The organism is Prescottella subtropica, from assembly GCF_005434945.1.
GTDB lineage: Bacteria > Actinomycetota > Actinomycetes > Mycobacteriales > Mycobacteriaceae > Prescottella > Prescottella subtropica.
In genome coordinates this window covers 460,559-518,229 of record NZ_SKCH01000001.1, presented here as the reverse complement: position 1 = coordinate 518,229, position 57,671 = coordinate 460,559, and the positions used below count along the sequence as shown (strand labels likewise).

The following is a 57,671-nucleotide window of genomic DNA, read 5'->3' as shown; positions in this document are numbered from 1 at the left end:
GGCTGCCGCTGGAGATCGCCACCGGGGCGTCACTGTCCTCCGTGACCGCGGTCCTGCGCAGCGGGAAACCGGGCCCGACGGTGTTGCTGCGCGGCGACATGGACGCGCTACCGGTCAGCGAGAAGGCGGACGTCGATTACGCGTCGACGGTGCCGGACCGGATGCATGCGTGCGGGCACGACCTGCACACGTCGATGCTGGCCGGGGCCGCACACCTGCTGTCGGCGCGGCGCGAGCACCTGGCGGGTGATGTGGTGTTCATGTTCCAGCCCGGCGAGGAAGGCTACGACGGGGCCGGGCACATGCTGGCCGAGGGGGTGCTCGAGGCGTCCGGGTCGCGTCCGGTGGCCGCGTACGGCCTGCACGTGAGCGCGTCGGGGATGCCCGGCGGGGCGTTCGTCACCCGGAAGGGTCCGTTGATGGCCGCGAGTGATGTTGCGACGGTGACGGTTCTGGGTCGCGGCGGGCACGGGTCGGCACCGCATGCGAGCCTCGATCCGATTCCCGCGGGCTGCGAGATGGTGTCGGCGCTGCAGACGTTCGTGGCGCGCTCGTTCCCGGCGTTCGATCCGGTGGTGGTCACGGTCGGGTCGTTCCACGCCGGTACCGCCGCCAACGTGATCCCCGACGACGCCCGCTTCGATCTGACGGTGCGCAGCTTCTCGCAGGAGAACCGGGAGAAGGCCCGCGACGGGGTCATTCGAGTGTGCCGGGGTGTCGCGGCCGCCCACGGACTGGAGGTGGACGTCGACTACCGCGAGCAGTATCCGGTGACCGTCAACGACGACGTCGAGGCCGGGTTCGTGGCCGACGTGGTCGCCGAGACGTACGGTCCGGAACGGTTCACATGGCAGCCGCAGCCGGCGACCGGGTCGGAGGACTTCTCCCGCGTCCTCGACGAGATTCCCGGGGCATTCGTGTTCCTCGGCGCCTGTCCGCCCGACCGGGACCCGTCCCAGGCCGCCTACAACCATTCGCCGCTCGCCGAATTCGACGACAGCGTCCTCGGCGACGGCGCCGCGCTCTACAGCGAACTGGCGCTGCGACGGCTCGCGAGGGTGGAGGTGGCCGCCTGCTGAGCGGCGACCACACGTCGCCTGCGGATGCGCCCGACAGCGGCTTCGGGGGAGGCTGCGCGTCAAAGGCAATTCGCAGTGGTCGCCCCGCACAAACATCGAGTGAGCCGGTGCAGCGGTGGGGAGGGGTCTGTCCAGCGGGTGTGTAGGTTCCCCGGTTCGGTGTCGGCTTCCTGTTTTCGTGCCGGTAGGGCGCCCTCGCCGGGACGTTTCCACAGTTCACGGCTGTTGCGTAGCGTCATGCCGCCACGCGTGACGGTTGGCCGTGGTCGTCTCGCGCGCATCGGCGGCGTCGTGGTTGCGACGACTGTTGACCACTGTGCCGGCGACCCGCCGTGGCCCATGCGTCGCAACTGATGGTTGACGTGGTTGACGTAAGAATGGATTATTGGGTTGACATGGTTGACGCTATCGCCTTGTCGGGAGGATTCCGTATGGACACCCTGGTCGAGCAGGAACGCAAGCTGATGGACCTTCTCACCCGCCGCGTCCACCAGACGTTCGCCGACGCGCGCGCAGCCGGTGTCCCCGCCGGCGTCTTCGATGACGTCGAGGCCATCGTCGACGCCATGATCTCAGCCCTACCTGCGAGTGGTGTCTACGACCAGCTCGTCGGCCCGTTCTACGACACCGCCGGCCTGACTCGGTGGCGGGGTGTGAGCCGCCAGGCCGTCAACAAGGCTGTCACCGCGGGCACCGTGATCGCCTGCCGACTCGACGACGGCCAGTGGGTCTACCCCACCTGGCAGTTCACACCCGAAGGCACGGTGGCACCGCACCTGATCACGCTGTGGAAGACTCTGCGCGCCGCCGCCGACCCGTGGACCTGCGCGGTATGGCTGCGCACCCCGCAGCCCGGACTCGACGGTGTCGCAGCTGTCGACTGGATCGCCGACGGCCACCCGGTCGACCCGGTCCTCGCCCTGGCCCGCGCAGACGCACAGCGATGGGCCGAGTGAGCACGGGCAGCACGAGCCGTGACAGTGTCGCCCTCCGCCCACCGGCCCGACCGCTGACCGGGTTCCCCGACTGCGAACTCACCGCGGCGCAGCCACTGACCCGCGGACACCGCGCCGTGAACAGTCCGTGGTGGTTCGCCTCCTCCGGTGGCGGCCGCTTCGACCTGACCTCGCCGCGGGGCACCTGCTACCTCGCCCTCGACGAGCACACCTCGATCCGGGAGACTGTCGGGGCGGTGCTGGCGACGGCGGGGGTGATCAGCGAGGAGTTCGCCGCCGACCGTCGGCTGTCGACCCTGGCCGTCCCGCACGATCACCGACTGGCCGACACCTGCGCGGATACGGCCGCCGACTTCGGCCTGACCCGGGAGTTGTCGACCATGACCCCGTACGCGGTGCCGCAGGAGTGGGCCGCAGCGTTCGACCGCGTCACCTTCGCTGGTTTGCGGTATCAGACCCGGTTCACCACCGGGACGAACCCGAACGCGGTCAGCCTGTTCGGGGAGGCCGGGGAGGCTGATTGGCCGGCCGACCCGAGTCCCGAACCGTTCGTGGTGGCCGCTCGGCGGTGCGGCTTCACCGTTGCCGGCCTACCGCGGTCGGTTCGCATCGTCTCTCCGCCCGCGAGTTGATCGACGCTCGCATCACCCACCAACGGAATCCGCCCCGCCGCTACCGACCTGTTTTTCGACCGCCGACACCCGGACAGTCGGGTGTCGGCGCAGGCATCTGCGCAGTTCACCAGGTTTGTGCAGTAGTGCCTACACAGTGGCCACGACACCCCAGACCTGACAGGTCCGCGCAGCGATCACTGCGCGGATTCCACGTCTCCGGTGGGGCCGGATGTGGCCGGAAACGGCCCGTTTCCGGGCTGGTGTCCGTTACGTTCTTTTCCGGGTGGCTACCGGAGCGTGGCTGCCGCGTGCCCTGGCGGTACCGGTGGGGTGCGGACCGTCTCGGGAAGGAAACCTCCTCCATGTCCATCCTCGACCAACCACGCCTCCGGGGGCGGCTGACCCGTGGTGCGGCGACAGTCGGTGCCGGTGTGCTCACGATCGCCGCGGTCCTGACGACTACGGTGGCCGGGCCGGCCGCCGCGGACACCGTCACCGACACCATCGCAGTCGTCGGGCAGCCGTCCGGGGTGGCGGTCGACGGCGACCGCGCCTACGTCACCAACGACAGCGACGACACGGTGTCGGTGATCGACACCACCGCCGTCCCACCGGCCGTCACCGCCACCATCGGGGTCGGCGCGCGGCCGCGGGGGGTGGCGGTCAGCGGGGACCGCGCCTACGTCACCAACCAGGGCAGCGGCACGGTGTCGGTGATCGACACCACCGCCGCCCCACCGGCGGTCACCGCCACCATCACAGTCGGCACGTTGCCGCAGGAGGTGGCGGTCGACGGCGACCGCGCCTACGTCACCAACTGGGCCGACGGCACGGTGTCGGTGATCGACACCACCGCCGCCCCACCGGCGGTCACCACCACCATCCCGGTCGGCGCGTGGCCGCGGGGGGTGGCGGTCGACGGCGACCGCGTCTACGTCACCAACCAGGGCAGCGGCACGGTGTCGGTGATCGACACCACCACCCCGACCGTCACCGACACCATCACCGTCGGCGGGCAACCGTTCGGAGTGGCGGTCACCCCGGACGGGTCCCGCGCCTACGTCACCAACCCCGGCTACGGCACGATGTCGGTGATCGACACCACCGCCACCCCACCGGCCGTCACCGACACCATCACCGTCGGCGTGCAGCCATCCGGGGTGGCGGCCGACGGCGACCGCGCCTACGTCACCAACTTCGACATCGGCACGGTGTCGGTGATCGACACCACCGCCGTCCCACCGACTGTCACCGCCACCATCACCGTCGGCGCGAAGCCGTTCGGGGTGGCGGTCAGCGGGGACCGCGCCTACACCGCCAACTACGGCGACGGCACGGTGTCGGTGATCGCGATCGAGAGGGCACCGACCCTCACCGGAGTCCCGGCCGCCGGGACCGTCGGCGAGCCCTACCGTCATGCCTTCACCGTCGCCGGACAGCCCGCGCCGACCGTGACCGTCACCGCCGGCACCCTGCCCGACGGTCTGACCCTGCCCGACGGTCTGACCCTGCCCGACGGTCTGACCCTGACCGGCGACGGGATCCTGTCCGGAACCCCCACCACCGCAGGCCGATTCGAGTTCACGATCGCCGCCGCCAACGGGATCGGTGCACCCGCCGCCCTGCCGGTCGTCCTCGACATCACCGACACCACCGCACCCGCTACCGGATCACTCGGGTCACTCGGGTACTGACCCACCGTCCACACACTGTGGCCGCCCACCCCGACCGGGGTGGGCGGCCACAGTCGTTCACCCCGGCACAGTCCTGCCGCCGAGATGCCCCGGTCCGCGCAACTCCACGCGGACCGGGGAACGACTTCACTTGCCCAGCAGGCCCTTTGCGATGTGGGTGACCTGGATTTCGTTGGAGCCTGCGTAGATCATGAGCGACTTGGCGTCGCGGGCGAGCTGTTCGACCTTGTATTCGGCCATGTAGCCGTTGCCGCCGAACAGCTGCACGGCTTCCATGGCGACTTCGGTGGCGGCGCGCGACGAGTACAGCTTCATCGCCGACGCCTCGGCGAGGGTGACGGGGTTACCGGCGGCGGTGCGTTCGATGGCGTTGAACACCATGTTCTGCACGTTGAGGCGGGCGACTTCCATTTCGGCGAGCTTGAGCTGGATGAGCTGGAACTGGGCGATCTCCTTACCCCACAGCTTGCGGTTCTTGGCGTAGTCGATGGACAGCCGCTGGCATTCGTTGATGATGCCGAGCGCGAGGGACGCGATGCCGATGCGTTCGGCCGCGAAGGATTCCTTGGCGCTTTCCTTGCCGTCGCCCTTGGCGGGGTTCTCGGTCTCGCCGAGCAGTCGGTCCTTGGAGATGCGGACGTTGTCGAAGAACAGTTCACCGGTGGGCGACGAGTTCATGCCCATCTTCTTGAACGGCGCGCTCTGGGTGAAGCCTTCCATGCCCTTGTCGAGGACGAAGCCGAGGACCTTGCGGTCGCGGCGGTCGACGGACGCGTCGCCCTCGTCCAACTTGGCGTAGACGATGGTGACGTCGGCGTAGGGACCGTTGGTGATGAACGTCTTCTGCCCGTTGAGGATGTAGTCGTCGCCGTCGCGGCGGACGTACGACTTCATGCCGCCGAATGCGTCGGAGCCGGAGTCGGGTTCGGTGATCGCCCACGCGCCCACCTTCTCCATCGTGACGAGTTCGGGCAGCCAGCGCTTCTTCTGCGCGAGGGTGCCGCGGCTGCGCAGGGTGCCGACGGTCAGGCCGAGGCTCACGCCCATCGACGCGACCAGACCGAGGCTCACGCCGGCGAGTTCGCTGTTGAGGATGACGCCCATGCTGCCGGCGCCGCTGAAGCCGCCGCCCTTCTCCCCGGACTCGGGCACGGTCTCGCCGCGCTCCTTGGCTTCCTCCTTGGCGAACGCCTTCTCTAGGGATTCGGTGGCCATCTCGTCCATGCCGAAGGTGGCGTACATCTTGCGGATGATCTCGAACGGCGGCAGTTCACCGCTCTCGAGCTTGTCGGCGTGCGGCTTGATCTCCTTGTCGATGAAGCCGCGCAGGGCGTCCCGGAACATCAGGTCGGTGTCGGACCACTCGTACATCTCTTACTCCAGTCGAATGCGCTGTCGGTGTGGCCCGCGGTACAGGCCCGGCCGCCCCGTGGTGACCGTCACAACCACACATATAGAACACGTTCTCATTTGTCCACCCCGAGACGTCGGACGCATTTAGTTAGTGCACGACTCAATCGTGTACGCTCCATTTCATGATCACGGATGAACAGGACGTCGACTGGGGTGACATCGACCCCCTGGCACTCAACCGTCAAGTGTGTTTCGCGCTCGCCGTCGCCAACCGGGCCGTCCTGTCCGTCTACCGGCCGATCCTCGAGCCGATGGGGCTGACACATCCGCAGTACCTGGTGATGCTGGCGCTGTGGGGTGACGCCCCGATGTCGGTCAAGGAGATCGGACAGGCCCTGCAACTCGATTCACCGACGCTGTCCCCGCTGCTCAAACGCCTCGAGGCGGGCGGTCTGATCTCCCGCACCCGCAGCGCCGCCGACGAACGGCAACTCGTCGTCGACCTCACCGACGCCGGACGGGTCCTGCGCGAGCAGGCCGAGAAGATTCCCGGCACCGTCGTCCGGCGTCTCGGCTCGAGCCTCGAGGAACTCGAGGAACTGCATTCCGTCCTCACCCGCATCAACGCCGCCGCCCTGCGCGCCGGCGCCCTCACCGAATAACCCCTCCAGCCGAACAGTCCCTAGCCGAACAGCCCCTCCAGCCGAGAAGGACAGATACCCGTGACCAGCGAGCACCAGGGCCGTCGTCGCCCGAACCCGTTGCAGTGGATCGGTTACGCGTGCGGCGGCAAGCTGCCCGACTCCATGCAGGACTGGGTGCGCAGCGATCTGATCGGCGACTGGGCCGTCCCCCGCCACCTGGTGCGCTCGATGGTGCCGTTCCTGCCGATCTTCGCGGCGTTCTTCCTGTTCCCCGGCCCTCTGTGGCTGCGCGGGTCGATGGTGCTGCTCGGCGTGTTCCTGGCCCTGTTCTTCGCGGCCGCCTACATGGACCAGAACCGTCGCCGCCGACTCGAGAAGCACGGCCTGTCCCCCGAGTTGGAGAACCCGAAGAAGGCCGCACGACTCCACGCCGAGAAGACCGCCTACGAGAAGGCATACTCGCACCGCCCCTGAGTTACTCGAGCGTCCGCAGGAACTCGAGCATCGCCGCGTTCACCTGTTCGGCAGCCTCCATCTGCACGAAGTGTCCGGCGTCGGGGATGACGTGGGTGGAGCGCAGGCCGGGGACGAGTTCGGTCATGGTCTCGAACGGGGTGGCGCCCATCATCTCGAGGACGGGGTCTTTGGCACCGGCGATGAACGTGGTGGGGACGGTGATCGGCCGGGACTGCAGGTCCGCGTTCTGTTCCCAGACGTAGTCGTCGGCGCGGTACCAGTTGAGGCCGCCGGTGAAGCCGGTGCGGGTGAATTCCTGGACGTAGTAGTCGAATTCGTTCTCCGACAGCCACGGCCACGGCAGTGCGGGCGGTTCGGGCAGCACGTCGAGGTAGCCGTTGCCGTCGGTCGGGAAGTTCCAGCAGTCGAGGTAGCGGTTGGCGCCGGAGAGGGCGTGGAAGATCTTGCCGAGGAACTCGCGCGGATGTTCTCCCAGTTCACGGTCGGCGGGCCCGTACTCCTGGAAGTAGTGCATGTGCAGGAAGTGCTGGGAGGCCATGTGCCGGAACGCGGTCGTGGGGCGGACCGGGGACCGTGGTGTGCGCGGGACACTGAGCTGCATCAGGCCGCGCACCCGGCCCGGCGCCCACGCCGGCAGATCCCACACCAGTTGTGCTCCGAAGTCGTGCCCGGCGAACACGGCCCGGTCGATGTCGAGGGCGTCGAGGAGACCGACCATGTCGGCGACGCTGTGCTTGCGGTCGTAGTCCCGCGGATCGGCCGGCACGTCGGTGCGGCCGTAGCCGCGCATGTCGGGGGCTATCACCCGGTATCCGGCGGCGGACAGTGCCGACAGCTGGTGCCGCCAGCTGTACCAGAGCCCGGGGAATCCGTGACAGAGGACGACGGGGTCGCCCGTGCCCTGCTCTGCGATGTGCATGTCGATGTCCCCGACACGCACGGTCCGATGGGTGAGTGTGGTTGCAGGATCGGCCATTTACGGACGATACGACAGTTCGATGCCACGCACCCGATGAACCGCATACCTCGTTCACCCGCCGAACGTTCGACAGTTTCGCCGACGTCCGCCGTACCGTCGCTCCCCGGTCACCTGCGCGTGGGGAACGGTTCATTCGGTCCACCCACGCTCCTTGGCATGCAACGTTCCCGCCGCTGTGCCCTGCTCGCCGTCCCCGCCGTCCTGGTGCTCGGCGCCTGCTCGAACGCCGACGCCGACGCCGACACCGAGATCCGGCCGGTGTCGTCGGTGACGCATCTGTCCACGATGCAGGTGCCCGACGGGCTCACCCCGTTCGGCAGCCCGCTCGGCGGGCTGTCCGGCATCGACTACGACGCCACCACCGGCAGCTACCTCGTCGTGAGCGACGACCGCGCCCAGAACGGTCCGGCCCGCGCCTACACGCTGACGCTGCCGTTGAACGGCAAGGGCGAGTTCACCGGTGCGGCACCGGAGTTCACGTCGATGATCGAGCTGACCGACATCGGGGGTGTCCCGTACCCGGAAAAGGGCGTCGATCCCGAATCCATTCGCCGGGTCGCCGGGTCCACCGATTTCGTGTACTCGAGCGAGGGGGATGCGTCGAAGTTCCTCGCCCCGTTCGTGCGGCTGGCGTCGGCGGACGGCGCGGTGGTGCGGGACTTCGCGGTCCCCGAGCACTATCTGCCCACCGCAGGCCCGGACGGCACGCAGGCGTCCGGTATCCGCAACAATCTCGCGTTCGAGGGTCTGACGTTCTCGACGGACGGATCGGAACTGCTTGCCCTGACCGAGAACTCGCTGATCCAGGACGGCACGATCGCCACCGTCGAGAACGGCACCGATTCGCGGGTCCTGGTGTTCGACAGCGCGAGCGGCGACGCGGTCGACGAGTTCGTGTACGAGGTCGATCCGATCAGCGGCGTCTACCCGGACGTCGTCGACTCCACCGGCTACACGTTGAAGGCGGACCGCGGCGCCACCGAGATCCTCGCGATCGGCGACGACGAATTCCTGGTGATCGAGCGGGGTGCGGTGCCCGGCAACGGCGTCGAGGCGCAGGTGTTCTGGACGACGACCGCCGGCGCCACCTCCGTCGACGGCAGGGCCGTCCTCGACGGCACCGAAACCCCGATGCCGAAGAAGCTGCTGTTCGACTTCGCCGACACCGGCGCCGACCCGGACAACGTCGAGGGCATCACGTGGGGCCCGACGCTCGACGACGGCACCCGCACCGTCGTGATCGTCGCCGACGACAACTTCAACGCGAAGGGCGGCCAGCACACGATGTTCCACGTGCTCGCGGTGCGCTGACCTCGAACGCTCACCCCAGCCGCGGCGTCAGCCAGTCGACGACGTCCCCGATCACCGTCTCGCGTTCGGGTTCGTTGAACACCTCGTGGTAGAGGCCGTCGTACAGCTTCAGGGTGAGGTCGGTCGATCCGGCGCGGGCGGAGATCATCCGGCTGCCGGAGACGTCGACGAGGCGGTCGGCGGTGCCGTGCAGGACGAGGGTGGGCACGGTGAGCGACGGCAACCGGGCCGGGAAGCTCTCGGCGGCGGTGAGCAGGCCGCGGGCGATACCGGCGGTGACCTTGCCGTGGTGGACGAGCGGATCGGATTCGTAGGCGGCCACCACGGCGGGGTCGCGGGAGACGGCCGTCGCGTCCAGTGTCTCGACCGGGACGTTGGGTGCGACGCGGCCGACGAGTTTGCCGAGTGCGATCACGATCTTCGGTTTGTCGGTGGTGACGACGACGGCGGGCGCGGACAGGATCAGGCCCGTCAGTTCGCCCGGATGGTCGAGGGCGTAGGTGAGGGCGATCGCGCCGCCCATGCTGTGCCCCAGCACGAATCGCGGCAGGCCCGGGTTCTCGGCAGCGGCGATTCCCGCCAGGTGGTGCAGGTCGGCGCCGAAGTCGGTCCAGTCGTGCAGTTCGATCCGTTTGCCGCCGGAGCGTCCGTGGCCGCGGTGGTCGGGGGCGTACACGACGAGGCCGAGACCGACCAGGCGTTCGATCACATGGTCGTAGCGGCGGGCGTGTTCCCCGATGCCGTGCACGAGCAGCAGGGTGCCGGTGGGTGGGCCGTCCGGCCGCCACACGTCGTAGACGATGCGGGTGCCCCGCACCCCGGTGAAGTCCGCCTCTGTGTGCTGCACGAGCGCGAGTCTAGGGCGAATCGACGGCTCGTGTGCATGCTTGTCACGACCCGTCCGCGGCGGCACGATGGAAACGTCCCCCTGCCCCGGGAGCGGTGATGAGCACGACCGAGACCCCGTATCTGCGGTACACCGACCGGGCGGGCCGTGCCCACGAGGTGCCGCTGCCCGAGACCCGTCCACGGATCACCGTCGGGCGCGCCCCGGACGCCGATGTGCCCCTCGTGTCGGACCCCGAGGTCTCCCGGTTGCACGCGACACTCGAACGGTTCGGTACCGATTGGACGATCGTCGACGACGGCCTGTCCCGCAACGGCACGTTCGTCGACGGGGAACGGATCTCCGGGCGGCGCCGGCTCCGCAACGGGGACAGCATCCGGATCGGCAACTCCGCGTTGGCATTCCGGGATCCGTCGCAACCGAACGGCGATCCGACGAAGCTCTCCGACGATCTGCCGGAGGTGCGGTCGCTGACCGAGACGCAGCGGGCGATCCTCGTCGCCCTGTGCCGGCCGTACAAGCACGATGCGACGTTCGCGGCCCCGGCGTCGAATCAGTCGATCGCCGACGAGGTGTTCCTCAGTGTGGACGCCGTCAAGACGCACCTGCGGACCCTGTTCGGGAAGTTCGGGTGGAGGATCTGCCGCAGAACCAGAAGCGGCTGCGGCTCGCCGAGAAGGCCCTGCACAGCGGAATGATCACCGAACACGATCTGTGACGTCCGCTCACGCCGCCACACGCACCGGCATCCGCTCCCGCAGCCGGGACAGCGCCCGATGCTGCGCCACCCGGACGGCGCCCGCGGTGGTGCCGAGCGCGGCGGCCGTCCCACACTGTCGATCCTGCGCGTGCGGCGGCGACGGCGACGGCGACAGGAACCCCGGGGGTGGCGTTCGCGCACCCTGCTGCCGATGTCGGGGTCCGCGGCTAGGGTTCGGACCATGACGGTGGAGCGCAGTCTCGACGACGAATTCCTCACGGCCGCAGATCCTTATCGACGCGAACTACTGGCGCACTGTTACCGGATGAGCGGGTCGATCCACGATGCCGAGGACCTGCTGCAGGAGACCTTGGTGCGCGCGTGGCGCGGCTACGGTTCGTTCGACGGCCGCGCCTCGATCCGGACGTGGCTGCACCGGATCGCCACCAACACGTGCCTGACGGCACTCGAGAACCGGGCGCGCCGGCCGCTGCCGTCCGGACTCGGGGCACCGAGCGCGGACCCGTCGGACGATCTTGTCGAGCGCCGGGAGGTGCCGTGGCTCGAGCCGATCCCGGACACCGTCCTGTGGGGCGATTCGGTGCCGGACGATCCGTCGACCGTGGTGACGCGACGCGAGTCGGTGCGGCTGGCGTTCGTTGCCGCCCTGCAGCACCTGTCGGCGCGGCAGCGGGCGGTGCTCGTCCTGCGGGACGTGCTGCAGTGGAAGGCCGCCGAGGTCGCCGAGGCGCTGGGCACGTCCACGGCCGCCGTCAACAGCCTGCTGCAGCGGGCCCGCGCACAGCTGCACGACGTGATGCCGTCCGAGGACGACCTGGAAGAACCCAGCTCGGAGGCGGTGCGCGAATTGCTGCGCCGGTACGTCGACGGGTTCGAACGCTACGACATCGACGGGCTGGTCGAGTTGTTCACCCGGGACGCGGTGTGGGAGATGCCGCCGTTCACCGGCTGGTACGTCGGCGGCCCCGACATCGCCCGGCTCGTGAAGGAGAAGTGCCCGTCGGAGGGCCCCGGCGACATGCGGCTGCTGCCGGCGGCGGCCAACGGGCAGCCCGCGCTCGGGCTGTACATGCGCGAACCGGACGGTGTACACCGCCCGTTCCAGTTGCACGTCCTCGACGTCACCGAGCGCGGGATCGCCCACGTCACCTGCTTCTTCGACACCGACCTGTTCGTCCGGTTCGGTCTTCCCGAGCAGGTGTGAGCGTCACTGCTGTCCGGTGGCGGCCGGGTCCATCCACATGACCTCCCACACGTGGTTGTCGAGGTCACGGAAGGCGCGGCTGTACATGTAGTCCGCATCGTGCGGGTTCATCCACTTGGTGCCGCCGGCGGCGATCGCGGCGTCGACCAGGTCGTCGACTCCCTGACGGCTGTCCGCGGAGATGCAGGTGAGCACCTCGCGGGCGGTGGTGGTGTCGCAGATGTCGTCCTCGATGAAGACGCGGAACTTGTCGTGTTCGAGCAGCATCATCCACGCCGAGTCGTTGATCGCCATGCAGGCGGTGCTCTCGTCGCAGAACCGGTCGTTGAACTCGAACCCGAGACCGGCGAAGTAGGCGCGGGACACCGCGACGTTCTCGACCGGCAGGTTCACGAAAATCAAGCGGGACATGGTCTGTTCCTCCTCGTACGACACGATGGCGTGGATGCGGGCGGCACCCACACCGGTACAGACCCGCCGCGGCGCGAAAACTCATCGCACCGCGGTGTCCCGCAGGTCAGCGCCCGTACGGGTACAGCACGCCGGCGGCGTCGAGCCGCCGGACGCGACGATGCTCGGTGGCCACCAGCAGCGCGCCCACGACGAGGCTGGCCGCGCAGATCGTGCCGGCGATGAGTGCCCAGCCGCGGAAGCCGTATCCGGCGGCGACGAGCGTCATGCCGAGCGTGATGATGGCGACGGCGATCAGCCCGTAGCCGGGCCAGCCGCGGGTGTCGGCCATGGCCTCGCCCGGGTGTTCGTGGTTGTGCATCACGGCGTGGGTCGCCTTGGCGTGCCGGCCGCCTTCGAAGGTGCTCACAACAGCCTCCCGGTGTCGGATTCCGTTCGTGTTCCCGGACGGCCCGCCGCGGACAGTGCCGCGTCCGGCCGTCCCCCGCATTGTCCCCCACACGCGGCCCGTCGTGCAGTGGTACGCGTCGATCCGACCGGTTCGGACCTATCGCCGAAAACCGTCCCCGGACCTGGACGTTCGTGTCACACTGTGCTGCCTGTGCTCGTGACGTCGGGGCGTCACGATGCGCGGGCAAGGGGTTCGCGGGGGCGATACCGCCTGCGCCGACGACATCGGCGGAGAAGTGGAGCGTGGTGTGGTGGAACCGGTGCAGGCCGCGACGTCGGAGCACGCACGTCGAATGCTGGTGGATCGGCCGCGGCTGTTCGCGCGGTTGTCCGATTTTCCCGCGCTGATCGTCGTCCGCGGTCCGCGTGGCGCCGGTAAGACCTCGCTGCTGACCACGTGGGCGGCCTCGTCGAACGCACCGCGCGGCCGCGTCGTCGTGGTCGGATCTCCGGACTCGGCTACCGACCGAGACGCCTACTGGGCGGCTGTGGCGGACCGGATCGGAGACGGCGGCGACCCGGTCACCGTGCTCCTCGACGACGTCGGCCGGCTGTCCGACGCCGGCACCGACGCCCGGATCCTCGCGCTGCTGCACCGGCATCCCCGGCTGCGGATCGTCGTCACCACCCGCAGCACCGCAGTGTTCGACGACGCCACCCTCCTCGACGTCGACCATGTCACGATCACCCCCGGCGAACTACTGTTCACCGCGGACGAATCCCGGACCGCGCTGTGCGCGCGGGGTATCGAGTTGCCGCGTCCGCTCATGGACATCGTGCACACGGCCACGGGTGGTTTCCCACCGCTGGTGCAGGCGGCGGCGGCCGTCGCCCGCCCGTTCGGCACCGACCACGACGGGCGGGAGGCGGCCCGCCGCACCCTCGAGCGGGCCGTCGACCGGTACGTCGAACGCACGATCCTGGGCGACCCGGATCTCGCCGAGTTGCGCGAGTTCGTGCTGACGATCGCGGCCGCCCGCACCGTGACCGTTCCCGTCGCGGAGGCGCTCGCCGGACCCGGTGCCGCCGAACACGTCCGGGTGCTCGAGGCGGCGGGGGTGCTGGTGCGGTCACCGTGGCCGAAGGACGACCAGTGGGGGTTTCCCCCACCGATCCGCGAATCGCTGATGCGGGACGTCCGGCTCGAGGCACCCGCCGGGCCGCTGCGCGCATCCGGTGATCTGGCCCGGTGGTTCCGGGATCGCGGGGACGCGGCCGCAGCGATCGAACATGCGGTCGAGGCACAGGACTGGACGTTGACGGTCGAGATCCTCGAGTCGAACTGGGTGGCGTTGATCTCGCGGCGGTTCCATCTGGTCCGGGACGCCCTCGCCGCGCTGCCCGTGGACGTCGCCGCGGACGATGTGCCGATCCGGGCCGGACGCGAACTGTTCCTCCGGCTCGGCGCCGATGCGACGCATTTCCCCGATCCCCCGGAACTCGATGTGGAGTCCGGTGTGTCGCACGATCCGCAGTCCGCGGCGGACACCCTGTCCGTCGGCAGCGTGCAGTCCCTGATCCTGCGGGTCGCCGGCCGGTTCACGCAGGCCGCGGAGATGACGGTCCGGCTCTCGATGCTCGGCGACCGGTTGGCGGCCGCACCGCCACCGCAGGTGGCCGCGTTCCTGCCGCTGCTGCGCCTGCAGTGGGGCATCACCCATCAGGTGCACGGGGACCTCGGCCGCGCCTCCGCAGAGTTCCGGCGGGCGTACGCCGGCAACCGGCCCGCCGACACCGACTTCGTGGCCCGTCACGCGGCCGGGAACCTGGCGTTGAACTATGCGTTGACCGGTGAACTCGGCCATGCGGAGGCCTGGCTCGAGAAGGAACGCCGGCACGACGACGCGTCCACGTGGGCGACCCCGATGGCCCGCACCGGGGGGCTGGTGGCGGCGGTGCTCGTCGCGATCGGCCGGATGGAACTCGGTGACGCCGAGAAGACCCTCACCGAGCTGGGTGATCTACCCGACGACGACGAGCTGTGGGGGTTCGCGGCGTACGCGCACTGTCAGCTCGCGCTCGTCGGCGGGCATCCCGAGGCCGGGCTGGACCGGCTGCGGCGGGCCGTCGCCGTCTACGAGCGCTGGCACACCTCCGGCTCGGTCGCGGTGCCGCTGCTCGCATCGGTGGAGGCGGATCTGCATCTGGCGCTCGGGCACGGCAACGAGAGTTGGCGGACGCTCGAGAACGTGCGGTGCCACGATCCGTGGACGACGATCTCCCGCGCCCGCCTCGAGTTGGCGAGTGGGCGGGCGGCCGACGCCCTCGCCGACTGCACGCGCCCGGTGGTCTCGGATTGCCCGTTCCCGCGGGTCCGGATGGAGTCGGCACTGATCCAGGCCGCGGCGCAGCTCGATCTCGGCGACGACGGGCGTGCCCTGACGGCGCTGCGGCGGGCCGTCTCGATGTTCGAACAGACCGGGGGTATCCGCCCGTTCGCGGCGCTGCCGGTGGGATGGGTGACGCGGCTGTCGGAACTGGACGTGGAACTGCCCGCCGCGTGGCGGTCGGCGGCCCCGGGCACGGCCGTGTACCCGGACCGGGTGCAGCGGGTCGGGCTCAGCGAACGCGAGTCGGCGGTGCTGGTCGCGCTGGCGGTGACACCGTCGATCGCGGCGATCGCGACGGAGCTGTTCGTCTCGCAGAACACGGTCAAGACGCAGTTGCGCAGCCTGTACCGGAAGCTGGACGTCCACTCCCGGTCGGACGCGCTGCACACCGCGGCCCGGCTCGGGCTGATCGATCCGGCCGCGGGGGCCTGAGGGTCGGGGAATAGCCGCGCGCCCGGTGCGTTGAGTACGATGAACTAGTTGAATCTTGAACCATAAGGAGGACGCCATGCCTGCCGTGACCGTCGACGACATCCTCGAACTGCCCCGCCTCGCGACCGCCGACCCGGCCGCCGTCGACCGCCCGGTCCTCGGCGTCGTCACCGCCCCCGTCGGCTACGAGGGCGAAGGCTTCCCGGTGCGCCGCGCGTTCGCCGGCATCGACCTGACCCACCTCGACCCGTTCCTCCACATGGACCAGATGGGCGAGGTGAACTACGCGCCCGGCGAACCCAAGGGCACCCCGTGGCATCCGCACCGCGGCTTCGAGACCGTCACCTACATGATCGACGGGATCATGGAACACCAGGACTCGGGCGGGGGCGGCGGCACCATCGGCGGCGGCGACACCCAGTGGATGACCGCCGGCGGCGGCATCCTGCACATCGAGACCCCACCCGAGCATCTCGTGGTGAGCGGCGGCCTGTTCCACGGCATCCAACTGTGGGTCAACCTGCCCCGGGACGACAAGATGGCGGCACCGCGCTACCAGGACATCACCGGCAGCAAGGTGGCGCTGGTGTCGAGCCCCGACGGCGGCGCCCTGGTCCGCGTCATCGCCGGCGAGATCGACGGCCACCACGGCCCCGGCTCGACGTACACTCCGATCACCTTGTCGCACACCACAATTGCACCTGGAGCGAGCGTCACCCTGCCGTGGAACCGGGACTTCAACGCCCTCGTGTACGTCCTCGCCGGGGACGGGTTCGTCGGCGCCGAACGGCGTCCGGTCGGGAGCGGACAGACCGCCGTCTTCGGCCGGGGCGAGCGAAGCGACGGGGGATTTGCGCCGGGTGATCAGATCACGATCGCGGCAGCGGACACGCAGGATTCGCGGACCGACTCCCTCGAGGTGTTCATCCTCGGCGGACGCCCCATCCGGGAGCCCGTCGCGATGGCCGGACCGTTCGTGATGAACACCCGTGCCGAGGTCCTCCAGGCGTTCGAGGACTTCCAGGCCGGACGTCTCGGGTCGATTCCCGCCGCCCACGAAACCCTCTCCTGAACGCCGCGGTGACGGCGGTTCGTACGCTGTGAGTCGACGGCCGTCACCGCCCCGCCCGTGCCCGTCTCCGAGGAGGACCGCATGCCCACCCTGACCACCCCGCACATCGACGTCCGTCGCGCCGGCGACCGGCTCACCACCCGGATCCCGTGGCTGGACTCGAAGCATTCGTTCTCGTTCGGTCACCACTACGACCCGGACAACACCCATCACGGGCTGCTGATGGTCAACAACGACGACATCGTCTCGCCGGGGCAGGGTTTCGACACGCACCCGCACAAGGACATGGAGATCGTGACCTGGGTGCTGCGCGGGTCGCTGGTACACCAGGATTCGATCGGGCATGCGGGTGTCATCTATCCGGGTCTCGCGCAGCGGATGAGCGCGGGCACCGGGATCCTGCACTCCGAGAAGAACGATGCGTGGACGCTGCCCGGCAGCGGGCACGACGAGCACGAGGACCCGGTGCACTTCGTGCAGATGTGGGTGGTGCCCGACGAGCCCGGCATCACTCCCGGCTACGAGCAGCTCGAGATCGACGCGGAACTCCTGGGCGGCGGCCTGGTCCCGGTCGCGTCGGGCATGCCCCGCTACCGCGACCACGCCGCGATCCGCATCAAGAACAAGTACGCGACACTGCACGCGGCCCGACTGCAGCCCGGTAAGCCGCTGAACCTCCCCGAAGCGCCGTTCGTGCACGTGTTCGTCGCGCAGGGAAGTGCCGCCATGGACGGGGTCGGGGCCCTGTACGAGGGCGACTCCGTCCGGTTGACGGCGTCCGGCGGGCAGACGATCACCACCGGGATCGGCGCCGAGATCCTCGTCTGGGAGATGCACGCGCGACTCGGCGGGTGACGTCGTCGCACGCTCGGGTGGTACACAGGACCGGTGACGTCGACCGATCTCGATTCCGCCCCGCCCGAGCTGCGTGACCGGCTGAACCTGCTGATGGGGGTGCGGGCCCGCGCGATCCGTCCCGGCCATCTCGAGTTGGCGCAGGACGTCGGGGCCCGCTTCCACGACCATCGCGGGCAGACGATCCTCGGTTCCGTCGGTGTCCTCGCCGACGCGTGTCCCGGTGGGTCGCTGGGCAGCTCGGTTCCCGAGGGCACCGGGATGGTGCTGTCGCAGCTCTCCGCGACGCTCGCCGCACCGATGCCGGCCACCGGTGTCGTCGTCGCCACCGGGGACGCCACCCACCTCGACCTGGACGCCGGGATGGGCCTCGCGTCCGGCACGATGCGCGACGGTGCCGGCACCCCGCTCGCGGTCCTGCAGTCCCGCGGCATCGTCGTCACCCGCCCGCGGGCCAGCGCCGACACCGTCCTCAGCGGTGAGCGCCTGCCGATTCCCGACCCGGAGCCGTGTGCGGGCGTCGACGACCTCGCCGGCCGCATCGGCCTGGACGTGGTCGACGCGCTCGCGTCCGGGCAGATCGCCCGCGGTCCGCTCGCCGGGCTCCTCGACCTGCAGGTCACCGACGTCGAACGTGGTTCCGTCGCGGCCTCTTTCGCGCCGCAGGACTGGATGAGCAACCCGCTCGGCTCCATCCAGGGTGGTGTGCTCGTCACCGCCGCCGACCTGATGAACGGGCTTGCGGCGCAAACCCTCACGGCGACCGGGCAGCAGTACCGGATCCTGGATCTGCGCATCGACTTCGTCCGCTCCCCCGCCGTCGACGGCCCCGACATCCGGGCCGTCGCCGAGGTGGTGCGGGCCGGACGTCGCATCGCCCTGATCGAGTCGCACCTGGTCGACGCGTCCGGGCAGACCCTGGTGCGCGCCGCGGCCAGCGCCCGGCTGTCCTGAGGAGACCGCACATGAACCGGGATGTGGAAGCGAGCCGGCTGCGGATCAGCCGGCGCCGGGCCCTCGCCCTCGGCGGCACCGTCAGCCTGACCGGGCTGCTCGCCGCCTGCGGGGCAGCGTCGTCCCCGCCGTCGGGGCCCGCGGTGCCCACCACCGTCGTCCCCAGCGACATCGAACCGCCCCTGCCGGCATTGCTCGACGACGCCCCGCGCTGCGTCCTCGCACCCGAGCAGACGCAGGGCCCGTACTGGTTCGACGTCGACTCGATCCGCCGCGACATCCGCGAGGACCGTCCCGGCCTGCGCCTGGATCTGGCACTGCGGGTGCAGGACGTCACCGCCTGCGGCCCCGACGGCAGCGCACCCCCGGTCGCGGGCGCCGTCGTCGAGATCTGGCACTGCGACGCCGGGGGCGTCTACTCCGGCTACGAGGCCGGTTCCGTTGCCGCGAACACCGGTTCGGCAGCCGGGGGTGGGGCGTCGTCGATCGTCACGATGTCCGACGGCTCCTACAGCCTCGACGACGGCCAGCTCCCCACCACCGACGACGGCACCTACCTGCGGGGCGCACAGGTCACCGACGGCAACGGCATCGCCCAGTTCACCACGATCTTCCCCGGCTGGTACACCGGCCGCACCGTCCACGTCCACGTCAAGGTGCACATCGACCGCCGCACCGTCCTCACCAGCCAGCTGTACGTCGACGACAGCCTCAGCGACGACATCTTCGCCACCACCGCGCCCTACACCGACCATCCCGGCCGCAACACCCGCAACGACACCGACCTCATCTTCGACGAGTCCGCCCTGCTCGCGGTGTCCCGGCAGCCCGACCGTGTCCTGGCCGCAGTCAATCTGGGCCTGAACCGGGTGTGACCGTTCCCTCCCCTTTTCCGTGGCCGAATGTCACATCGGTCCAGTCGAACTGAACGTGTGTGACATTCGGCCACGGGCGGAGGGACCCGTGACGGCACACTCGATGCCAAGATGGAGCGCATGACTCGCTCCGGTATCGACCTCACCCACATCGACGCGGGTACCCGCCCGCAGGACGACCTGTTCGTGCACGTCAACGGCACGTGGCTGGACGACTACGAGATCCCCGCCGACCGCGCGGTGGACGGCGCCTTCCGCACCCTGTACGACCGGGCCGAGGAGGACGTGAAGACGCTGATCCAGGAGGCGTCGGCGTCCGAGGCTGCGCACGGCTCCGACGCGCAGAAGATCGGTGACCTGTACTCGAGTTTCATGGCCGCGGACGCGGTCGAAGCGGCCGGGCTGTCCCCGATCGCCGAGGAACTCGCGGCGGTCGCGGACGCGGCGGACCTGTCGGAGCTGGCCGGGATCGTCGGACGCCTGCAGCGCACCGGTGTCGGCGGCGCGATCGGGCAGTACGTCGACACCGACGCCAAGGATTCGTCGCGGTACCTGGTGCACGTCACGCAGTCCGGGATCGGCCTGCCCGACGAGTCCTACTACCGCGAGGAGGGCCACGCCGAGATCCGGGACGCGTACGTCGCGCACATCGGGAAGATGTTCGCGCTCGCCGGTATCGGGTACGACGCGCAGCGCGTGTTCGACCTCGAGACGGCGATCGCGGCCGGGCACTGGGACGTCGTCAAGCGCCGGGACGCGGAGCTGAGCTACAACCTGGTCACTCTCGGCGATCTGACCGGTGAGCACGGCGGATTCGACTGGGCCGCATGGATGTCCGGCTTGCAGGTCACCGCGGAGCAGCTCGCCGAGATCGTGGTGCGGCAGCCGAGTTTCGTCGCGACGTTCACCGAGCTGTGGACGTCGCGGCCGCTCGAGGATTGGAAGGCGTGGGCCACGTGGCGGATCCTGCACTCGCGGGCCCCGTACCTGACGGAGGCCCTCGTCGCGGAGGATTTCGCGTTCTACGGCACCACCCTGTCCGGGACGCAGGAGAACCGGGAGCGCTGGAAGCGCGGTGTCTCGCTGGTGCAGGATCTGCTCGGTGAGGCCGTCGGCAAGCTGTACGTCGAGCGACATTTCCCGCCGGAGTCGAAGGCACGCATGCAGGAGTTGGTCGCGAACCTGCAGGAGGCGTACCGCCGCAACATCTCCGACCTCGAGTGGATGAGCCCGGCGACCCGGCAGGCGGCGCTCGCGAAGCTCGAGAAGTTCACCCCGAAGATCGGCTACCCGGACGTGTGGCGGGACTACTCGGCCGTCGAGGTCGACGCGTCGGATCTGGTGGGCAACTACCGCAGCGGGTACGCCGCCGACCACGACCGCGACATCGCGAAGCTCGGCGGCCCCGTCGACCGCGACGAATGGTTCATGACGCCGCAGACCGTCAACGCCTACTACAACCCGGGAATGAACGAAATCGTGTTCCCCGCAGCGATTCTGCAGCCGCCGTTCTTCGACGCCGACGCCGACGACGCCGCCAACTACGGCGGTATCGGCGCGGTGATCGGCCACGAGATCGGGCACGGCTTCGACGATCAGGGCGCCAAGTACGACGGCGACGGCAACATGGTCGACTGGTGGACCGACGACGACCGCACCGAATTCGGCAAGCGCACCACCGCATTGATCGAGCAGTACAACGAGTTCGAGCCCCAGGATCTGCCCGGCCACACCGTCAACGGCGAGTTCACGATCGGCGAGAACATCGGCGATCTCGGCGGCCTGTCGATTGCCCTCGCGGCGTACCGGATCGCACTCGACGGCGCCGACGCCCCCACACTCGACGAACTGACCGGGCTACAGCGAGTGTTCTTCGGCTGGGCGCAGGTGTGGCGCACCAAGGCACGCAACGAAGAAGCCCTACGACGCCTCGCCGTCGACCCGCATTCGCCGCCCGAGTTCCGCTGCAACGGCGTCGTCCGCAACCTCGACAGCTTCCACGAAGCATTCGACGTCACACCCGGTGACGCCCTCTACCTGGAGCCGGACAAGCGCGTCAAGATCTGGTAGGCGCTCCGCACCTGTGCGCCTTTTTGGTAGCTGCTACTACCAAAAAGGCGCACAGCGGTTACCGGGCGTACATGATGACGGCGACGCCGACGAGGCAGATCAGGGCGCCGGTGATGTCGTAACGGTCGGGTCGGAATCCGTCGACGACGACGGCCCACAGCAGTGAACCGGCCACGAACACACCACCGTATGCAGCGAGGATGCGTCCGAAGTCGGCGTCGGGTTGCAGGGTGGCGACGAGGCCGTAGACGCCGAGGGCGATCATGCCGGCGCCGATCCACAGCCAGCCTCGCTGCTCACGGACGCCCTGCCACACGAGCCAGGCGCCACCGATCTCGAACAGTGCGGCCAGGGCGAACAGCAGGATCGAACGGGTGACGGTCATGGCATCACTATTGCAACTGTGCGCCTTTTCGGTAGTTGCAGCTACCAAAAAGGCGCACAGCGGTCAGCGGTTCCAGTCGCCCAGGCCGTCGGCGCCGCTGAGGGTTCCGGTGGCGGTGTTCTGGACGATCACCGGGTCGCCCTTGCGGGCGTTCTCGTAGAACCAGCGGCCGTCGTCGGTGCTGACGTTGAGGCAGCCGTGGCTGACGTTGCGGTGGCCCTGGTCGTTCACGGACCAGGGGGCGGCGTGGACGAAGATGCCGCTGTAGGAGATGCGGGTGGCGTATTCGACGTAGGTGCGGTAGCCCTCGGGGCTGTCGATGGGGACGCCGTAGGTGGACGAGTCCATGTACATGTCGCGGAACTGCTCGCCCACGATGTAGGTGCCGTTGGGGGTTTCGTGGCCGGGTTTGCCGAACGATGTCGGCATGGTCTTGACGACCTCACCGTTGCGGGTGACGGTGATCTGTTTGGTGATGTCGTCGGCGACGGTGACGAGTGCGTCGCCGATCGAGAATGTGGAGTGCGAGTCGCCGGCGTCGACGGTGACCGGGATGTTCGCGGGCCAGAACTGGTTCGGCTTCCACCGGACCTGACGGTCGTTGATCCAGTAGAAGGAGCCCTCGACAACGGTGCCGGCGGTGACGCGGATGGCGCGTTCGGCGACGGCGCGGTCCCCGATCGCTTCGGCGAACCGGATGATGATCGGTTGCGCGACCCCGACGACCTCGCCGGGGGCCGGGTCGATCGACGGTGCCGAGAAGTTCGCGGGGCCGAGCGGCGGTGTGGCCGGGGCGACCGATCCGACCGGCAGCAGCGCCTGTACCTGCGGCGGCAGTTCGAAACCCTCGGGCAGTTGCAGCAGCGGTGTGGGTACGCCGGGCAGTGCCGGAAGTTGCGGCAACTGGATTTCCGGGCCGCCCGGGAACAGTGGCGCGGCCTGCGCCGGCGCGGACAGCATCGCGCCTGCGGCCGCGGCGCTCACCACGACGGCGGCGACACTGCGAAATCTCCGACGTGATGTCCCGGTCATGACGACCCCTTCGCTCGGCGACCGGGCACGAACGAGCGCCCGGTACAACCATTGAGTCATACCGGGCGCTCGTTGCACAACCGTGTGCGGGGAAGGGGTCAGCTCTCGTCGGCGCGGGCGGCGTCGAGCATCGATCGGAGGTCGACGAGCTTGGTGCGGGAGCGTCCGTTCTCGGTGCCGAGTGCACGCTCGTGCTTGTCGATGCGCTGCCAGCCCTGGAAGTCGATGGTGTCGGGCTGCCGCTCCCCGACCAGTGCCGTCAGCTTCTCCCGGTCGCCGGTGGGCTGCGCGAGCATGCCGTTCACGAAGTCGGACAGCAGCAGGTCGACCGTCGCGGCCGAGCAGTGCTTGTTGGTGCCGATGACGCCGCTGGGGCCGCGTTTGATCCAGCCGGCGACGTAGACGCCGGACACCGGGGTACCGGTCTCGGGGTCGAGGACGCGGCCGTTCTCGTTGGGGACGACGCCGCGTCGGTCGTCGAACGGCAGACCGGCGACGGGCAGGCCCTTGTAGCCGATGGAGCGCAGTACCAGGCCGGTCTCGACGGTGTCGGTGCGGTCGGTGGCGTGGGCGTTCAGCTTCCCGGACTCGTCGGCGACGAGTTCGTTGCGGACCAGACGGACGCCTTCGACACGGTCGGTGCCGACGATCTCCTCGGGCGACGCCAGGTAGCGCAGCACGATCCGCTTGCGGCCGTCGGTGGCGGTGCGCTTGGCGAATTCCTCGACCTGGCGGACCTTGAGCTTCTCGGACGCCTCGGAGTCGGACCCGTCGATCCAGGCGCGGCTCACGGAGTCGAGGACGACCTCGTCGGGGTCGACGACGATGTCGACGTCGGCGAGCTGACCGAGCGCGATGAGTTCGGGGTTGGTGTACGCGGCCTGCGCGGGGCCGCGGCGTCCGACGAGGACGACCTCGCGGATGTTGCTGCGGCGCAACGCTTCGACGGCATGCTCGGCCATGTCGGTCTTGGCGAGCTCGTCGGGATCGAGGACGAGGGCGCGGGCCACGTCGAGGGCGACGTTGCCGTTGCCGATGATGACGGCCCGCTCCCCGGACAGGTCGAAGCTGCGGTCGGCGTAGTCGGGGTGCCCGTTGTACCAGGCGACGAACTCGGTGGCGGCATGGCTGCCGGGCAGGTCCTCGCCGGGGACACCGAGACGGCGGTCGCTCGCGGCGCCGACGGCGTAGATCACGGCATGGTGGTGCTCGAGCAGTTCGTCGTGGTCGACGTGCTTGCCGACCTCGACGTTGAAGTGGCACTGCACGGACCGCTTGCTCAGCGCCGACCGGAAGACGTCGGTGACCGCCTTGGTGCCGCCGTGGTCGGGGGCGACGCCGGCACGGACCAGGCCGTACGGGGTGGGCAGACGGTCGAACATGTCGACCTCGACGCGCGGGTGCGACGTCAGCTCGAGGGCGGCGTAGCACGCGGACGGGCCGGAGCCGACGATCGCGACGCGCAGCGTGCCGAGGTCGGCGGGCAGGTGCCGCGGCTCGGGCAGTTCGGGCCAGTCGTCGCCGATCGGGTGCTTCTCGAAGTAGGCGGCGTTGATGTCGGCGTAGACGGCGTGCGCCTCGCTCAGTTCGTTGTCGCCGAAGATGGCGTCCACCGGGCACTCGTCGACACACGCACCGCAGTCGATGCACGTCTGCGGGTCGATGTAGAGCATCTCCGTGGTGGCGAACTCCGGCTCGTCCGGTGTCGGATGAATGCAGTTGACGGGACACACGTCCACGCACGAGGCGTCGTTGCAGCACGCCTGCGTAATCACATAAGCCACAGTTCTTCCCTACCTGTGAGTACCCCACCGAGACTGTCGTTCTCGAACAGACTATAACGTGTTTCAATTCGGGTCGAGGTTCCGCACACCACGACCGCCGAGGCGGGACCTTGTGCCCTAGTCCAGCCGGAATCCGACCTCGAGGGTCACCTGGGTGTGGGCGACGGCGCCGTTCTCGATGTGGCCGCGGGTCTCGACGACCTCGAACCAGTCGAGGTTGCGCATCGTGTCGCTCGCACGGCTGATGGCGTTGGCGATCGCCGCGTCGACACCGTCCGTCGACGACCCGACCACCTTGATCACCCGGTAGACGTTGCTCATCTTCCGACCTCCCTCACTGTCGCACCGTTACGTGCGTACGATCGCCTGCGCCTCCGCCCCGAGCCGCGCCAGCCGCAGGTCACCGAGCGCGGTGACGGCGTTGCCGAGCCGGTTGGTGACGAACGCGAGCGCCAGTCCGGTCTCCGGGTCGGCGTACGCGCCGGAACCGCCGACACCGTAGTGCCCGACACCGCGGGTGGGCTGGGTGCGGCTCGCCAGCAGCGGCGGGTGGTAGCCGAGCCGCCAACCGAGTTTGATGCCGAGCACGTAGTCGCGGTCCCGGGTCTGCACCGCCCCCAACTGCTCGAGGGTCCCGGGCTGCAGGAACCGGGTGCCGTCGAGGATGCCGCCGTTCGCGATCGCCGCGTACATGCGGGCCAGCGACCGGGCACTGAACACGCCGTTCCAGCCGGGCATGACCGCGTCGTGGACGGCCGGGTTGCGGACCAGCTCGTCGAACCCGTCGGGCATCGCGGCCTCCGCCAGCCCCCGCAGCGGGCCCGCGTGCGCGAGCACCGACGACGTCAGCCGCCAGTCGAGTCCGCCGGGGTTGATGTGCGGGAACAGTTTCGCGATCCGCGGCTTGTGCGGCTCGGGCACCCGGTACCAGAACTCGTCGGCGCCGAGCGGTTCGGCGATCTCCTCGCGGACGATGTCGGTGAACGGTTTCCCGGTCGCCCGGGACACCGTCTCGGCGACGAGCCACCCGAACGTGACCGCGTGGTAGCCGGGTCCGCGTAGCCGGCGCCGGTCCGGGGCGGCGGCGGCCAGCGCGTCGATCACGGCGTCGTAGTCGAGCAGGCCGGTCCGTCCCGGCACCAGTCCGCGCACCTTGTGCAGGCCGCTGCGGTGGGTGAGGACGTCGCGGAGCGTGATCGCCTCCTTGCCGGCAGCCGCGAACTCGGGCCAGTAGGCGGAGACGGGGGCGTCGTAGTCGACGATGCCGCGTTCGGCGAGCCGGTGGACGATGGTGCTGGCGACGCCCTTGCCGGTGGAGAACGACAGCGCGATCGTGTCGTGGTTCCAGCGCCGGTCGCGGTCCGCGTAGCCGGCCCAGATGTCGAGGACCTTCTCGCCGTGCACGTAGGCGACGAGCGCGCCGCCGCCCTGGTTCGGTTGCCGGTACAGCGAGAAGAACTTGTCGGCGAGCGGCAGGAACCGGGGATCGACGAGCATCTCGGTGCGGGGACGGGTCACCGGTTGCGACTCCGGTTGCGACTCCGGGGACGGGTCCGGGGACATCGACGTCTGTTCGCGTTCTCCGCGGTCGACCTGGATCGTCATCGCGACCTCCGATTCGGCACCTCACACCATTGTGATTGGCGCAGCCTACGGGCGGAAGAGCCGGCGGCGGGGCGAAACGGACGGATGCGACTTACGACGACGGTGTGTCCCGGTCCCGGTCCCGGCTCGGCTGCACCCGCTTGGGTTCACCCGGCATCTTCGGATGGTTCGGCGGATACGGCAGATCGCCCAGCCCGGCGGCCGCGTCCCGGTCCGCCATCTCGAGCAGGACGTCGAGCGAGTGCGCAACGTCGTCGAGGTGCGCCATCGGGTCGGGGCGTCCGGCGAGCAGCGCGGGCACCGTCGCGATCGTGAAGTCGTCGGGTTCGACGGCGGCCAGTTCCGCCCACGTCACGGGCGTCGACACCGTCCCGATCGGGGTGTTGCGCGCCGAATAGGCGGACGCGATCGTCCGGTCGCGGGCGTTCTGGTTGAAGTCGAGGAAGATGCGCCGGCCACGTTGCTCCTTCCACCACGCGGTCGTCGCCCGGTCACCGCTGCGTCGCGCGATCTCCCGGCACAGCGCGATCCCGGCGCGGCGCACCGCGGTGAAGTCCCACCGCGGCTCGATCCGGATGTAGACGTGCAGACCGCGTCCCCCGGACGTCTTGGGGAACCCGATCAGTCCGAGTTCGTCGAGCAGCGGCGCCGTCACGTCGAGCGCGACACGGCGGGCGTCGTCGAAGTCGGTGCCGGGCTGCGGATCGAAGTCGAGACGCAACTCGTCGGGATGTTCGACGTCCGAGCAGCGCACCTCCCACGGATGGAACGCGATCGTCCCCAGGTTCGCGGCCCACACGATGTCGGCGGCGGTCCGCACCCGCAACGCGTCGGCGGTGCGGCCGGACGGGAACGTGACCGCACAGGACGCGACATGCCCGGGCCGTTTCGCCGGTACCCGCTTCTGGTAGATCTCCTCGCCCTCGACACCGTCCGGGTACCGCTGCAGATGGGTGGGCCGGTCTCGCAGCGCACGCAGCAGCTGCCCACCGGTCGCGACCCGACGGTAGTACTCGACGAGGTGCCGCTTGGTGCCGCCCTCCGGCCCGAGCCTCGGGTAGTAGACCTTGTCGGGATTGGACAGTCGCACCGGAACCCCGTCGACGTCGAGGTCCTCCGCAGGCGAATGTTCGGCACCGGCCACGAGATCCATACTGGCACCACGGACGCCGCCGGGTGCTACAACCAGCCCCGCCTCTTGAAGATCCGGTACAGGCTGAAGCAGGTGAGGAACATCAGCATCAGCGCGAACGGGTAGCCGCCACCCCAGTGCAGTTCGGGCATGTTGTCGAAGTTCATGCCGTACACGGTGCCGATGAGGGTGGGTGCGAACAGGATTGCGGCCCACGACGAGATCTTCTTGATCTCCTCGTTCTGCGCGTAGCTGGCCTCGGTCATGTTGCGCATCTCCTCGTTCTGCGCCTGCGATACGAGGGTGGCGTTGACGGTGAGGATGTTGGCGAGCAGGGCCCGGAAGCCGTCGACGCGTTCGACGACGGTGGTGGCGTGGTCGGTGACGTCACGCAGGTACTTCTGCAGTTCCTCGTCGGTCTGGTACTTGTCGAAGCCCGCCGACAGCGCCCGCAGCATCCCGAGCAGCGGTTTGGTGGCCCGCTGGAACTCGATGACCTCGCGGGACAGTTCGTAGATGCGCCGCGACACCATCGGGTCGCCGCTGAACACCTCGGTCTCGATCTCGTCGATGTCGTTCTGCAGGCCGGCGACGACGGGCGCGTAGCCGTCGACGACGGCGTCGAGGATCGCGTACAGCACCGCCTCGGGGCCGAGTCCGAGCAGATCCGGGTCGTTCTCCATGCGATGTCGAACGTTCGACAGGTCCGGTGATTCGCTGTGCCGGACGGTGAGCACGAACGTCGGTCCGCAGAAGATGTGCAGTTCCCCGAAGTCGACGGACTCGGACTCGTCGAGGTAGCGGGCGGCCCGCAGCACCACGAACAGGGTGTCGCCGTAGCGTTCGAGCTTGGGGCGCTGATGCGCGACGATCGCGTCCTCGACGGCCAACTCGTGCAGGTCGAACTGCTTTGCTGCAGCGTTCAATTGGGCGTCGTCGGGGCGGTACAACCCGATCCATGCCATGGACGACGCGTCGGGCAGGCTCTCGAGCGCCTCCGCCAGCGTCGCCGGCGACGCGATGCGCCGGCCGTCTCGGTAGACGGCGCTGTTGACGACGCTCGGTTCGACCGCGACCGGCCCGGAGACACGAGACGGCGGCACCGGGCCCGGCTGCCGCGGGGCCATCGAATGCTCCGGCGACACGGTGTCGTCGGCGGTACCGGCGGAACGTCGCGGCAGGATCGAACGGATCGGACGCTTCTCGAGCATGACGAGTACTGCTTTCGGGAAGGTCCGCGGCCCGGCACACACGCCACACGGCTGCGGACACCAGTCGAAACGCCACCGTCACAAGGTGGCGTGAATTACCTGAATTTCAGCTGGTACTCGGAGGTTGGCTACTCATATCTAGCCCCACCTCCTCTTCCTCGACTCCCGCAGACGACGCGGGCATACGTTCGACGCGAACGACGACACCCTACTCCGACGGCCGCAAACGCGACAATCGGACAGGGTGCCGTCGAGGGGCGGTCGAGCGTCAGTCCCGGGGCAGCCCGAGCATCCGTTCGGCGATCACGTTGAGTTGCACCTCGGTGGTGCCGCCGTAGATGGTGGTGGCACGTCCGGCGATGAGCTGTTCCATCGCCTTGTCGCTGGGCTGCCCGGGGATCGCGACGACGCCGGCCGCCCCGAGTTCCGCGACGACGTACTCCGAGATCGACTGTCCCAGACTCATTCCCAGGAGTTTGCCGACGGATGCGGTGGTGCTCACGTCCGCTCCCGACAGCTGCTTCAGCACCAGTCGGGCGCCGATGAGGTCGACGGCCTGCGCCTCGACGACGAGTTCGCCGAACCGGTGCCGGGCGACCGGTCCGAGGTTCCGGTCGCGGGCGAACGCGTACAGGTCGTCGTCGGTGGCGTACGCCTCGAGTTTCTGGCTCAGCGCCACCCGCTCCCCGGCGAGGGTGGTGCGGGCCACGTGCCAGCCGTCGTGCACCGCACCGACGACGTTCGCGTCGGGGATGAACACGCCGTCGAGGAACACCTCGTTGAACAGGGCCGATCCGGTCATCTCCCGCAGGGGGCGCACCGTGATGCCGGGGCTGGACATGTCGAGCACGAAGTAGGTGATGCCGTCGTGTTTGGGGGCGGACGGGTCGGTGCGGGCGATGAGCATGGCCCAGTCCGCGAACTGGGCGACGGTGGTCCAGATCTTCTGGCCGGTGACCGTCCAGCCGCCGTCGACCTTCTCCGCTTTCGTGGTGAGCGACGCGAGATCGGAGCCGGCGCCGGGTTCGGAGAACAGCTGACACCACACGAGGTCACCGCGCAGCGTCGGCACCGCGAGATCCTGCTTCTGTTTCTCGGTGCCGTGCGCGACGACAGCCTGGACGGCCCAGCCGCCCATCAGCAGCTGCGGCATCGCGATGCCCGCGGCCGTGATCTCCTGTGCGACGACGATCTGCTCGAGCGGTCCGGCACCGCGCCCGTACGGCCGCGGCAGATGCGGTTGTACCCAGCCGCCGTCACCGAGGGCGATCAGCTGGTCGTCCTCGTCGTCGATCGCGGCGATCGGCGCCAACTCCTCCCGGACGGTGGCCCGCAGGTCGGCCGCCTCGGGTGGCAGTTCGAGTTCGGAACGGCGGACGACGCCGGCGAGCGCGGAACCCGCGACCCTCTCGATCCGGTCCTCCCGGGTGCCGAGCAGCCCGCGGATCGCGAGCGCACGCCGGTAGTACAGGTGTGCGTCGTGCTCCCATGTGAACCCGATGCCACCGTGCACCTGGATGCAGTCCTGCGCCACCCGCACGGCGGCGTCCGGGACCAGGGCCGCCGCCACATCCGCCGCGACGTCGGCGGTCGCGTGGCCCTTGTCGAGAGCGGACGCCGCATCCCACACCACCGCCCGCGTCTTCTCGAGGTCGATGCCCATCCGCGCGCACGTGTGCTTGACGGCCTGGAACTGTCCGATCGGGCGCCCGAACTGCACCCGCGTCTTCGCGTACTCGGCGGCAGTGGACACGCACCACGACACGACGCCGACCGCCTCGGCCGCGAACACGACAGCCGCGATGGACCGCACCCGGTGGGCGTCGAGGCCGTCGAGCACCCGGCCGGCGTCGACGACCAGGTCGTCGACCCGGATCCGTCCCGCCGGGCGCAGCAGGTCGAGACCGTCCTGCGTCTCGGCGGTGACGTCGCCGCGGTCGACGACGACCCACCGCACCGTGTCCCCGATCCGGGCCGGCAGCAGCAGCACATCCGCGTGCCCGCCGGCGACCACCGCATCCACCACACCGGCCAGCCGGTAGCCACCGCCGTCCACGGTGGCCTGCAGCGGATCGTCGAGTGCGATTGCGGCGGTGCGGGTGCCGTCGAGCAGTCCGGGCAGGACGTCGATACCGGCCTTCGCGTCGGCGGCGGCGAGAACAGCGACGACGGCCGCGGTCGGCACGAACGGTCCCGGTGCCGCGGTCCGCCCGAGCGCCTCGAGTGCGACCGCGAGACCGAGCAGGCCGGCGCCGTGCCCGCCGCGCTCCTCCGGCACCGCCAGCCGCAGGAGATCCTGTCGCGCCAGCGCAGACCAGAACGCGGGACGTCCGTCGCCGGCGGGCGAGTCGAGTTCGGCCCGCACCTGTTCCCGGGTGATCGACCGTTCGGTGAAGCCGCGGACCGCGTCGGCGAGCGCGGCGTGCTCGTCACTCAGCCCGATACCGAGGTCGTACGCATGTCGTTCCACGAGTACACCTTTCATCCGAGCCGGTCGGCGAGGTCGTCGACGGTCCAGGGTCCGTCGGATTCGACGGTGTCACTGCCGTGCCAGTTGACGAGTTCGGTGATCGCGCCGCCCTGGACTGCGTACACCTTGCCGGTGAGCTTGCAGTCGGCCGCCGCGAGCCGCGCGACCAACGGCGAGATGTTCGCGGGAGCGAACGCGTCGAACTCGCCCTCGGGCACCTCGGCCGCGAACAGCGCCCCCATGCCGGGGGTGGCGAGGGTGAGTCGGGTGCGGGCGATCGGGGCGATCGCGTTGACACGGACCCCGTAGCGCTCCAGTTCGTCGGCGGCGACCAGGGTCATGGCCGCGATCCCGGCCTTCGCAGCCCCGTAGTTGGCCTGCCCGGCGTTCGGCATGAACGTGCCCGACGCCGACGCGGTGTTGATCACCGCGGCCTGCACCGGGTTCCCGGCCTTGGACTGTGCCTTCCAGTAGGCGGCGGCGTGGTGCAGGGTCGCAGCGTGCCCCTTGAGGTGGACCGCGATCACCGCGTCCCACTGGCTCTCCTCCATGCCGGCGATGAACGAGTCCCGCAGGATCCCGGCATTGTTGACGAGGATGTCGAGCCGGCCGAACTCGCGGACCGCCTGCGCGACGAGCGATTCGGCGCCCGCCCAGTCGGCGACACTGTCGGTGTTCGCGACGGCCCGGCCACCGGCGGCGACGATCTCGTCGACCACCTGCTGCGCCGGCCCGACATCCGCCCCGGTGCCGTCGTTGGCGCCACCGAGGTCGTTGACGACGACCGCGGCCCCCTCCCGCGCGAACAGCAGTGCATGCTCGCGGCCGATACCGCGACCGGCGCCGGTGATGATCGCGACGCGTCCGTCCAAAGTTCCCATCAGGTCTGTTCTCCTCGAAAGTCGTTGTCGTCGAAGAAATGTTTCAGTGATCGGCAGTGTCAGCGATCGGCGATGACGGCGAGGCCGTCCTTGATGACGAGCTCGTCACCCACGGTCGACTCGTACGCGTAGGTGGTGGCACCGGATCCGGTCCCGGACCTCCGGAACACGGTCTCGACGTCCTGCCCGGGCAGGACGGGTGCGGCGAATCGGACCGCGAGCCGGCGCAGTCGGTTCACGTCGCCGTCCGCGAGTTCCGTGAGCGCCGCCCACGACGTGAACGCCATCGTGCACAGCCCGTGGTTGATGATGCCGGGCAGCCCGGACATGCGGGCGATCTCGTCGTCGAGGTGGATCGGCATGGGATCCCCCGACGCGGGCGAGTACCGGAACGTCTGGTCGGTGTCGATGTGCTGGCGCACCACGGCGACCGGATCGGTGGCCCGCAGATTCTCGTCGAACCGGTGGCCGGGGGCCTGTTCACCGATCCCGGGTCCGGCGTCGACCTTGCGGAAGAACGCGGTCATCCACTGCTCGTTGACGAGTTCACCACCGTCGGTGCGGGTTTCGACGTAGACGACGACGGTGGACCCGTTCTCCCTACCGGTGAACCCGACCGGTTTCGCCCGGACGACGAGGCTGTCGCCGGGACGGACGGGGCGGTGGAAGTGGAAGTCCTGCTCGCCGTGGACGAGTTTCATGAGCAGTTCCACCGGCGCCACCGCGAGCGCGGCCGGCGCCATCGACGTGAACGCCGGCACCACCGCGAACACCGGCGGCGCCACCTCGCCGCGCAGGTGTGCGGTGATGGGATCATTGGTGGCCGCGGCGTATTCGGCGATCCGCTCGGCGGTGACGTCGAACCGCTGATCCTCGGTCCAGACCCCCAGACCGGAGGTGTCGAACTGCACGGTCGGTGTGGTCATGCGGCTACCCGACCAGTTCGGCGAACTTGGCGAGCGACGCCTCGAGGTCGACGGCCGCATTCTTCGCGACGGCCTTCCCGATCGGCCCGACGATCATGGTGCCCTTGAAGGACGCGTCGACCGACGCCTTGCTGCCCGAGCCCTCCGGTTCGACGCGGAGCGTGAACTGCACGGTGACCCCGGCCATCCCGGTGCCGGAGATCGTCACCGACTTGGGAGCCTCCACCTCGGTGACGGTCCACTCGATCTTGTTGGCCATCCCCATCACGGACACGACCTCGGTGAACGTGGCACCGAGCCGGACCTCGGTGGGCAGTTCGCTCTTCCAGCCCTGATGGATGGTGAGCCATTCCTCCCACCGGGACAAGTCGGAGAGGGCGTCCCACACCTTGTCGGGCGAGGCGGGCAGGGAGGCGGAAACGGAAACGGAAGCCATGGTGGAACTCCTTACGGATGAATGATGTTCAGCGGTTCGCGGGACGGTAGGCGGTGACGACGACGGCGCCGCCGAGGCCGATGTTGTGCTGCAACGCGACGGCCGCACCGTCGACCTGACGGGCATCGGCGGCGCCCCGCAGCTGCCAGGTCAGTTCGCTGCACTGGGCGAGACCGGTGGCACCGAGCGGGTGCCCCTTGGAGATGAGGCCGCCGGACGGGTTGACCACCCAGCGTCCGCCGTACGTGGTCTCGCCGGCGTCGACGAGCTTGCCGCCCTCGCCCTCCGCGCACAGCCCGAGCGCCTCGTACGTGATGAGCTCGTTGGTGGAGAAGCAGTCGTGCAGTTCGATGACGTCGAGGTCGTCGGGTCCGATCCCGGCCTGCTCGTACACTTTTCGGGCCGCGGTACGGGTCATGTCGGCGCCGACGAGGCTGATGGCACTCTTGTCGGCGAACGTGGATTCGAGGTCGGTGACCATCGCCTGCCCGACGATCTCGACGGCCCGGTCTGCCAGGCCGTGCTCGTCGACGAACCGCTCGCTCGCCAGCACCACCGCACCGGACCCGTCCGAGGTCGGCGAGCACTGCAGTTTGGTGAGCGGTCCGTAGATCGGCTTGGACGCGAGAATGTCGTCGAGCGTGTACTGGTCCTGGAACTGGGCGTACGGATTGTTCGCCGAGTGCCGGTGGTTCTTGACGCCGATCCGCGCGAACTGTTCGGCGGTGGTGCCGTAGCGCTCCATGTGTTCCTTGCCGGCGGCCCCGAACATGTACGGCGCGGGCGGCATCGCGAACTCCTGCAGTTCCGCCAGGGCGAGCAGGTGCCGCATCATCGGCTGCTCGCGGTCGTCGTACGTCGTCCCGAGGGAACCGGTCTGCATCTTCTCGAATCCGAGGGCGAGCGTGCAGTCCGCGAGACCACCGCGAATCGACTGCGCCGCAAAATAGAGCGCGGCGGACCCCGTCGAACAGTTGTTGTTGACGTTGACGATCGGGATGCCCGTCAGGCCCAGTTCGTACACCGCACGCTGCCCGGACGTCGACTCGCCGTACACGTAGCCGACGTACGCCTCCTGCACCTGCCGGTACTCGATCCCGGCGTCGGCGAGTGCCTTGGTGCCGGCCTCCCGCGCCATGTCGGGGTAGTCCCACTCACGGGCCCCCGGCTTCTCGAACTTCGTCATCCCCACGCCGATGACGAACACCCTGCTGCCCATAGCGACTCCCGATCCGGATCACGTTGTGTGCGACGCGCTGTCCAACCAAAAGTAAGTGAGACATGTTGTCCAGTCAATGACCGCTCGACTACTGTTCGGCAAATGACGGACGGGCGGGCGACACGGTGGGACGACCACAAGGTCCGCCGCCGCGACCGGATCCTCGAAGCGGCCCTCGCCGCGGTCGAGGACGGCGGCACCGACATCGGCGTCCAGCAGATCGCGGAGCGCGCCCAGGTACCCCGGTCGGTGGTGTACCGGATCTTCACCGACCGCGGTGACCTGGACGAACAGATCCGGCTGCGCATCATCGAGTCGATGATGGCGGACCTGGGCCCGGTCCTCACCCCGCACGGCACGGTGCAGGAGACCATCACGTCGGCCGTCGACACCTACCTGCGCTGGATCGTCGACCACCCGCGTCTGCACACGTTCCTGGGTCGGGGCGCGCCGGGCCGTAAGACCGTCGGTTCCCGCGCGGTCACCGGCACCAAGACCGCGATCGGTATCCGACTCGGCGCCCTGCTCGCCGGCATCCTGGACCGGCGCGGGGCGGCGTCGGATCTCGCCGAACCGATGGCGTTCGCCCTCGTCGGCCTGGTCGACGCCACCGTCAACCGCTGGCTGAGCCAGCCCGACCACCGGGTCTGCGACGCCACCCTGGCCCGATTCCTCGAGACGTCCATCTGGAGTGTGCTCGACGCCAATCTGCGGCAGATGGGTGTCGACGTGGCCCTGTCCACGCCGATCTCCGAGTTGTGAGCCGGACGATCAGCCGTGCTGCCGGAGATACTCGGCGAGAGCCGGTCCGATCACCGCCAGCGCGTCGGGTTCGATCATGTCGGTGTGCCCGCAGCGCACGGGACACTCGTCGATCACGCCGGTGACCAGGGGTTGCCATTCCTGCGGTGACCGCCGGGCGCCGTCACCCCCACCGACGGCCGGGAACACCAGCAGATCGCCGTCGAACACCTGTGGGACGTATCGGTGCACCAGATGCCGGGAGTCGGCGTAGCCGGTGTCGATCCGTTCGAGCTGTGTGGCGGTGATCCCGTCGACAGTACCGAAGTGGGAGTCGAGCATTCGGGCCGCGGCAGCGTAGGTGAGCGCATCGGATACGTCGATCTCGAGTCCCAGTCCGCGCAACAGTTCGGCCAGGTCGAGTCGGCCGGTATCCGGGGCGGAGCCGTCGTCGGGATAACTGTCCATCACCGCGAGCACCCCCACGGGCAGCCCGCGGCGCTGCAGTTCGACGGCCGTCGCGTGTGCGAGAACACCGCCGAGCGACCAGCCGAGCAGATCGTACGGCCCCTCCGGGGCGACGGCCCGCAACTCGTCGACGTACGCGGCGGCCAGTGCCTCGATCGAGGCGTACTGCGGCCCACCTCCGACGAACGGCAACTGCAGGCCGAACACCGGACGGTCCGGCGGCAGGTACTGCACGAGGCCGGTGTAGCCCCAGGACAACCCGATCCCGGGGTGTACACAGAACAGGGGACGCCCGGAACCGGTGCCGCGCAGCACGATCATCGGGCCGAGCATCTCCTCGGCGCCCTCCGGGGTCGCGGCCGCGATCCGACGGGCGAGGCCCGCCGGCGTGGGATCCAGGAACAGCGCCTGCAGGGGCACGGTGGCATCCACCCGGCCGCCGAGGTCGGTGACGAGCCGGGTCGCGAGCAGTGAGGTGCCACCGAGGTCGAAGAAGTTGTCGTCCGCACCGACCCGGTCGACGCCGAGGACCGCGGTGAACGCATCGACCACCGCCGCCTCGAGCGGACCGGCGGGTGCCCGGTACGTCACCGAGGCCGACATGAACGCGGGGGGCGGCAGCGCATCACGATCGAGTTTTCCTGTGGGGGCCAACGGGATCCGGTCGAGCACCGCCACCGCCGACGGCACCATGTGCGCCGGGAGGTGCCGCGCCGCGGCCCGGCGGATGTCGCCCGGATCGAGGTGCGCGTGCGCGACGGGCCGTACGTACGCGCACAGCAACGTGTTGCCGGCGGGCCCGGGCCGGGAGAGCGTCACCGCGAACCCGACGTCGGGCAGTGCGGCCAGCACCGCATCGATCTCGCCCAGCTCGATCCGGAATCCGCGGACCTTGACCTGGAAGTCGCTGCGGCCCATGTACTCGAGGGTGCCGTCGTCACGCCACCGCACCAGATCCCCTGTCCGGTACAGTCGTTCGCCGCTGCGCCCGAACGGGTTCGCGACGAACCGTGCCGCCGTCGACACCGGTCGCCGGTGGTACCCGCGGGCCAGCGCAGCCCCGGCGACGTACAACTCCCCCACCACCCCGCGCGGCACCGGGTGCAGGCGCGGGTCGAGCACGAGTTCGGCGACACCCCGGATCGGCCCGCCGAGCGTCACCGGCCGATCCGCCCGCATCGGCGCACTGATGTTCGCCATGATCGTGGTCTCGGTAGGGCCGTACGCGTTGAGCATCGTGCGTCCGGGCGCCCACCGGGCCACCAGGTCGGCCGGGCACGGCTCGCCCGCGACGACGAGGGTCCGCAGCGATTCCGGTCCGGCCGGGTCGACGGACGCCAGGGTGGTCGGGGTGACGAAGGCGTGCGTCACCCGTTCGGCGGCGAGAACCGACGCCAACTCGGCCCCGCCGTACACGTGGGGCGGGACGACGACCATGGTGGCACCCGCGCTGAGCGCCATCACGATCTCGAACACGGATGCGTCGAAGCTGGGAGACGCGAAGTGCAGTGTGCGGGCCCGCGCCGTCACGCCGAGCCGGTCGCGTTCCTCCGCGGCCAGGTTGGCCAGCCCCCGGTGTGTGAGCACGACACCCTTGGGGATGCCGGTCGAACCGGAGGTGTAGATCAGGTAGGCGGACTGCTCGGCCCGCACCGGCTGCGTCCGGTCGGCGTCGGTGACCGGGCCGGACGGCATCGCGGCGACGGCGGCGGCGGTCGCGGGATCGTCGAGGACCAGCCATGCGGTCGTGTCCGGCAGCCGATCGCGCCGGGACCGCGTCGTCAGCCCGACTACCGCGCCACTGTCACCGAGCATGAGGGTGATCCGCTCGGCCGGGTAGTCCGGGTCGACGGGCACGAAGGCCGCACCGGTCCGCGCCACCGCCCACACCGCCAGCACCGAGTACACCGATCGAGAAAGTCCCAGTGCGACACAGGCTTCCGGACCTACTCCGTGATCGACGAGATACCGCGCCAACCGGTTGGAACGCTTGTCGAGGTCCCCGTACGTCAGGTCGACGCCGTCGCACGTGACGGCGACCGTGTCCGGCGCCCGGGCGGCCGACGCCAACAACTCGACGAGCGTCACCGGCGGCGCGTCGGCCGCACCGAGGGCGGGTGCGAGGCCGTCGAGTTCGCCCGCGTGCAGTAGTTCGAGATCGCCGATCGCACGGTCGGGATCGTCCGCAGCCGACTCGAGGATGCGCACGAACCGTTCCCCGAACTCCCGGACCGTCCCCGGATCGAACAGATCGGTGGCGTACTCGATGTCGCCGACGATGCCCGCGGGCGAACCGGTGTCGTCGAATCGCTCACCGAGGACGAACTCGAGATCCTCCTTGACCGCCCCCGACCCGACCGGGACCGTTTCGAGTGCCAGACCCGGCAGCCCGAGGCGACCGTGACCGTCGGACTGGAACTCGAGCGCCACCTGGTACACCGGGGAGTAGGAGGTGGACCGGACCGGATCGAGTGCCTCGACGACACGCTCGAAGGGCACGTCGGCGTGCTCGAAGGCACCGAGGTCGACCTCCCGGACCTCGCGCAGCAGCTGCGAGAACGACTGCCGGGCATCGATCCTCGTTCGCAGCGCGAGGGTGCCGACGAACATTCCGACGAGGTCGTCGAGGGCCCGCTCGCCACGGCCCGCGACGGGGGTGCCGATCACGATGTCGCCGGTGCCGCCGAGGCGACCGAGCAGCACCGCGAGCGCCGCGTGGACGGTCATGAACAGGCTCGAGCCCCGGCGCCGGGCGAACTCGCGCAGCCGTCGGTGCAGGTCCGGGCCGATCGTGAACCCGGCACGGTCACCGCGGAACGACTGCTGTACCGGGCGGGCCCGGTCGGTGGGCAGGCTCAGCAGGTCGGGTGCACCGGCGAGGGCCGTGGTCCAGTAGTCGAGTTGGTGCGAGAGCACCGACCGCGGATCGTCGGCGGCGCCGAGCAGCACCCGCTGCCACAGCGTGTAGTCGGCGTACTGCACCGGCAGCGGTGACCAGTCCGGTGGGTGGCCGTCGGCCCGCGCCGCGTACGCGCGCATCACATCCCGCGTGAGCGGGCCCATCGAGTACCCGTCGATCACGATGTGATGCGCGGCGAGGACGAGGACATGCTCCTCGGCTCCCAGTCGGAAGAGCGCACCGCGCACCGGGACCCGCGCGGTCACGTCGAATCCCGCGGTCGCGACCGCACGGACGGCACCGGCCAGGTCGGACTCGTCGGCCACGTCGGTCGGGGTGAGATCCAGCGCGACGTCGCCGGGAGGATGCACGTGCTGGACAGGACCGTCCCGGCCGATCGGAAAGGCGGTGCGCAGACTCTCGTGCCGGCACAGGACGTCACCGACCGCGGACTGCAGGGCCGGGACGTCGATCCGGCCGGTCAACCGCACCCCCGCCGCGACGTTGTAGGCCGCCGACTTCGGATCGAACTGGTTGATGAACCACATCCGCTGCTGTGCCGCGGACAGGGGGATCTCGGCGGGGCGCTCGGCGGGTTCGAGGACCGGCCGCCCCGAGGGCCCGGTGTCACCGTGCTCGATCCGCTCCGCGAGCGCCGCCGCGGTGGGCGCCTCGAACACCGCCCGCACCCCGAGATCGACACCGAGAGCCTCGTCGAGGCGGACGACAGCCCGGGTCGCGGACAGCGAGTTGCCGCCGAGCGCGAAGAAGTTGTCGTCGGTTCCCACCCGGTCGACGCCGAGCACGTCGGCGAACGCCGCCGTGACCGTCTCCTCGACAGGGTCGGTGGGGGGACGGAACACCGATGCCCCGGTGCCGAAGTCCGGTGCGGGCAGTGCCCGGCGGTCGAGTTTGCCGGCCGGGGTGAGCGGTAGGTCGGCAAGGACCGTCAACGCTGCCGGGATCATGTGCTCGGGCACCCGGTCGGCCAACCGTGCACGAAGAGCGGCGACGTCGATCCGGCGGCCCTCCGCCGCTACGACGTACGACACGAGCACCGTCTCCCCGCCCGGTCCGGACGTGCCGAGGGTGACCGCGAACCGCACGTCGCGGTACCCGGTGAGCACCGAGTCGATCTCGCCGAGTTCGATGCGGAATCCGCGTACCTTCACCTGGAAGTCGCTGCGGCCCCGGAACTCCAACCGGCCGTCACCGGTCCACCTGCCGAGGTCGCCGGTGCGGTACATGCGTGTGCCGGGGACACCGAACGGTGCGGCCACGAACCGCTCCGCGGTCAGGCCGGCACGCCGGTGGTAGCCGCGCGCCACGCCGGGGCCCGCGATGTAGAGGTCACCGACGACGCCGGCGGGAACCGGCCGCAGGTGTGCGTCGAGCAGCACTTCGGTCACCCCCGGGATCGGACGTCCCACCGTCGGCGCCCGCCGATCGTCGCCCCGGTATTCCTCGATGTTGACGGCGACGGTCGTCTCGGTGGGACCGTACTCGTCGAGTATCCGGCACTGCGGCAACCAGTCGGTGGCCAGTTCCGGCCGCCACGCCTCGCCACCGACCATGACGCACGCGAGGTCGTCCAGACCCGCCGGGTCCACCGAGGCGAACGCCGCCGGGGTGATGAACGCGTGACTGACGCGCTGCTTGCGGAGCAACGCGGTCAGTTCGCTGCCGCCGTACACGGTGCGCGGTGCGATCACCATCGTCGCCCCCACCGTGAAGCACAGCAGGTACTCGAGCACGGAGGCGTCGAAGCTGGGCGAGGAGAAGTGCAGGGTCCGCGAGTCGGCCGTGACACCAGATCGATCACACTGCACCGCAGCATAATTGGACAGCCCTCGATGCGAGAGGACGACGGCCTTGGGCCGTCCGGTCGACCCGGAGGTGTAGATCAGGTACGCGGGGTTCCCGCCCCGGACCGGTGCGGTCCGGTCCTGATCCGTCACGGGCGCCGGTGACCGCGTCGCGCAGTCCACGGCGAACGCCGGGTCGTCGAGTACCAGCCAGCGGAGCCGGTCGGGCAGCCCCGGCCGGTGCGCCGTGGTGGTCAGTCCCACCTCGGCACCGGAGTCGGTGAGCATGGTCTCGACCCGCTCGGCGGGCCCGTCGGGATCGACCGGTACGAACGCCGCACCGGAGCGTGCCACCGCCCACACCGCGGTCACCGACTCGATCGACCGCGGGATCGCCAGCACCACATGATCTTCCGGTCCGATGCCCAGTTCGATCAGCCGTCGGGCGAGCCTGTTGGACTGCGCGTCCAGCTCCCCGTAGGTGACCTCGGTGCCCCCGACGACGAGCGCGACCGCGTCGGGGTCGATCGCGGCGGCGGCCTCGAAGATTTCCGGCAAGGTCCGGCTACCCGGCAACACGGCGGCGGGGCCGCCCGAGACCGGTACCAGGTCCCGGCGTTCCGCGGCGGTGAGCAGGTCGAGTCGGGCCAGCGGCCGATCCGGTGCGTCGGTGACGACACGCAGCACCCGCAACACCCGCATCGCGATGTCCTCCACGACGGCCTCGCCCAGCAGGTCCGGGCGGTACTTCATGGTCACGTGCAGCCGGTCCGGGGCCGACGCGACGACACTCAGCGGATAGTGCGCGGAGTCGTGGGCCTCGACACCGGTGAGGCGAGCGCCGAGCAGGTCGGCGTCCACCGTAGTCCCGGCCCGCACCGGATAGGACTCGAAGACGACCAGCGTGTCGAACACCGCGCCGGGGCCGACGGCGCGCTGGATGTCGGGCAGATCGACGTGGTGGTGGTCCAGCAGTGCCGCGTGCTCGGCCTGGACCCGGGCGGCCAGGGCCGCAGGGGTCTCCCGCGGATCGAGTCGGATCCGGTCGGGCACCGTGTTGATGAACAGTCCGATCATCGTTTCGACACCGGCGACGTGCGGGGGCCGCCCGGAGACGGTGGTGCCGAACACGACGTCGGTGCGGTGCGTGAGCATCCCGAGCACGATCGCCCAGGCCACCTGGACGAGGGTGCCGACCGTGAGACCCCGGGCCGTGACCAGCGCCCGGAGCCGCCCGGACGTCTGGGTGTCGAGTTCGTAGTCGAGGTCGCGTGATCCGGTGTACCGCTCGGGGACGGCCTGCCGGTCGGGGACCAGCAGCGTCGGATCGTCCGCGCCGGCGAGCGTGCGTCGCCACGCCTCGAGCGCGGACACCCGGTCCTGCCGGCCGAGCCACGTCAGGTAGCCGCGATACGACCGTGCCGGTGGCAGCGCCGACGCGTCGCCGTCCGTGACGTACAGCGCGATCAGTTCCTCGAGCAGGATCGGGGTGGACCAGCCGTCGAGCAGGATGTGGTGGTTGGTGATCACCAGTCGGTGTCGCGCACCGGGCAGGTGCACCAGCAGGAGGCGCACGAGCGGGGCCCGGGACATGTCGAACGGCGTCGCACGGTCCTCGGCGAGCAGGGCCGCCAGCCGGGCGGCCGCGTCCCGCCGCCCCGCCCCGGACAGGTCCGTCTCGTGCCAGGGCGGCGTCACACCGTCCCGCACCACCTGCACCGCCGTGCCTTCCCGGTCGCGCGCGAACGCCGTACGCAGGTTCGGGTGCCGGTCCAGCAGCGCCGTCGCGGCGCGGCGCAGGCGCGGCGCGTCCAGCGGCCCGTCGAACGTCAGGATCAGCTGCACCAGATACGCATCCGGTGCGGCCGCGGACAGTTCGGCGTGGAAGAGCAGGCCACGCTGCATCGGTGTCAGCGGCCACACGTCGGACAGGTCGGGGTAGCGGTGCTCGAGTCGCTCGATCGCCGACTGGTCGAGTGTCACCAGGTCGAGGTCCGACGGTGTCCGTCCGCCGGCACCCGCGGTCGTGGCGTGCCGAGCGACCGCCGCCGCCGTCCGGGACCACAGTTGCGCGAGCCGGTCCACCTCGCCGGAGGCGAGCACGCCCCGCGGGAAGTCCCAGGTGACCACCATGCGGGGGCCGTCGGGTCCGGCGACGGTGGCGGCGTTGACGTCCACCGCGAAGGCGACCGGCAGGTCCGGGGCGAGCACACCACGCAGACCCGTGTCCTCGACCGGCATCCACGATCCGGTGCCGGTGTCCGGCCCGGTCGCGTCGAAGCGGCCGAGGTAGTTGAAGCTGATCTCGGGCATCGGACACGAGGCCAGTTCCGGGGCCGTGGTCTCGTTCAGGTAGCGCAGCATTCCGAAGCCGATGCCGTGGTCCGGGATCGCGCGCAGCCGCTCCTTGACCGTCTTGAGCGCGGCATCGAGATCCTCGGGGTGCGTGGCGGGCAGGTCGAGGCGCACCGGGTAGATCGTCGTGAACCATCCGACGGTCCGGGACAGGTCCGCGCCCGGTACCACCTGTTCCTCGCGGCCGTGCCCCTCGAGGGCGACGGTCACCGCCGCGGTGCCGTGGCCGCGTTCACGCCGCCACTGCCGCAGGGCCAGTGCCAGGACGGTGACGAGGGCGTCGTCGACGGTGCCGTGGATCGTTCCCGGCACCGTGGTGAGCAGCCCGCGGGTGACCTCGCTCGGCAGTTCCACCTCCACCCGGTCGACCGTGGACCCGACGTCCACCGCCGGGTCCACTGCGCGGCGTCCGAGGCTCGGCTCACCGGCCGGGACCATCGTGCGCCACAGCGCCAGCTCCCCCTGCCGCTGCCGGGCGGCCGCGGCGAGGGCGTCCGACCACGTCCGCATCGACGTGCCGGTCGCCGACAGTTCGGGGGCGACGCCCGCCGCGGTTCGGGTGCAGGCCACCGCGAGGTCGGGGATCAGGATCCGCCAGGACACCCCGTCGACGACCAGGTGGTGGGCCACGATCAGCAGCCGGTCACCGTCACCGGCGACGAACCGGACGAGGCGGATCATGCGGCCGGACGACGGGTCCAGCAGATCCGCGGCCGCATCCTGGGCGGCGTGGACGACGCCGGTGAAACCGTCGCCGCGCACCGTGTCGACCGCGACGGTGTGCAACACGTCGGCGGCCGTGACGGCGCCCGGTGCCCGCACCTCGAGACGTCGGCCGGTGCCCGAGCGGGAGTCGCACCGCAGCCCGGCACGCAGCATGTCGTGGCGGCGGAGCACCGCGTCGACGCCCCCGGCGAGGGCGGCGGCGTCGAGATCGGTGGGCAAACCCAGTAGCACCGACTGCGCGTAGCGCCGGGAATCACCGCCGCGGTCGGCCAGCCAGTGCACGACCGGCGTGGTCACCACGTCGCCGACGCCGCCGCCCGGCAGTTCGGGCAGCGGTACCGGTTCGGCCGTCTCGGCGAAGGTCGCGACCTCGGCGAGACCGGCGACCGTGCGGCGCTCGAAGACGTCGCGGGGCGTCAGCCGCACCCCGGAGGCCTGCGCACGGGACACCAGTTGGATCGACATGATCGAGTCGCCGCCGAGACCGAAGAACGAATCGTCCACGCCGACCGAGGCGACACCGAGCACGTCGGCGAACACCTCGGCCAGGATCCGTTCGACGTCGCCGCGCGGGGCGCGCCCCGCGCCGGTCACCGGGCGGGGGTCCGGCAGGGCGGCGCGGTCGATCTTGCCGTTGACGGTGACGGGGAACTCGTCGAGCACGGCCACGACCGCCGGCACCAGGTAGGCCGGCAACCGTCGTCGCACGGTCTCGAGCACGCGCTCGGGATCCGGCACACCACCCGCCCGCGGGACGACGTACCCGACCAGCCGGGTGTCCCCGCCGGGGCCCTCGCGGGCCAGTACCACCGCCGCCGCGACGTCGGGGGCGGCCGACAGCGCGGACTCCACCTCCCCCGGCTCCACCCGGAATCCCCGCACCTGCACCTGGAAGTCGCTGCGGCCCAGGAACTCCAGAACTTCAGTCGACATCCGCCGCACCCGGTCGCCCGTGCGGTACATCCGCCCGGAGCCGCCGAACGGGTCGGCGACGAACCGCGCCGCGGTGAGCCCCGGGCGGCCCCGGTACCCGCGTGCGACCTGAGCCCCGCCGACGTACAACTCGCCCGCGACCCCCGGCGGCACGGGGTGCAGGCGGTCGTCGAGCACCCGGAGTTCCGCGGCGGGCAGCCCGACACCGATCACCGAGCCCACGGGACGCTCCCCCTGCACCGCGTCGCCGTCGAGCCGCTGCCACGTCACGTGCACACACGTCTCGGTGATGCCGAACATGTTCACCAGTGCGGGCGAGTCGACGCCGTGGCGGTCGACCCAGCCGGACAGCCGCGCCGCGTCCAACGCCTCGCCGCCGAAGACCACCCAGCGCAGCGGGAGCGGCCGCGGATCCGGGTCCTCGGCATCCGCACGGTCCAGTTGCCGGAACGCCGACGGCGTCTGACTGAGCACGGTCACCGCCTCACCGCGGAGCACGGCCAGCAGTGCGCGCGGCGACCGGGCGGTGTGATAGTCGATCACCACGACGCGCCCACCGAATCCGATGGCACCCCACAGTTCCCACACCGCGAAGTCGAACGCGAAGGAATGGAACATCGTCCACACGTCGTCGACGCCGAAGCCGAGCACGTCCCGCGCGCCGGTGAGGAGGGTGACGACATTGCGGTGACTCACCGTCACCCCCTTCGGGCGGCCCGTCGACCCCGACGTGTAGATCAGGTACGCGGGCGCATCCGCGTGCAGGGGCGCCACCCGCTCCGCGTCCGTGATCGGACCGGCCGGGCATCCGTCGATCCGGGCACGGACGGCCGGGTCGTCGAGGCACACGGTCGGCAGGTCCGCCGGGACCTCGACGTCGGATCGGGTGCGGGCGAACACCGCGTCCACCAACATGCACGACACGTCGGCGTCGTCGATCACGTACCGGATCCGTGCGGCCGGGTATCCCGGATCCACCGGCAGGTACGCCGCACCGGCGCGCACGATCCCCGCCAGGGTCACGACGAGGTCGATACCGCGGTCCATCACGACCGCCACCACCGATTCCGGCCCCGTGCCACGCTCGATCAACCAGCGCGCCAGACGGTTCGAGCGTTCGTCGAGTTCCCGGTACGTGATGCGCGCAGCCCCGGCGACCACCGCGACGGCGTCCGGGGTCACCGCAGCGGCCTCAGCTAGCAGGTCCGCGAGGGTCTCGTCGGCGACGAGCCGGGGACCCGGACCTGGCACCGACGCCGATCCGACACCGAGATCCAGGTCGCCCACCGGCAGTGCCGGGTCGGCGGCCACGGCGGCGAGCAGCCGAGACGTCAGCGCGGCGAGGGCGGCACCGGTCGTAGCATCGAAAATATCGGTCGCGTACCGGATCTCACCGGACAGACCGGCCGGCGCACCGTCGTCGTCGAACGTTTCGCCGATCCCGAACTGCAGGTCGAACTTCACCTCCCCGGTGTCGGCGTCCAGCACGTCGATACTCAGCCCCGGCAGCTCCACCCGCGGCCGGTCGATGTCGCGGTACTCGAGCATCACCTGGAACAGCGGGGTGGCGGAGGTGCTGCGACCGGCCTCGCCACGGTCCACGAGTCGCTCGAACGGCACGTCCGCGTGCCCGAACGCGTCGACGTCGGCCTCCCGGACCACCCCGAGCAGCGCGGTGAACGGGCTGCCGGGATCGACCGTGGTGCGGAGCACGAGCGTGTTGACGAACATGCCGATCACGTGGTCCAGGTCGGCCTCGCCGCGACCCGCGACCGGGGTGCCGACCACCACGTCCCGGCCGACGCCGATCCGGGAGAGCAGCACCGCCACCGCGGCGTGCACCACCATGAACATGGTCGAATCGTGACGGCGGGCGAGATCGGCCAGGGCCCGATGCGTGTCCGCGGCAACGGTGAATGCGGCCCGGCCGCCCCGGGTGGACCGGCGGGGCCCGCGGGGACGGTCGAGCGGCAGCGCCGACACCGGCGGGGCGCCGGAAAGGAACTCCGCCCACCACCGCTCGTCGACGCCGAGACGGGAACTCGGGTCGCCCGGTGCACCCGGCGACTCCCGCTGCCACACCGCGTAATCGGCGTACTGGACGGGCAGCGGATCCCAGTCCGGTTCCCGGCCCGCACTCCGGGCCGTGTACGCGGCCGCGACATCACGCGCGAGGGGGCCGATCGAGAAGCCGTCCGCCACGATGTGGTGCACCACCACCACCAGCACGTGCACATCGGGCGCCGCGCGCAGAAGCGTGATACGGACTGGAACCTGCTGCGCCACATCGAATCCCGTACGGACGACGGCCGCGACCCGTTCCGTCACCCGATCCGGCGGCACCGACTCCGGGGACAGGTCGCCCACCACACCGGCGGCCGCCACCGTCACCTGGGCCGGCCCGGACGGCGACGCCGGGAACACCGTGCGCAGCGACTCCTGCCGGTCCACGACGTCCACGAGCGCCGCCCGCAGCACCGCCGGATCGAGACGCCCGGACAACCGCAGCGCCAGCGGCACGTTGTAGGCGGCGGACGCGGGCTCGAACTGGTTGACGAACCACATCCGTTCCTGCGCCCACGACAGCGGAACCCGCTCCGGTCGTGCCGTCGCCCGCAGGGCACGCGTCGGTGGTACCGGGCCGTGGTCGACGGTGCGGTCGGCGCGGGCGGCGAGTCGGCCGGCGGTGCCGCACTCGAACACGTCGCGCACCTCGATCGCCGACCCGAGCGCCCGGTTGATCCGCGCTACCGCCCGCGTCGCGCCGAGCGAGTTGCCGCCGAGCGCGAAGAAGTTGTCGTCGACCCCCACCCGGTCGATCCCGGTGATCTCGGCGAACACCGCCACCACGTGCTCCTCGGCCGGGGTGCTCGGTGCCCGGAAACGGGCTGCGGACGCGGCGAGGTCCGGTTCCGGCAGGGCGTCGCGGTCGAGTTTGCCGACCGGGGTCCGGGGCAGTTCGTCGAGGACGACGATCGCCCCCGGCAGCATGTGCCGCGGCAGACGTCGGGCCGCGAACTCGGCCAGCGCCGTGGTGTCTGTGTCTGTGTCGGTGCCGGTGCCGGTGCCGGTTCCCGGTACGACGTACGAGACGAGCAGGGGGTCGCCGGCCGCACGGCGCCGGGCGACGGTGACGGCGTGGCCCACCGCGGGATGCGCCACCAGGACGGCGTCGATCTCCCCCGGCTCGATGCGCAGCCCCCGCACCTTCACCTGGAAGTCACTGCGGCCCAGGTACTCCAGCTCGTCGTCGACCCCGACCCGGACGACGTCGCCGGTCCGGTACATGCGGGTGCCGGGGGTGCCGACCGGGCACGCGACGAACCGGGCCGCAGTGAGAGCCGCGCGCCGATGGTAGCCGCGGGCGGTCCCCGCACCCGCGAGGTACAGCTCCCCCGCCGCACCCACCGGCACCGGGCGCAGGAACGCGTCGAGTACGAACGCGTCGGTACCGCGCACCGGACGGCCGATCCGGATGTCGGCCCCGGGGGCGAGGGGCGCACTGATCGTGGACAGCACGGTCGCCTCCGTCGGCCCGTAGCCGTCGAGCATCCGGCGGCCCGGCGCCCAGTCCGCCACCAGTTCCGGCCCGACCGCGTCGCCGGCGACGACGAGGACCTCGAGCGTCGCCGGTGGCCGGGTGTCGACGGTGGCCAGTGCCGCGGGGGTGATGCAGGCGTGCGTGATCCTCTCCCGCGCCAGCAGATCACCGAGAGCGGCCCCGCCGTACACCGTCGTCGGCGCGACGACGAGCGTCGCCCCCGCCGAGAACGCCTGCAGCAGCTCGAGAACCGAGACGTCGAAGCTGGGTGAGCAGATGTGCAGGCATCGCGCGGACGGTGGGATCGGGTACCGCGCGCGCTGTTCGGCGAGCAGGCTCGCCAGCCCCCGGTGGGTCACGCTCACCCCCTTCGGCCGGCCCGTCGACCCCGACGTGTAGATCAGGTAGGCCACGTCGTCGACCGTCGGCGACCGGACCGGCCGGACCGGCCCGTCGGGTACCGCGACGGTGCCGGGATCGTCCAGCAGCAGCCACCGGACCGTGTCGGGCAGGGCGTCGCGGTGCGCCGCGACGGTCAGACCCACGGCCGCACCGGAATCGCCGAGCATGTGCTCGATGCGCGCCCGCGGATACGTCGGGTCCACCGGCACGAACGCGGCCCCCGACTTCGCGGCCGCCCACACCGCCGTCACCGACATCGCCGACCGGGGGGCGGCGCACGCCACGACGGTGCCCGGCCCCGCGCCCGCACCGATCAGCACCCGCGCCCACCGGTCCGACAGGGCGTCCAGCGCCGTGTACGACAGTTGCGCGTCGGCCGAATCGACGGCCGTGCCGGTCGGATTCGCTGCCACACCGTCCGCGAGGAGTTCCGCCAGCAGTCGCGGCCGGGCGGCGGTGCCGCCGGTGATCGGCACGCTCGATGCCCGCTCGGACGGCGACAGCACGTCGACGTGCGCGAGCGTCCGGTCCGGATGCCGGGTGACGAGGTCGAGAACGGAACGTATTCGCGCACCGATGGATTCGACCTCGGTCGCATCGAGTCGGTCGACGAGGTATTTCAGGGTCAGGTGCAGGCGGTCGGTCAGCCCGGCCAGCACCGTCAGCGGATAGTGCGTCGCGTCGAGTCCGCGCACCCCGGTCACGTGCAGTCCGGCGACGTCGCCGGACCCGGTGAGCGCGGACCGGTCGACGGGGTACGACTCGAATACCGTGAGGGTGTCGAACACCGCGCCCGGCCCGGCCGCCTGCTGGATGTCGGCGAGTCCGGCGTGGTGGTGGTCGAGCAGCGACGCCTGCTCGTGCTGGACCCGGTCGAGGAGTTCCGCCACCGTTTCTCGGGGATCGAACCGCACCCGCACCGGCACGGTGTTGATGAACAGTCCGATCATCGTCTCGATGCCGGGCACCTCGGGGGGACGGCCGGACACGGTGGCACCGAACACCACGTCGGTGCGCCCGGTGAGGGCGCCGAGCACCAGCGCCCACGCGACCTGCACGACGGTGTTGAGGGTGACGTCGCGTTCCCGGGCCGCCCGCACCAGTGCCGCGGTCTCCGCCGCGGTCAGCGTCACCGACACCTCGCCGGGCCGGTCGTCGACGCCGGCACCGGACGGTCCGGGCGGCAGCAGCAGCGTCGGCTCGGACGCCCCGGCCAAGGCCCGGTTCCATGCCCGCAGCGCTCCCTCGCGGTCCCGGCCGGCCAGCCACCCCAGATACCGGCGGTGGTCGCCGGGACGCGGCAGCACCGGCGAATCCGCTTCGGCCGCATACAGTGTCACCAGTTCCTGCAACAGCAGCGGTGTCGACCAGCCGTCGAGCAGGATGTGGTGGTAGGTCACCACCAGCCGGTAACACGCCGGTGCGGTGCGCACCAACGTGAACCGCAGCAGGGGGGCGCGGTCCATGCGGAACGGTGTCGCACGGTCCCGGTCCAGCAGGTCCCGCCAGTCCCGGTCCCGGCGGTCGCCGTCGGGTCCGGACAGGTCGACCTCCCGCCACGGCACCGGCACCTCCGCCTCGACCACCTGCACGGGGTCACCGGCGGCGTCCTCGACGAAACACGCACGCAGCGTGGGATGCCGGTCGAGCAGGGCGCGGGCCGATGCCCGCAGCCGCTCCCGGTCGGGCTCGCCGCGCAGGTCCACGACGAGCTGAACCGCGTACGCGTCCACCGCTCCCGCGGCCAGACGGGCGTGGAACAGCAGCCCGGACTGGAGCGGGGTGAGCGGCCAGATGTCGACGAGTCCGGGCCGGTCCCGCTCGAGTGCCTCGATCGCGTCCTGATCGAGCCGGTCCGAGACCAGATCGGACGGGGTCAGCCCGCCCGCCCCGGCGGTCCGCGCGTACCGCGCGAGCGCAGTGAGCGCGTCCCGCCACAGTCCCGCGACGGCACGGACGTCGGCACGGTCGAGCAGTCCCGACGCGAACGTCCACGACGACTGCAGTGTGGCCCCGTCCGGGCCGGCCGCGATGCCCGCCGCGATCTCGAGTGCCGCGGCCACCGGCATGTCGGCGTCCTGTGCGCCCCCGAGCCCGTCTGCGGCGACGGGCGTCCAGGCCCGGTCCTCGCCCGCGCCGACATCGCCGGGCGGCCGGCCCAGGTAGTTGAGCACGATCTGGGGTGCGCACCGCAACCGGGACTCGTCGTCGCCCAGTTCGGTGAGCAGTCCGTAGCCGACGCCGTGGTCGGGGACCGACCGCAGGTGCTCCTTGACGAGTTTGAGCGCGGCCCCGGCGGACGGGCCGCCGGCGAACGCGTCGTCGAGGTCGATCGTCGTCAGATCCGGCCGGACCGGATGGAGCACGGTGAACCAGCCGACGGTCCGGCTGAGGTCGGCGCCGGGCGCGACGGACTCCTCCCGGCCGTGGTTCTCGATCCCGATCAGGACGTCCCGGCCCGCGTCCCGGCCGCCGCGCCACCGCCGCACCGCGAGGGCGAGCGCGGTGAGCACGACATCGAGGACGGTGCCGTGGACGGCGCCCCGCAGCATCGTGGCGACGGTCGCGGTGTCGTCGGCGGGCAGGGTCTCGTGCAGCACCTCCACCGTCGCGTGCACGTCCCGGTCCGGGTCCGGCGGTCGCCGACCGATCGGAGGATCCTCACCCCGGACGATGCTCTCCCACAACGGGATCTCGGTGTCCCGCCCGGCGGTGGCCGCCCCCAGTGCGTGCGCCCACCGCCGCATGGACGTACCGACCTCCGGTAGCTGCGGCACCCGACCGTCCGACGCCTGGGCCCACGCCGACGCCAGGTCCGGGACGAGGATCCGCCAGGAGACCCCGTCGATCACGGTGTGGTGCGCCACGATCATCAGCCGTCCGGTGCCCGCCGGTCCACGGAACCACACCAGTTGCAGCATCCGGCCGCGCGCCGGATCCAGGCGGGCGGCGGCCGCATCCAGTTCCGTTGCCGCGGAACGGTGGAAGGCGTCGCCGTCGAGCGTGTCGACCGGCACCGACACGAGGAGGTCGGCAGCGCGGACGGTGCCCGTCGGGCGCACCCGCAGCCGCCATCCGAGCGCCCGGCCGGTGTCGGGGAGCAGTTGCGCGCGCAACATGTCGTGCCGGTCGAGCACCGTCTGCACCGCCGCCACCAGTGCGCGTGCGCCGACCTCGGGGGGCAGGTGCAGCAGCACCGACTGCGAGAACCGGCCGAACCGGCCGGCGGCGCGACGCACCAGCCACGCGAGCATCGGCGTGATCGGGACCTCGCCCACCCCGCCGCCGGGCAGCTCCGGAAGTGTCTCGCCCCCTGCACCGTTCGACGCCGCGACCGCGGCCAGCGCAGCCACCGTGCGGTGATCGAAGACGTCCCGCGGCGTGACCGACAGCCCGGCGGCCCGCACCCGGGACACCAGCTGGATCGACATGATGCTGTCACCGCCGAGCGCGAAGAACGAGTCGTCCGCACTCACCGTGTCCAGGCCCAGCACGTCCGCGAACACCCGGGCCAGGGTCCGCTCCGCGTCGGTGGACGGGGCGCGCCCCTGCTGCCGCCCGGCGGCGAAGTCCGGTTCCGGCAGCGCCGCCCGATCCAGTTTGCCGTGCACGGTCGTCGGCAGGTGGGACAGCACCGTCAGGTGTGCGGGCACCATGTACGACGGCAGTCGCGCCGCGACCGCGTCGTGCAGTCCCGCGGTGTCGACGTCGGCGGCGGTGCTCCCGGCGGCCGGTACCACGTACGCGACGAGACGCTCACCGATGCGGCCCAACCGGCGGATGTCGGCGACCGCGTACGCGACGGCGGGCTGCGCGGTGAGCGCGGCCTCCACCTCGCCGAGTTCGATCCGGTACCCGTGCAGCTTGACCTGCCGGTCGTTGCGGCCCAGGTATTCGAGCGTCCCCGGCGCCGTCCACCGCACCAGATCGCCGGTGCGGTACATGCGGGCACCCGGCCCACCGGCACGGTCGGCGACGAACCGGACGGCGGTCAGCGCGGCCCGCCTGTGGTACTCCCGCGCCAGCCCGGGGCCGCCGAGATACAGCTCGCCGGGCGTGCCGACCGGGACCGGCTGGAGTCGGGCGTCGAGCACCAGCGCATGGAATCCCCGCACCAGGCCGCCGATCGTCACCGGCCGCCCGGGCCGCAGTCCGGTACCGAGACCGGCGATCACGGTCGCCTCGGTGGGGCCGTAGGCGTCCAGCATCGTCCGACCGGGTGCCCAGCGTTCGACCACGGCGGGCGGGCACGCCTCCCCGCTCGGCATGACGCACTGCAGCTCGGCGAGTCCGTCCGACGCGGTCGCCGCGAGCGCTGTCGGCGTCGCGATGCAGTGCGTGACCCGCTCGGCGGCCAGCAGGTCGTGCAGGTCGGTGCCGGCGTTCACGGTGGACGCGGTGACGACCAGCGTCGCGCCCACCCCGACCGCGAGCAGCATTTCCAGGATCGACACGTCGAAGCTCGGCGACGCGATGTGCAGGATCCGTGAGTGCCGTGTGGTCCGGCACCGCTCGTGCAGGTGCGCAGCGAGATTCGCCAGCCCGCGGTGGTCGACGGCCACCCCCTTCGGGATGCCGGTCGAGCCGGAGGTGTAGATCAGGTAGGCGATGTCGTCGAGATGCACCGGTGCCACCCGGTCGGCGTCGGTGATCGGACGTTCGGACGACGTGTCGGGCGCCGGTGGCACCGGCTCGTCGAGTACCCACCACGGGCAGTGCCCGGTGAACGACCCGTGCCAGCGGGTCACGGTGAGTCCGAGCACGGCGCCGCAGTCGTCGAGCATCGACGCGATCCGCTCGGGCGGGTGCGACGGATCGACCGGCACGAACGCGGCCCCCGTCTTCGTGACCGACCACAGTGCCGACACGTACTCGGGGCAGCGCGCCATGCCGAGCGCCACCATCGCTCCGGGACCGATCCCCTCCTCGATCATCCTGCGGGCCAGCACATTCGACCTTCGATCGAGGTCACCGTAGGTGACGTCGGTGCCGTCGTAGCGCAGCGCCGGCCACGCCGGGTCGATCGCTGCTCCCGCCGTCAGCAGTGCGGCCAGGGTGCGCGGCGGGCTGCCCGACGGGCCGGGCACCGGGGTGAGACCGGCCCGTTCCCCGGGCGCGAGGAGGTCGATGTCGGCGACCGGTCCGCGCGGTGCCGCCGTCGCGGCCCGCAGGATCCGCAGCAGGCGGTCCGCGAAACCGTGGACCGTCCCGGCGTCGAACATGTCGGTGGCGAACACCAGTCCCGCGGACATGCCCCCGGCGCGACCGTCCGCGTCGACGTCCTCGGCCACACTCAGCCGCAGATCGAAGGCGGCCGTCTCGGGTCCGCGTTCGAGGGGTCGCACCCGCAGTCCCGGCAGTGCCGGGTCCGGGCGCGGGACGGTCTGGAACTCGAGCATCACCTGGAACAGCGGCGAGTGGGCGGTCGACCGCGGCGGGTCCACCGCCTCCACCACCCGCTCGAACGGGATGTCGGCGTGCATGAAAGCACCCAGGTCGGCCTCCCGGACCCGGCCCAGCAGTTGCGCGAACGTGCAACCACCGACGTCGCAGCGCAGCACCAGGGTGTTGACGAACATGCCGACGATGTCGTCGAGCGCCGCGGTGCCTCGTCCGGCGATCGGGGTGCCGACGGCGACGTCGTCGGTGCCCGTGAGGCGGGCCAGCAGCACGGCGAGCGCAGCGTGCATCACCATGAACACGCTCGCGTCGTGCTCCCGGGCGAGGGCGACGATCCGGTGGTGCAGGTCGGGTGGGATCGCGAACTCGACCCGGCCGCCGTCCTGGGATCGCACCTGTGGGCGGGGCCGGTCGCTCGGCAGTTCGAGCACTCGTGGCAGGCCCGCGAGCGTGTCGGCCCAGTACGTCGACTGTCGCGCCAGCGGGGACTCCGGGTCGTCGGCATCCCCGAGCCGGTCCAGTTGCCACAGCGTGTAATCCGCGTACTGCACGGCCGACGCCGGTCGGTCCGGGGCCCGGCCCGCGCGGCGCGCCGCGTAGGCCTCGGCCAGATCCCGCGCGAGCGGCGTGAGCGAGAACCCGTCCGCGAGGATGTGGTGCAGCACGATCGTCAGGACGTGTTCGGTGTCGTCGAGGCGGAACAGACTCGCCCGCAACGGCACCCGTGCCGTGACGTCGAATCCCTCGGCGAGGGTGGCGTACACGAGCTCACGCAGATGCGTCTCGTCACGGACGTCGACGACGTCGAGCGTGACCTCCGGTTCACCGACGGGCAGCACCTCCTGACGCGGTCCGGTGTCGTCGAGCGGGTACACGGTGCGGAGCGCCTCGTGCCGCGCGACGACGTCCGCGACGGCGGCCGACAGCGCCGCCCGGTCGAGGTCACCGGACAACCGGACGGGCAGGGATATGTTGTACGCCGCCGACGTCGGGTCGAACTGGTTGAGGAACCAGATCCGCTGCTGGGCCGGTGACAGCGGTATCCGCTCCGGCCGGGGTCGGGCGCACAGCGGGGGTCGCGGCACCTCGCCGCCGGCCTCGGCGGCGCGGCGGGCGAGGCCCGCGACGGTGGGCTCGTCGAAGACGTCCCGGATCCCGAGCACCACACCGAGCGCGTCGCCGATCCGGGCGGCGAGCTGCGCCGCGACCAGCGAGTTGCCACCGAGCGCGAAGAAGTCGTCGTGCACGCCGACACCCCCGATGCCCAGCAACTCCCCGACCGCCGCGGCCACCGCCTGTTCGATCGGGTCGCACGGCGCGTCGTCGGGTCCGCCCTCCGTCACCGGCTCGGGGAGAGCCGCGCGGTCGAGTTTGCCGTGCACGGTGGTCGGCAGCGCATCCAGCACCGTGACCACGGACGGCACCATGTAGTCCGGAAGAGTCTGTGCTGCCTCCTCTTTCACCGTTCCCGGTTCGACGTGGGCGCCGGACTCGGGCACCACGTAACCGAGGATCCGGACGCCGACCGGCCCGTCGGCGGCGACCGCGACGGCCGCGGCCACCCCGTCCGCGGCGGCCAGCGCCGACTCCACCTCCCCCAACTCCACCCGGTAGCCGCGGACCTGGACCTGGAAGTCGGAGCGGCCCGCGAACCGCAGTGCGCCGGTCGGCGTCCACGCACCCAGATCCCCGGTCCGGTACATCCGCGTACCGGACCCGCACGGGTCGGCGACGAACCGGGTCGCGGTCAGGCCGGGACGGCCGCGGTACCCACGGGACAGCTGCGCCCCGGACACGTACAGCTCTGCCACCACCCCCGGTGCGGCGGGATGCAGCCGGGTGTCGAGGACCCGCACCGCCAGCCCCGGCAGCGGCGCACCGATCGCCCCGGGCGGGCGGCCCCGGGCGGGGACCGGGTCGAGACGGTCCCAGGTGACGTGGACACAGGTCTCGGTGATGCCGTACATGTCGGTCAGCCGGGGGGCGGCCGGGCCGTGGTGCCGGCCGAACCATGCGGCCGGCAGTGCCGGGTCCAGCGGTTCCCCACCGAAGATCACGTGCCGCAGTGTCGGCAGCGCGGCCGCGTCGCCGGACCGCCGGTCCGCGTCGGCGAACTGCCGGAACGCGCTCGGTGTCTGACTCAGGACGGTGACCCGCTGTTCGCGCAGCAGTGCGAGCAGATCCACGGGTGAGCGGGCGGTGGTGCGGTCGACGATCACGACCGTCGCCCCGTGCAGCAGTGCACCCCACAGTTCCCACACCGCGAAGTCGAAAGCGTACGAGTGGAACATCGTCCAGACGTCGGACGCCGTGAACCCGAACAGTGCCCGCGTGCGGTCGAACAGTGTGACCACGCTGCGGTGCGGAACGACCACGCCCTTGGGCCGGCCGGTCGAGCCGGACGTGTAGACGACGTACGCCGCCGCGTCCGGGTGCAGTGGACGTTCCCGCTCGGTCACCGGGTCCGCCGCCGTTCGTGCGAGAGCGGACCCGACGTCACGATCGTCGAGGTCCAGTACCGGCACGCCCACCGGCACCGACGCCAGCCGCCGGGCACCGGCCGCATCTGCGAGCACGCACGCGGGCGCGGCGTCGGCCAGCACGAATTCGATCCGCTCGTCCGGGTAGTCCACGTCGACCGGTACGTACGCGGCCCCCGCGCCGACGACACCGGCAAGGACGACCGGCAGGTCCGCCGAGCGTGTCATCGCGACGGCGACCCGGCTCTCCGCTCCGATACCGCGGCCGATCAGCCAGCGCGACAACCGGTTCGAACGTTCCGTAAGTTCCCGGTAGGTGATCCGCACCGATCCGGCCACCACCGCGGTCGCGCCCGGGTCCGCCGCCGTCGACCGCGCCAGAACCTCCGGTAGCGTCGCCGCGACACCGTCCGGGTCCGCGGGGGCCGACGACAGCGCACGCTCCGGCTCGTCGGTCACCTCGATGTCGCCGACGACGGCGTCGTCGTCCGCGGTGACCGCCGTCAGGATCCGGTCGAGCCTCGCCGCGAACCCGGCGACCGTGTCCCGGTCGAAGAGGTCGGTGGCGAAATGCAGTGCCATCGCGAGCCCTTCCGGGGTTCCCGACTCGCCGGTGGCCTCCCGCACGCTCAGCTGCAGCTCGAACTTCGCGAGCTCGGTGTCCACCTCGGTCACCGCGGCGCCCAGTCCCGCGAGCGCCACGGCCGTCGGCTCGGCGGCGCCCACCTCGAGCATCACCTGTACGAGAGGGGCGTGGGCCGGGGAACGTTCGGTGGCCAGTTCCTCGACCAGCCGCTCGAACGGCAGTTCGGCGTTTGCGAGCGCATCCAGATCGGTCTGCCGGACGCGGGCCAGCAGGTCGACGAACGACAGCGCGGGATCGACGTCGGTGCGCAACACCAGGGTGTTGACGAACATGCCCACCAGCTCGTCGAGTTCGGGTGCGGTGCGACCGGCGACGGGGGTGCCGATCGTGACGTCGCGCCCCGCCCCCAGACGGGACAGCAGCACCGCGAACGCGGCATGCAACACCATGAACAGGGTGCAGTCACGGTCGCGGGCGAGCGTGAGCAGGCGGCGGTGCCGTTCCGGGTCGACGTCGAAGGTGACGGTGCCACCGGCGGGCGAGAGCACCGGCGGCCGGGGCCGATCGAACGGCAGCGTGATCGCGGCCGGCAGGTCTGCCAACCGGGTGGTCCAGTAGTGCTGCTGCCGCGACGACACCGAGTCCGGGTCGTGCGGGGATCCGAGCATGTCCCGTTGCCACAGCGCATAGTCCGCGTACTGCAGCGGCAGCGGGGACCAGGCCGGCGCCCGTCCATCGTGCCGGGACGTGTAGGCCGTCACGATGTCCCGCGCCAGCGGGACCGCGGACTTCCCGTCGGCCGCGATGTGGTGCACGACGACGGCCAGCACGTGCTCGTCGGGTGCCGGGCGGAACAGCGTGACGCGGAGCGGAAGCTGTTCGCGCACATCGAATCCGGCGGCAGCCTCGGCGCGGACCGCGTCCCA

At 70.7% G+C, this 57,671-nt stretch carries 33 protein-coding genes and 2 pseudogenes (2 of these 35 running past the window's edge); 16 read left to right on the top strand and 19 right to left on the bottom strand.

Annotated elements, in window-relative coordinates:
• The 4 genes from E0497_RS02245 to E0497_RS02230 form a co-directional block, all read left to right on the top strand.
• Positions 1-1,079: the 3' portion of a M20 metallopeptidase family protein gene (locus E0497_RS02245; protein WP_137723125.1), read on the top strand. Its footprint begins 130 nt before the window's first position; only the last 1,079 of its 1,209 coding nucleotides appear in the window; the start codon falls outside the window, past its left edge; the stop codon is at positions 1,077-1,079.
• A 431-nt stretch (positions 1,080-1,510) separates the two neighbouring features.
• Complete coding sequence (locus E0497_RS02240) at positions 1,511-2,035, top strand: hypothetical protein (RefSeq protein WP_137723124.1); 525 nt, start codon at positions 1,511-1,513, stop codon at positions 2,033-2,035.
• Positions 2,032-2,667: an RES family NAD+ phosphorylase gene (locus E0497_RS02235; RefSeq protein ID WP_241665660.1), complete on the top strand. Its 636-nt coding sequence runs from the start codon at positions 2,032-2,034 to the stop codon at positions 2,665-2,667. Before E0497_RS02240 ends, E0497_RS02235 begins: the two co-directional genes overlap by 4 nt.
• 344 nt (positions 2,668-3,011) lie before the next feature.
• Complete coding sequence (locus E0497_RS02230) at positions 3,012-4,343, top strand: beta-propeller fold lactonase family protein (RefSeq protein ID WP_137723122.1); 1,332 nt, start codon at positions 3,012-3,014, stop codon at positions 4,341-4,343.
• Positions 4,344-4,469: 126 nt separating this feature from the next.
• On the opposite strand, the gene E0497_RS02225 is transcribed toward E0497_RS02230, so the two are convergent.
• On the bottom strand, positions 4,470-5,714 hold the full coding sequence (locus tag E0497_RS02225; RefSeq protein WP_137723121.1) for an acyl-CoA dehydrogenase family protein: 1,245 nt from the start codon (positions 5,712-5,714) through the stop codon (positions 4,470-4,472).
• Positions 5,715-5,878: 164 nt separating this feature from the next.
• Between E0497_RS02225 and E0497_RS02220 the strand changes: the two genes are divergently transcribed.
• Both E0497_RS02220 and E0497_RS02215 read left to right on the top strand, forming a co-directional pair.
• Positions 5,879-6,358: a MarR family winged helix-turn-helix transcriptional regulator gene (locus tag E0497_RS02220; protein ID WP_137723120.1), complete on the top strand. Its 480-nt coding sequence runs from the start codon at positions 5,879-5,881 to the stop codon at positions 6,356-6,358.
• A 60-nt stretch (positions 6,359-6,418) separates the two neighbouring features.
• Positions 6,419-6,814, top strand: a complete 396-nt coding sequence (locus E0497_RS02215) for a DUF5313 family protein (protein WP_137723119.1) — start codon at positions 6,419-6,421, stop codon at positions 6,812-6,814.
• Position 6,815: 1 nt separating this feature from the next.
• On the opposite strand, the gene E0497_RS02210 is transcribed toward E0497_RS02215, so the two are convergent.
• Positions 6,816-7,793, bottom strand: coding sequence for an alpha/beta fold hydrolase (locus tag E0497_RS02210; protein WP_137723118.1), 978 nt, complete (start codon positions 7,791-7,793; stop codon positions 6,816-6,818).
• Between the two features lie 159 nt (positions 7,794-7,952).
• Here E0497_RS02210 and E0497_RS02205 point away from each other — a divergent pair, with 159 nt between their 5' ends.
• Entirely contained in the window at positions 7,953-9,107 is a 1,155-nt protein-coding gene (locus E0497_RS02205; RefSeq protein WP_161987379.1) for an esterase-like activity of phytase family protein, read from the top strand.
• Between the two features lie 10 nt (positions 9,108-9,117).
• Here the strand turns inward: E0497_RS02205 and E0497_RS02200 are convergent, their stop codons facing one another.
• Positions 9,118-9,954 carry an alpha/beta hydrolase gene (locus E0497_RS02200; RefSeq protein ID WP_137723116.1) on the bottom strand — a complete coding sequence of 279 codons (837 nt, stop codon included), beginning with the start codon at positions 9,952-9,954 and terminating at the stop codon, positions 9,118-9,120.
• Positions 9,955-10,052: 98 nt separating this feature from the next.
• On the opposite strand from E0497_RS02200, the pseudogene E0497_RS02195 reads away from it, so the two are divergent.
• Positions 10,053-10,672 (top strand): annotated as a pseudogene (locus tag E0497_RS02195) (FHA domain-containing protein).
• A 7-nt stretch (positions 10,673-10,679) separates the two neighbouring features.
• Here the strand turns inward: E0497_RS02195 and E0497_RS21030 are convergent.
• Positions 10,680-10,781 (bottom strand): annotated as a pseudogene (locus tag E0497_RS21030) (RNA polymerase sigma factor ShbA); the annotation flags it as partial.
• 114 nt (positions 10,782-10,895) lie between these two features.
• Between E0497_RS21030 and E0497_RS02185 the strand changes: the two are divergent.
• On the top strand, positions 10,896-11,879 hold the full coding sequence (locus tag E0497_RS02185) for a sigma-70 family RNA polymerase sigma factor (RefSeq protein ID WP_137723115.1): 984 nt from the start codon (positions 10,896-10,898) through the stop codon (positions 11,877-11,879).
• A 3-nt stretch (positions 11,880-11,882) separates the two neighbouring features.
• On the opposite strand, the gene E0497_RS02180 is transcribed toward E0497_RS02185, so the two are convergent.
• Both E0497_RS02180 and E0497_RS02175 read right to left on the bottom strand, forming a co-directional pair.
• Positions 11,883-12,290: a VOC family protein gene (locus tag E0497_RS02180; RefSeq protein WP_137723114.1), complete on the bottom strand. Its 408-nt coding sequence runs from the start codon at positions 12,288-12,290 to the stop codon at positions 11,883-11,885.
• A 106-nt stretch (positions 12,291-12,396) separates the two neighbouring features.
• Positions 12,397-12,699: a hypothetical protein gene (locus E0497_RS02175; protein ID WP_338325455.1), complete on the bottom strand. Its 303-nt coding sequence runs from the start codon at positions 12,697-12,699 to the stop codon at positions 12,397-12,399.
• A gap of 289 nt (positions 12,700-12,988) precedes the next feature.
• Here E0497_RS02175 and E0497_RS02170 point away from each other — a divergent pair, with 289 nt between their 5' ends.
• The 6 genes from E0497_RS02170 (at position 12,989) to E0497_RS02145 (ending at position 21,328) form a co-directional block, all read left to right on the top strand.
• Complete coding sequence (locus tag E0497_RS02170; RefSeq protein ID WP_241665659.1) at positions 12,989-15,502, top strand: LuxR C-terminal-related transcriptional regulator; 2,514 nt, start codon at positions 12,989-12,991, stop codon at positions 15,500-15,502.
• Positions 15,503-15,578: 76 nt separating this feature from the next.
• Positions 15,579-16,574, top strand: coding sequence for a pirin family protein (locus E0497_RS02165; protein ID WP_137723113.1), 996 nt, complete (start codon positions 15,579-15,581; stop codon positions 16,572-16,574).
• A gap of 81 nt (positions 16,575-16,655) precedes the next feature.
• Positions 16,656-17,429 (top strand): pirin family protein, encoded by a 774-nt coding sequence (locus E0497_RS02160; protein ID WP_137723112.1) that lies wholly within the window; start codon positions 16,656-16,658, stop codon positions 17,427-17,429.
• A gap of 33 nt (positions 17,430-17,462) precedes the next feature.
• Complete coding sequence (locus E0497_RS02155; RefSeq protein ID WP_241665658.1) at positions 17,463-18,383, top strand: PaaI family thioesterase; 921 nt, start codon at positions 17,463-17,465, stop codon at positions 18,381-18,383.
• A gap of 11 nt (positions 18,384-18,394) precedes the next feature.
• The gene (locus E0497_RS02150) at positions 18,395-19,258 is read left to right on the top strand and encodes an intradiol ring-cleavage dioxygenase (protein WP_137723111.1); all 864 of its coding nucleotides are present in this window, start codon (positions 18,395-18,397) and stop codon (positions 19,256-19,258) included.
• 111 nt (positions 19,259-19,369) lie between these two features.
• Positions 19,370-21,328 (top strand): M13 family metallopeptidase, encoded by a 1,959-nt coding sequence (locus E0497_RS02145; protein ID WP_137723110.1) that lies wholly within the window; start codon positions 19,370-19,372, stop codon positions 21,326-21,328.
• A gap of 58 nt (positions 21,329-21,386) precedes the next feature.
• On the opposite strand, the gene E0497_RS02140 is transcribed toward E0497_RS02145, so the two are convergent.
• The 12 genes from E0497_RS02140 to E0497_RS02085 form a co-directional block, all read right to left on the bottom strand.
• A complete protein-coding gene (locus E0497_RS02140; RefSeq protein WP_137723109.1) occupies positions 21,387-21,713 on the bottom strand; it encodes a YnfA family protein in 327 nt (108 codons plus the stop codon).
• A gap of 63 nt (positions 21,714-21,776) precedes the next feature.
• Complete coding sequence (locus tag E0497_RS02135; RefSeq protein ID WP_137723108.1) at positions 21,777-22,745, bottom strand: L,D-transpeptidase; 969 nt, start codon at positions 22,743-22,745, stop codon at positions 21,777-21,779.
• Between the two features lie 98 nt (positions 22,746-22,843).
• Positions 22,844-24,529, bottom strand: a complete 1,686-nt coding sequence (locus E0497_RS02130; RefSeq protein WP_170312835.1) for an FAD-dependent oxidoreductase — start codon at positions 24,527-24,529, stop codon at positions 22,844-22,846.
• A 117-nt stretch (positions 24,530-24,646) separates the two neighbouring features.
• Positions 24,647-24,850 carry a dodecin gene (locus tag E0497_RS02125; RefSeq protein ID WP_137723107.1) on the bottom strand — a complete coding sequence of 68 codons (204 nt, stop codon included), beginning with the start codon at positions 24,848-24,850 and terminating at the stop codon, positions 24,647-24,649.
• Between the two features lie 27 nt (positions 24,851-24,877).
• Complete coding sequence (locus E0497_RS02120; protein WP_241665672.1) at positions 24,878-26,092, bottom strand: serine hydrolase domain-containing protein; 1,215 nt, start codon at positions 26,090-26,092, stop codon at positions 24,878-24,880.
• A 133-nt stretch (positions 26,093-26,225) separates the two neighbouring features.
• Positions 26,226-27,287, bottom strand: a complete 1,062-nt coding sequence (locus E0497_RS02115; protein ID WP_170312834.1) for a DNA polymerase domain-containing protein — start codon at positions 27,285-27,287, stop codon at positions 26,226-26,228.
• A gap of 26 nt (positions 27,288-27,313) precedes the next feature.
• Positions 27,314-28,393: a magnesium and cobalt transport protein CorA gene (locus E0497_RS02110; RefSeq protein ID WP_421958296.1), complete on the bottom strand. Its 1,080-nt coding sequence runs from the start codon at positions 28,391-28,393 to the stop codon at positions 27,314-27,316.
• Between the two features lie 352 nt (positions 28,394-28,745).
• Entirely contained in the window at positions 28,746-30,962 is a 2,217-nt protein-coding gene (locus tag E0497_RS02105) for an acyl-CoA dehydrogenase family protein (protein WP_421958295.1), read from the bottom strand.
• The gene (locus E0497_RS02100) at positions 30,959-31,828 is read right to left on the bottom strand and encodes an SDR family oxidoreductase (RefSeq protein ID WP_137723103.1); all 870 of its coding nucleotides are present in this window, start codon (positions 31,826-31,828) and stop codon (positions 30,959-30,961) included. The genes E0497_RS02105 and E0497_RS02100 overlap by 4 nt, the downstream gene beginning before the upstream one ends.
• Positions 31,829-31,887: 59 nt before the next feature.
• A complete protein-coding gene (locus E0497_RS02095) occupies positions 31,888-32,754 on the bottom strand; it encodes a MaoC/PaaZ C-terminal domain-containing protein (RefSeq protein ID WP_137723102.1) in 867 nt (288 codons plus the stop codon).
• 4 nt (positions 32,755-32,758) lie between these two features.
• The gene (locus E0497_RS02090; protein ID WP_137723101.1) at positions 32,759-33,190 is read right to left on the bottom strand and encodes a type II toxin-antitoxin system Rv0910 family toxin; all 432 of its coding nucleotides are present in this window, start codon (positions 33,188-33,190) and stop codon (positions 32,759-32,761) included.
• Between the two features lie 28 nt (positions 33,191-33,218).
• A complete protein-coding gene (locus E0497_RS02085; protein WP_137723100.1) occupies positions 33,219-34,409 on the bottom strand; it encodes a lipid-transfer protein in 1,191 nt (396 codons plus the stop codon).
• Between the two features lie 102 nt (positions 34,410-34,511).
• Here E0497_RS02085 and E0497_RS02080 point away from each other — a divergent pair, with 102 nt between their 5' ends.
• Positions 34,512-35,171, top strand: coding sequence for a TetR/AcrR family transcriptional regulator (locus E0497_RS02080; protein ID WP_137723099.1), 660 nt, complete (start codon positions 34,512-34,514; stop codon positions 35,169-35,171).
• Positions 35,172-35,180: 9 nt separating this feature from the next.
• Here E0497_RS02080 and E0497_RS02075 read toward each other — a convergent pair whose 3' ends face one another.
• A protein-coding gene (locus E0497_RS02075; RefSeq protein ID WP_137723098.1) for a non-ribosomal peptide synthase/polyketide synthase crosses the window boundary here: on the bottom strand, positions 35,181-57,671 show its 3' portion. It continues 1,971 nt past the right edge of the window; 22,491 of the gene's 24,462 nt are visible here — the last part of the coding sequence; its start codon lies beyond the right edge, outside the window; its stop codon occupies positions 35,181-35,183.

What these genes read in the sequence shown, in the direction of transcription:
- E0497_RS02240 (WP_137723124.1), top strand. Translation starts at nt 1,511, where the DNA reads ATGGACACCCTGGTCGAGCAGGAACGCAAGCTGATGGACCTTCTCACC.
- E0497_RS02230 (WP_137723122.1), top strand. Translation starts at nt 3,012, where the DNA reads ATGTCCATCCTCGACCAACCACGCCTCCGGGGGCGGCTGACCCGTGGT.
- E0497_RS02225 (WP_137723121.1), bottom strand. Translation starts at nt 5,714, where the DNA reads ATGTACGAGTGGTCCGACACCGACCTGATGTTCCGGGACGCCCTGCGC.
- E0497_RS02220 (WP_137723120.1), top strand. Translation starts at nt 5,879, where the DNA reads ATGATCACGGATGAACAGGACGTCGACTGGGGTGACATCGACCCCCTG.
- E0497_RS02210 (WP_137723118.1), bottom strand. Translation starts at nt 7,793, where the DNA reads ATGGCCGATCCTGCAACCACACTCACCCATCGGACCGTGCGTGTCGGG.
- E0497_RS02205 (WP_161987379.1), top strand. Translation starts at nt 7,953, where the DNA reads ATGCAACGTTCCCGCCGCTGTGCCCTGCTCGCCGTCCCCGCCGTCCTG.
- E0497_RS02185 (WP_137723115.1), top strand. Translation starts at nt 10,896, where the DNA reads ATGACGGTGGAGCGCAGTCTCGACGACGAATTCCTCACGGCCGCAGAT.
- E0497_RS02180 (WP_137723114.1), bottom strand. Translation starts at nt 12,290, where the DNA reads ATGTCCCGCTTGATTTTCGTGAACCTGCCGGTCGAGAACGTCGCGGTG.
- E0497_RS02165 (WP_137723113.1), top strand. Translation starts at nt 15,579, where the DNA reads ATGCCTGCCGTGACCGTCGACGACATCCTCGAACTGCCCCGCCTCGCG.
- E0497_RS02160 (WP_137723112.1), top strand. Translation starts at nt 16,656, where the DNA reads ATGCCCACCCTGACCACCCCGCACATCGACGTCCGTCGCGCCGGCGAC.
- E0497_RS02150 (WP_137723111.1), top strand. Translation starts at nt 18,395, where the DNA reads ATGAACCGGGATGTGGAAGCGAGCCGGCTGCGGATCAGCCGGCGCCGG.
- E0497_RS02145 (WP_137723110.1), top strand. Translation starts at nt 19,370, where the DNA reads ATGGAGCGCATGACTCGCTCCGGTATCGACCTCACCCACATCGACGCG.
- E0497_RS02140 (WP_137723109.1), bottom strand. Translation starts at nt 21,713, where the DNA reads ATGACCGTCACCCGTTCGATCCTGCTGTTCGCCCTGGCCGCACTGTTC.
- E0497_RS02135 (WP_137723108.1), bottom strand. Translation starts at nt 22,745, where the DNA reads ATGACCGGGACATCACGTCGGAGATTTCGCAGTGTCGCCGCCGTCGTG.
- E0497_RS02125 (WP_137723107.1), bottom strand. Translation starts at nt 24,850, where the DNA reads ATGAGCAACGTCTACCGGGTGATCAAGGTGGTCGGGTCGTCGACGGAC.
- E0497_RS02120 (WP_241665672.1), bottom strand. Translation starts at nt 26,092, where the DNA reads ATGTCCCCGGACCCGTCCCCGGAGTCGCAACCGGAGTCGCAACCGGTG.
- E0497_RS02115 (WP_170312834.1), bottom strand. Translation starts at nt 27,287, where the DNA reads ATGGATCTCGTGGCCGGTGCCGAACATTCGCCTGCGGAGGACCTCGAC.
- E0497_RS02110 (WP_421958296.1), bottom strand. Translation starts at nt 28,393, where the DNA reads ATGGCCCCGCGGCAGCCGGGCCCGGTGCCGCCGTCTCGTGTCTCCGGG.
- E0497_RS02105 (WP_421958295.1), bottom strand. Translation starts at nt 30,962, where the DNA reads ATGAAAGGTGTACTCGTGGAACGACATGCGTACGACCTCGGTATCGGG.
- E0497_RS02100 (WP_137723103.1), bottom strand. Translation starts at nt 31,828, where the DNA reads ATGGGAACTTTGGACGGACGCGTCGCGATCATCACCGGCGCCGGTCGC.
- E0497_RS02095 (WP_137723102.1), bottom strand. Translation starts at nt 32,754, where the DNA reads ATGACCACACCGACCGTGCAGTTCGACACCTCCGGTCTGGGGGTCTGG.
- E0497_RS02090 (WP_137723101.1), bottom strand. Translation starts at nt 33,190, where the DNA reads ATGGCTTCCGTTTCCGTTTCCGCCTCCCTGCCCGCCTCGCCCGACAAG.
- E0497_RS02085 (WP_137723100.1), bottom strand. Translation starts at nt 34,409, where the DNA reads ATGGGCAGCAGGGTGTTCGTCATCGGCGTGGGGATGACGAAGTTCGAG.
- E0497_RS02080 (WP_137723099.1), top strand. Translation starts at nt 34,512, where the DNA reads ATGACGGACGGGCGGGCGACACGGTGGGACGACCACAAGGTCCGCCGC.